Consider the following 55,010-nt stretch of genomic DNA (forward strand, 5'->3'; position numbering starts at 1 on the left):
GTTCGTCGACGCGATTTTTCGGCTGCCTGTAGGAGCGGATTCATCCGCGATGCGCCGCGCGGCGGCGCCCGATTGCAAGCGCGCCACTACAAAATCTGCCTATATCACTATCACCCGCTTTTGCCCCAACGCCACAGAACCTTCGTATACCCTTCCTAGCATGGCCCCATCGCTTCGATGAGGACCTGCCATGAACAACGCCACCCCGGGCGCGCAGATGAAAGTGCGCGGCATCCACAAGCGCTTCGGTGCCTTCGCCGCGCTCAACGACGTGTCCCTGGACATCGCCGCTGGTGAGCTGGTGTGCCTGCTCGGCCCGTCGGGCTGTGGCAAGACCACCCTGCTGCGCTGCATCGCCGGCCTCGAGCGCCAGGACCGCGGCGCCCTGTACATCGGCGAGCGCGACATCTCCGAACTGCCGCCCCAGGCCCGTGACTACGGCATCCTGTTCCAGTCCTACGCGCTGTTTCCCAACCTCACTGTCGAAGCCAACATCGCCTACGGCCTGACCGGTAGCAGCCGCGGGGCGTCGCGCCAGCGGGTCGCCGAGATGCTCGAACTGGTGGGCCTGGCGGGCAGCGAGAAGAAATACCCCGGCCAACTCTCTGGCGGCCAGCAACAGCGCGTGGCCCTGGCCCGCGCCCTGGCGCCGTCGCCCTCGCTGCTGCTGCTGGACGAGCCGATGTCGGCGCTCGATGCCCGGGTCCGCGAGCACCTGTGCACCGAGCTGCGTCAGCTGCAACGCCAGCTGGGCATCACCACGCTGATGGTCACCCACAACCAGGACGAGGCCATGCTGATGGCCGACCGCATCGCCGTGATGAACAATGGCCAGGTCGAGCAGTACGCCACGCCCCAGGAAATCTACGACCGGCCGGCCACGCCGTTCGTCGCTGAGTTCGTCGGCCAGGGCAACTGGCTGCCGTTCCAGCGCCGTGGCGACAGCCTCGCCCAGGTCGGCGGCATGAACATGCGCCTTGCACCGAATGCCGGCAACGCCAGCAGTGGCCGACTGTTCTGCCGCCCCGAGGCGATCACCGTCAACCCGGTGGTGCATGAAGAGAACCTGTTCCCGGCCAAGGTCCGCGAGATCACCTTCCTCGGCAACCGCTGCCGCATGAGCTTCGAGTTCAAGGCGCTGCCGGGCCATGCACTGCTTGCGGAACTGGCGCCGGAAGCCATGCCGCGCCTGGGCTCGCAGGATATCTGGGTGGCCCTGCCGCCGCAGAGCCTGCAGGTGTTCGCCTGAGATGGCCGCGCCAATGACCCTGCCGCTCGCCCACGCCAAGGCCGCGCCGCAAGAGGGTGTCGCCCTGGGTGACCGGTTGTTCGTCGTCGGTGGCAAGAGCCTGCTGCTGATCCTGCTGATGCTGGCGGTGCTGATGCCGTTGCTGGCGATCTTCTGGCGTGGCCTTAGTGGCGATGCCGGGCAGGGCGGTGGCCTGGAGGCCGCTCGCGAGCTGTTCGCCAGCGCCAACTTCCACTGGCTGCTGGGCAACAGCCTGGCGGTGGCTTTCACCGTCGCCGCCATCGTGGTGCCGCTGGCCTACCTGTTCGCCTACGCCCTGCAGCGCACGCTGATTCCGGCCAAGGGCCTGTGGCGGGGGATCTCACTGCTGCCATTGCTGGCGCCATCGATGCTGCCGGCCATCGCGCTGGTGTACCTGTTCGGTAACCAGGGGCTGCTGCGCGGGCTGCTCAGCGACAATATCTACGGCTTCTGGGGCATCGTCCTCGGCGAGGCCATCTACACCTTCCCCCATGCGCTGATGATTCTGCTCTCGGCGTTGTCACTGGCCGACGCACGGCTGTTCGACGCGGCGTCGAGCATGGGCGCCGGCCCCGCCCGGGCGTTCTTCAGCATCACCTGGCCGGCCACGCGCCAGGCGGTATTCGCCGCGTTGTGCCTGGTATTCACCCTGACCATCACCGATTTCGGCGTGCCCGTGGTGGTCGGCGGTGATTACCAGGTACTGGCGCTGGAAGCCTACAAGGCGGTGGTGGGCCAGCAGCAGTTCGGCCGTGGCGCGTTGATCGGCATGGTGCTGCTGGTGCCGGCGCTACTGAGCTTCGCCGTCGACGCCTGGCTGCGCCGCCGCCAGGGCGAGGCCATGAGCGGCCGCGCCCAGGTGTTCGAGCCCAAGCCGTCGAAGCTGCGCGACGGCTGCTACCTGGCCCTCGTATTGCTGGTGTGCGCGGCGTTGCTGGGGGTGATCGGCATGGCGGTGTACTCGTCGCTGGTCAAATTCTGGCCCTACAACCTGTCGCTGTCGTTCAAGCACTACCTGTTCGACGACACCGCCGGTGGCGGCTGGCTGGCCTACCGCAACAGCGTGACCATGGCCATCGGCACCGCGCTGATCGGCAGCGTGGTGATCTTCAGCGGCGCCTACCTGATGGAGAAGACCCAGGGCCAGCGCCTGCTCAACCAGTTGCTGCGCCTGCTCAGCTTCATCCCCATGGCGGTCCCTGGCCTGGTACTGGGCCTGGGCTACGTGTTCTTCTTCAACCTCAACGGCAACCCGCTGCACGTGTTCTACGGCAGCATGACGCTGCTGGTGGTGTGCACCATCGCCCACTACCTGACCACCGCGCAGATGACCGCCACCACCGCCCTGCGCCAGCTCGACGGCGAGTTCGAGGCCGCCGCGCTGTCGCTCAAGGCGCCGCTGTACAAGCATTTCATGCGGGTCACCGTGCCGATCTGCCTGCCGGCGCTGCTGGACATCATCCGCTACCTGTTCGTCTCGGCGATGACCACCGTGTCGGCGGCGATCTTCCTCTACAGCCCCGACACCATCCTCGCCGCCGTCGCCGTGCTGAACATGGACGACGCCGGCAACGTCGGCGGCGCCGCTGCCATGTCCACCCTGATCCTGCTGACCAGTGCCGCCGCCTCGCTGCTGCTGGCCGGCGCTTCACGCGGCCTGCTGCGCCGCTCCCAGGCCTGGCGCCAACGCGCTCCCGGCCATTGACCGACTGCCCACACTGATAGGAACCGCATCATGTTCAAGCCCCTCGCACTTGCCGCTGCCGTATCCGCCGTCTTCAGCCTGCAGGCTTCGGCCGCTACCCAGCTGACCGTCTACACCGCCCTGGAGGCCGAGCAGCTCAAGAGCTACAAGCAGGCCTTCGAAAAGGCCAACCCCGACATCGAGATCAAGTGGGTGCGCGACTCCACCGGCATCATCACCGCCAAGCTGCTGGCCGAGAAAGAGCGCCCGCAGGCCGACGCGGTGTGGGGCCTGGCGGCCTCCAGCCTGGCCATCCTCGACCAGAACGGCATGCTTGAAGCCTATGCGCCGAAGGACCTGGGCAAGATTTCCAGCAACTACCGCGACACCGCCAACCCGCCGGCCTGGGTGGGCATGGACGTGTGGGCCGCGACCATCTGCTTCAACACCGTCGAAGCCGAAAAGCAGGGCCTGAGCAAACCGCTGAGTTGGCAGGACCTGACCAAGCCCGAGTACAAGGGCAAGATCGTCATGCCCAACCCGGCATCCTCCGGCACCGGCTTCCTCGACGTGAGCGCCTGGTTGCAGACCTTTGGTGAGCCCCAGGGCTGGGCCTACATGGACGCCCTGCACCAGAACATCGGGCAGTATGTCCATTCCGGTTCCAAACCCTGCAAGCTGGCGGCGGCCGGTGAGTTCCCGATCGGCATCTCGTTCGAATACCCGGCTGTGCAGCTCAAGCGCCAGGGCGCGCCGCTGGACATCGTGCTGCCGAAGGAAGGCCTGGGCTGGGAGATCGAGGCCACCGCCGTGATCAAGGGGTCGCCGAAAGCCGATGCGGCCAAGCGCCTGGCCGATTTCTCCGCCAGCCCCGTGGCCATGGAGCTGTACAAGGAGAACTTCGCCGTGCTCGCCGCGCCGGGGATCGCCAAGCCGCAGACCGAACTGCCGGCCGATTACGAGCAGCGCCTGATCAAGAACGACTTTGCCTGGGCCTCGAAAAACCGTGACGAGATCCTCAGCGAGTGGCGCAAACGCTATGACGGCAAGTCGGAGAAGGTTGCGCAGCAGTAAGACCTGCGGCCTCGATTCGCTGTAGGAGCGGCTTCAGCCGCGATGCGGTTGGCACCCATTTCGCGGGTGATCGCGGTTGAAGCCGCTCCTACAGGCGAACATTCCATGCACATCAGGAGCATGCCAGTGCCTACCCCCGAGCAGATCATCCGGGCCACCTTCGCCCTCTATGAACGCCACGGCAGCGCCGACTACATCGGCGAGGCCATCACCCAGCTCGAGCACATGTCCCAGGCCGCGCAGTTGGCCATGGCCGAGGGCTACGACGATGAAGTGGTCCTCGCCGCCTTCTTCCACGACATCGGCCACCTCTGCGAAGGCGAGGACATGGGCGGTTACGGCGTGGTCAGCCATGAGCGCATCGGTGCCGAATACCTGCGTCGCTGCGGTTTTGGCGAGCGCATGGCGCGGCTGGTGCAATACCACGTCGAGGCCAAGCGCTACCTCACCCTGCGCCAGCCGGGGTACTACGAGCGGTTGAGCGAGGCGAGCCGGCGTACGCTGGCGTACCAAGGCGGGGTGATGAGCGACGCCGAGGCCGATGCGTTCGAGAAGGATCCGTTGTTTGCCGTCAGCTTGCGCATGCGTGAATGGGACGAGATGGCCAAGGAGGTTGAGGTGCCGGTGATGGATCTCGCAGTGTTGAAAGACAAAGCTTTGGCCTTGCTTCAGACGTTCGATTGAAGGCATCGGTGAGGCTGAGGGTACTCCCAGCTTATGAGTACGCCGGAAGTACCAGCAGTGGTGGAATCAGAGTGATTTTTTCAACGCCTTTACCCGTGCGACAGATGAGTTGTTGGCGAACACCACATAGGTCAACTGGTGCTCGACCGCCGAGCGGATCTGTCCGATGGTTTCCTCGTCCAGCGAAGCGTTACGCATCAGTTTGGCGAGGAATTGCAAGTCCTCCACGAGGATGTCACAAGTCATTTGCAAGCGCCTGAGCGGCCAGTCCAACTCAGGCTTTTGCTCTTTTTTGAGTACTTCGTTCACATGGGTTTTCAGGCTGTCGATCAACACTTCAATCTCAGTATCGGCGGACTTACGAATCTGAATGCTTTCGACGGGGGTGATAACCCCATCTCCCTGGAATTGTTCGATGTAGGCATTGAAGAAGTGCTCACTCGACGTCAGTTTCAAGCTCATTGCTATATACCTCATGTGGCTAGCCGAAGAGAGCTTGATTCTAGGTCTGCCACTTTATTGAACCAGCTGGCAAAAATGTCAGGTGCAAGTTCATGCGCCAGGATGCAGAATTTCAAAGTTGTGCGCTGAGTACTTCCAACTGGTGTTGCCGCTGCGCCTGATTCATCTTGGCCTGAGGGTTGAGCGTCGACCATTGTGGATGTGCCCGTGCCTTGCTCAACGCCTCCGGCAGCTTGCCTTCCCGCCAGGCTTTCTCATCTGGTCCGGGCAGGCGAATGCTGTCCTGCGCCGCGTGCCCTCGGCTTTCCAGCGCCACCATCAACTGCTGCTGACGCAGCGCCAGCAGGCGCAGCACTGTGTCGTCCACCGTCAACTCGCGCTGCCCCTTGAGCTTGCCCATCAAGCGTGAGCCGTAGTTGCGCGCGGTCTGCAGCGCCCCCCCGGCGATGGCGCCCGCCAGGGCTGCGGCACCCAGGGTCAGGCCGCCGACCAGCAGGTCCACCCCGGCGCCGGCCGCTGCTCCGGCCGCCACCCCGCTGCCCAGGCGCACCCCCAGCAGTTTCAAGGTTTCGGGATTGAACAGATCATCGCCCCAGCGCCCATCCAGCAACGGCAGATCACCGGCCTGGGCGTCCTCGCGGCGGAAAGCGTAGAGCTTGAGCAGCGCCTCGACACAGCGCTGCTCGCGCTGGCGTACGTCTTGGCGCAGGGCTTCGATGGCCCGCGCCTCGGCGGCAGGCTCGGTCTCGACGCTGCGCCGGCAGGCGGCGCAGTCCAACAACAACTCGGCGATCAGGCGCTTGGCGCTGTGCTGGCGGGCCAGGCGCTGGGCCTGCTGGTCGTCGATCAGCCGTTGCAGGGCGGGGCGGGCGTCTTCCAGCAGCAGGGCGAGACTTTCGTACAGGCGACGCTCGCCGTCTTCGGGTGGGGCCACGCTGTCGAACCGCACCAACGCGTGAAGCCCAAGCCGGGCAAGGGCTTCGCGCCATTCCGGCTCGCGGTGCTGGCTGCTGGCGACGAAGTTGAGCACCGGCAGCAGTGGCTTGCCGCAGCCGGCCAGCACTTCCAGCTCGTCGCGGTACTTGGCCAGCACCGGTTCGCGCGCGTCGATCACATACAGGCCGGCATTGCTCGCCAGCAACTGGCGCAGCACCTTGGCTTCCTGCTCGAAGCGCTGGCGCGCCTCGCTGCCCAGGAGGAAGCGCTCCAGGCGGGCCGGGCCGTCCAGGCGTTCGCCCGGGCGTTCCAGACGCTCCAGATAGTCGAGCAGGGCAATGGCGTCTTCCAGGCCAGGGGTGTCGTACAGCTCCAGCAACGGCTCGCCATCGACCGAAAGCCGAGCACCCTCGACATGGCGTGTGGTGCTGGGGCGGTGGGAGACCTCGCCAAAGCCCACGTCGCGGGTCAGGGTGCGCAGCAGCGAAGTCTTGCCGACGTTGGTGTGGCCGACCACGGCCAGTTTCAGTGGCTCAGTCATGGCCATGCTCCAGCCAGGTCAGCGGCGAGGTGTCGGCGTGGGGCAGGCCCAGGCGGTCGAGTGCTTCGTGCCAGTCGCCCAGCCGTGCGGCGTCCAGCGCCTGGCCGGGTTGCGCCTGAAGCAGCCAGATGCGCGTGGCGCCGGCATTGCGCGCCAGCTCGGCGAGCAGCGCCAGGCTGCCACGGTCCGGCGAGCGGCGAGGGTCGCAGGCGATGGCCAGGCGGGCGGGCGGGAAGCGGCTGAGCTGTTCGAGCAGCTTGTTGCGTGATTCGCGGCTGTCGAGCACGCCGGCATCGGTCACGGCCTTGGGCAGGGCCGGCGGCCAGGGGCGCTGATCATCCAGCTCCAGGCCGACCAGCAAGGCGCCGCTGCTGCCGCTTTCCAGTTGGCCGGCCTCGAAGCGCGGCAACGCATCGGGGGCGGCATCCTGCACGCCGATGCGCTCGCTGCGGGGCATCAGGGCGTCGCGCAACTGGGCGTAGCCGGGCAGGTTGAGGTCGAGTGACAGGCGCTCGCGGCCCTGGCGCCAGCGCCACAGGCACAGCGCAGCCAATGCCAGGCGCGGCAGCAGGCCGTAGACCAGCACCACGCCAAGCAGCCAGCCGGCCCACGCTTGGCGAGCCAGGTCCAGGCTCGGCAGGGTGGCGCCGCTGGCGCGAATCATCGCCTCGTCCGGCACGCTGAAGCCCAGCAGCGAGGGCAGGGCGCCCAGGGCCTGGGTGAGGGCGATGAAGGGCTCGGCGGCGAGCAGCGTGGTTTCCCAGACGAAGCCGTAGCGCCGGGTCGCCAGCAGGGCCAGCAACATCCCCAGTGCCGCACCCATCGCCAGCAGCCACAGGCCATGCACCAGCACGCCAAGCAGCCAGCGGTTCAGGCGTTGGCGTTGCAGCAGCACCAGCAGTGCCGGGGCCAGTTGCGCGGCCTGGGCGTCGCGGGCCAAGCGTTCGCTGAGCCACAGCCAAAACCGCCCCAAGGCGGCACCTTGTTCGCCGCCGAAGAAGAAACCCAGGGCCCAGCCAAGCAGCAGCAAAAGGTTGAGCCCGAGCAGGCTGCCCAAGGCCCAGAACACGTTCACCGGACGTTGCCCATCGCCCAGGGCCGCCAGGCCCAGCCCGGCGCCGCTGAACATGGCCAGCAGCATCAACGCCAGCAGGGCCAGGCGCGCGCCCTGCTTCCAGTGGCGCAGCGCGGTGGCCATGCCGTCGCGTTCGGCCAGCCACAGGGCGCGGGTTTCGATGCGTACCGCCAGGTCGCCGCCCTGCTGGCGGGCGCGGCGGTTGGCTTCCTGGTCCTCCAGGGGGCCGGCGTGCTCTTCGCGCAGGCGCACCGCTTCGGTGAGCCAGCGTTTGTCGAGTGGAGTCGGTGCGGTCACGAGGTCTTCCATTGCACAGGTCAGGGCAGAAGCATAACCCACGTGCCCGGTGCTATCCTCGCCGGCATGAATACATCACTCCCCCTCAGCCTGATCGCGGCGCTCGCCGAGAACCGTGTGATCGGCATCGACAACTCCATGCCCTGGCACCTGCCGGGGGATTTCAAGTACTTCAAGGCCACCACCCTGGGCAAGCCGATCATCATGGGGCGCAAGACCTGGGACTCGCTGGGGCGGCCACTGCCGGGGCGGTTGAATATCGTCGTCAGCCGCCAGCCTGGCCTGGAGCTGGCCGGTGCCGAGGTGTTCGCTTCGCTGGAAGCGGCGCTGGTGCGCGCCGAACAGTGGGCGCGGGAACAGGGTGTCGATGAGCTGATGCTGATCGGTGGTGCGCAGTTGTATGGGCAGGCGCTGGAGAAGGGGCTGGTGAGCCGGATGTACCTGACCCGGGTCGAGTTGTCGCCAGAGGGGGATGCCTGGTTCCCCGAGTTCGACAAAGAACAGTGGCAATTGTCGTCCAGCGCGCCACAGGCTGAAGAGGGCAAGCCGGTCTATCACTTCGAGGTCTGGGACAGGGGCTGAGGTGTTGGGGCTGCTTTGCAGCCCTTTCACCGGCAAGGCCTCAGGAATGGTTCAACTCGGCATGCTCGTCCCCGCCCAGCACCTGCTGGTCGGTCTGCTTGAGCAACTGGCTGGTGACCACGCCCGCGGTCATCGAGCCGTTCACGTTCAACGCCGTGCGGCCCATGTCGATCAGCGGCTCCACCGAGATCAGCAAGGCCACCAGCTCGACCGGCAGGCCCATGGCCGGCAGCACGATCAACGCGGCGAAGGTCGCGCCGCCGCCCACCCCGGCCACACCGGCCGAGCTCAGGGTGACGATGGCTACCAGGGTGGCGATCCACAGCGGGTCGAAGGTATCGATGCCCACCGCCGGGGCGACCATCACCGCGAGCATCGCCGGGTACAGGCCGGCGCAGCCGTTCTGGCCGATGGTCGCGCCGAACGAGGCGCTGAAGCTGGCGATCGACTGCGGCACGCCCAGGCGCAGGGTCTGCGCCTCGATGTTCAGCGGGATGCTGGCGGCGCTGGAGCGGCTGGTGAAGGCGAAGGTCAGCACCGGCCACACCTTGCGGAAGAAGCGCAGCGGGCTGACGCCGGTCAGCGCCAGGATCACCCCGTGGACCACGAACATCAGGCCCAGGCCGATGTACGACACCACCACGAAGCTGCCCAGCTTGAGGATGTCCTCGAGGTTGGAGCTGGCGACCACCTTGGTCATCAATGCCAGCACGCCATAGGGGGTGAGCTTCATCACCAGGCGCACCAGGCGCATCACCCAGGCCTGCAGCACGTCGATGGCCGACAGTGCGCGCTGGCCCTTGTCCTTGTCGTCCTTGATCAGTTGCAAGGCCGCCAGGCCCAGGAACACGGCGAAGATCACCACGCTGATGATCGAGGTCGGCTTGGCCCGGGCCAGGTCGCCCACCGGGTTGGTCGGCACGAACGACAGCAGCAGCTGCGGGATGTTGAGGTCGGCGACCTTGCCCGCGTAGTCGCTGTTGATGGCTTGCAGGCGGGCGCTTTCCTGGGCGCCGGCCACCAGCCCCTCGGCGCTCAGGCCGAACAGGTTGGTCAGGGCGATACCGATCAGCGCGGCGATGGCGGTGGTCAGCAGCAAGGTGCCGATGCTCAGCACGCTGATGCGGCCCAGCGAGGAGGCGTTGTGCAGGCGGGCCACGGCGCTGAGGATCGAGGCGAAGATCAGCGGCATGACGATCATCTGCAGCAAGCCGACATAGCCGTTGCCGACCAGGTCGAGCCAGGCCAGGGTGGCTTTCAGTACTGGGTTGCCGGCACCGTAGACCGTGTGCAGGGCCAGGCCGAACACCACGCCCAGCACCAGGCCCAGCAGCACTTTCTTGGCCAGGCTCCAGTCGGTGCGGCGGGTTTGCGCCAGGCCCAGCAACAGGGCCAGGAACGCCAGCAGGTTGAGTGACAGCGGCAGGTTCATTGAAGCTCCAGGAAAAGGCGGAAGAGGCATCGCCTCTGTGAGCGATTACGAACGGAAATGCTAACAGCCTGAAAACAAACGAATTTATACCTAAAAGTAATTTGCATAGTCGTTTATGGAATAACGCTTTGTCGCAATTGGCAACGAACATGGCGTTTGCGGTTGCCTCGACGTCGGTCGCGAGCGCCTGCCTGTCACAAATCAGGCATAGGGTTGAGCGGCCACGTCTTTGGGAGAACCGCACATGATGTCTGCTCCGAGAATCCTTGCCGGCGGCCTGGCCCTGTTGCTGAGTGCCAGCAGCTGGGCGGCCACCGAGCTCAAGCACTGGCCGGCCGAGGCCGCCCAGAAGCTCGACGCGATGATTGCCGCCAACGCCAACAAGGGTAACTACGCGGTATTCGACATGGACAACACCAGCTACCGCTTCGACCTCGAGGAGGCGCTGCTGCCGTTCATGGAGAACAAGGGCCTGCTGACCCGCGACAAGCTCGACCCCTCGCTCAAGCTGATCCCGTTCAAGGATACCGCCGAGCACAAGGAGAGCCTGTTCAGCTACTACTACCGCCTGTGCGAAATCGACGACATGGTCTGCTACCCCTGGGTGGCCCAGGTGTTCTCGGGGTTCACGCTCAAGGAGCTGAAGCAGCAGGTCGACGAGTTGATGGCCTCGGGCAAGCCGATCCCCAGCACCTATTTCGAGGGTGACCAGGTCAAGACCATCGAGGTGCAGCCACCCAAGGTGTTCACCGGCCAGGCCGAGCTGTACAACAAGCTGATGGAGAACGGCATCGAGGTGTACGTGATTTCCGCGGCTTCGGAAGAGCTGGTGCGCATGGTCGCCGCCGATCCGAAGTACGGCTACAACGTCAAACCCGAGAACGTGATCGGTGTGAGCCTGTTGCTCAAGGACCGCGCCAATGGTCAACTGACCACCGCGCGCAAGCAGATTACCGCCGGGCACTACGATCCCAAGGCCAACGAAGGCCTGGAACTGACCCCTTACCTGTGGACACCTGCAACCTGGATGGCCGGCAAGCAAGCGGCGATCCTGACCTATATCGATGAGTGGAAGAAACCGGTACTGGTGGGTGGCGACACCCCGACCAGCGATGGCTACATGCAGTTCCACAGCGTCGATGTGGGCAAGGGCGGTATCCACCTGTGGATAAACCGCAAGGCCAAGTACATGGACCAGCTGAACGGGATGATCGCCAAGCATGCGGCGGCCCAGGCCAAGGAGGGGTTGCCGGTGACGGCGGACAAGAACTGGGTGATCGTGACGCCGGAGCAGATTCAATAAGGATCTTGAGTACGAATTCGGCTTGTGCCAACTGTTGCTTTGGATCCAATGTCAGTGGTGTCTTAATGGCATTATTAGGGTCGCATTAGTATGGCAATTCGTACTCAACGATTTCTCTATCACCTTACAAGTGTTGCAAACGTCTCCTCGATTTTTCAGCGCGGGCTGCTTCCACGGACTGTGTTGGATGAGGAGGAATTTGCCGATATTGCTGACGCAGAGATCATTCTGGGCCGCCGTCAACAAGGCCTTGAGCAGTATGTGCCCTTCCATTGGTTTGCCAAGAATCCTTTTGATGGAAGGGTCTATCAGGATCGGCCTGATGAAGAATTTGTACTGATCGCTGTGGAAAGAAGTCATGCCCAGACACATAACTGGAGCGTCATCGCTCGACATCCGCTGTCGGGCAGTCGATTCGAGCTGCTAGGGTATGACGAAGGTTTCGACGCTATCGATTGGGACCTTATGGACCGACGGGATTACCATGATCAGGAATGCAAGCACGTCTGTATGGCAGAATGTCTTGCTCCTGGGCCCGTCCCGGTTTCCCAGTTCGCAAAAATCTACACACCCTCTGATGAAGTTTTTGGGGACGTAAGGGCGCAAGCTGTGGCTGCCGGGTTCAGGAACCTCTGGATTGATGCCAATAGGAATATGTTCCCTGCCAGATGACGTATACCAGACTTAACCCAAGCAAAGCCCTGATCTGGCGAGTCGTCCACCGCGATAACCTCCCGTGGCTACTGGACAACGGCTTGTGTGCGGTTTCCAGAGTGAACCTCTCCAGTGGCTACGTCGGAATTGGTAATCCTGACCTGATCAGCAAGCGTTCCAGGCGAGCGGTGCCCATCCATCCCGGTGGGACGCTGGCAGACTACGTGCCGTTCTACTTCACACCGTTCTCCGTGATGATGAAAAACATCCATTCAGGACGGGGAGTACAGCAACGTCGGAATGAGGAGATCGTGATTCTTGTCTCCAGCCTGTACCATGTGCGGTCCCTGGGGCTGCCCTTTGTCTTTACCGATGCTCATGCGTATCCGGACTGGGCAGGCTACTACAGCGACCTGGAGCATCTGGACAAGATCGACTGGCAGATCTTGCAGTCCAGAGATTTCAAGCGTGACCCAGACGATCCACGAAAAATGGAACGCTATCAGGCTGAAGCCCTGATCCACGGGCACGTTCCAGTCGCTGGCCTTCTAGGGATTGTCTGCTACAACGAAGCTTTGCAACGTCGTGTTGATCAGGAGGTCCGGCAACGTCAGCTGGATCTTCCCGTGCATGCTCGACCTGGGTGGTATTTCTGATGATTCGCTTTACGCAAGGTAACCTGCTGGAGGCCAAGGCCGAAGCGCTGGTTAACACAGTCAACACCGTTGGGGTGATGGGTAAAGGCATTGCGCTGATGTTCAAAGAGCGCTTTGTTGAGAACTATCGCCTGTATGCGGCTGCCTGCAAAGCGGACGAAGTTGTCACTGGAAAGATGTTCATCACCGAGGTTCGTGAGCTGGACGGCCCGCGCTGGGTCGTGAATTTTCCGACCAAGCGTCATTGGCGTTCTCCATCACAGCTTGCCTGGATCACAGATGGCCTTCATGACTTGCGGAGCTTCATTCTTGCCAATGACGTGAGGTCCATAGCAATCCCTCCACTGGGGGCGGGTAATGGCGGGTTGCCTTGGGCTGCTGTGCGCGAACAGATTGAAGTGGTGCTGGGGGATCTGGATGCTGACGTGCTCGTATTCGAGCCCACGAGCAAGTATCAAAATGTCTCGAAGCGCACAGGGGTCGAGAAGCTTACCCCTGCCCGAGCGCTCATAGCCGAGCTGGTGCGTCGTTATTGGGTACTTGGCATGGAGTGCAGCTTGCTGGAGATCCAGAAGCTGGCGTGGTTCCTGGAACGCTCAATCGAGTGCTTCACCCCTGATGACAACCCGCTCAACCTGCAGTTCAGTGCTCACAAATACGGTCCTTATACTAACCGACTGGAGCATCTACTGAATAATCTCGATGGTAGTTATCTCCATTGTGACAAGCGTATCGGTGATGCTGGCCCTTTGGATGTGATCTGGTTCGATGAGGGTCGGAAGGCTTTCGTTGATACTTACTTGCAAAGTGAGGCTAAGGTCCATTTACCTGCGTTGGAGTTTACGGCTGAGCTGATTGATGGCTTTGAGTCTCCATTTGGTATGGAGCTTCTGGCCACGGTCGACTGGATGCTTCATCGGGATGGGGTGGCACCAACGGTCGATGCTATTCGGGAAGGGTTGCAGAATTGGTCAGGTGGGAAGGAAGCAGCTGCCCGCAAGAATGCCCTCTTCGATGACGACTCTTTGGCAACTGCGCTAAAAAAACTCTCGGTTTTCCAGGCTCAAGGCGTAGTGCAAGTACATTGATACACCAGAAAGAAAAACCGGCGCACCAGGCGCCGGTTTTTTTATGCCTTCAAAGCCTCACAGCCCGTCGAGCATTGCCTTGTTGCGCACCGCGCCCTTGTCGGCACTGGTGGCCAGCAGCGCGTAGGCCTTCAGCGCGGTGGTCACTTTGCGTGGCCGCACTTCAGCTGGTTTCCAGCCCTTCTTGTCCTGTTCGACGCGACGTGCGGCCAGCTCGTCATCGCTGACCAGCAGGTTGATCGAACGGTTGGGGATATCGATCAGCACCTTGTCGCCATCGCGCACCAGGCCGATCGCGCCGCCCGCCGCCGCTTCCGGCGAAGCGTGGCCGATGGACAGGCCCGAGGTGCCGCCGGAGAAGCGGCCGTCGGTGAGCAGGGCGCAAGCCTTGCCCAGGCCTTTCGACTTCAGGTACGAGGTCGGGTAGAGCATTTCCTGCATGCCCGGGCCGCCTTTCGGGCCTTCGTAGCGGATGATGACGATGTCGCCGGCTTTCACCTCGTCGGCGAGGATGCCGCGCACGGCGCTGTCCTGGCTCTCGAAGATCTTCGCGTTGCCTTCGAACACCAGGATCGAGTCATCCACGCCGGCGGTCTTCACCACGCAACCATCTTGCGCGATGTTGCCGTACAGCACGGCCAGGCCGCCTTCCTGCGAATAAGCGTGCTCGACGCTGCGGATGCAGCCTTCGGCGCGGTCGTCGTCCAGCGTGTCCCAGCGGGTCGACTGGCTGAACGCGGTCTGCGTCGGGATGCCGGCCGGGCCTGCCTTGAAGAAGGTGTGCACGGCTTCGTCATTGGTCTGGGTGATATCCCATTTGGCGATGGCTTCTTCCATGCTGCGGCTGTGCACGGTAGGGAGGTCGGTGTGCAGCAGGCCGCCGCGGGCCAGCGAGCCGAGGATGCTGAAGATGCCGCCGGCGCGGTGCACGTCTTCCATGTGGTACTTCTGGATGTTCGGCGCCACCTTGCACAGCTGCGGCACTTTGCGCGACAGGCGATCGATGTCGCGCAGGTCGAAGTCCACTTCCGCTTCCTGGGCCGCAGCCAGCAGGTGCAGGATGGTGTTGGTCGAGCCGCCCATGGCGATGTCGAGCATCATGGCGTTCTCGAACGCCTTGAAGTTGGCGATGCTGCGCGGCAGTACCGACGTGTCGTTTTCGCCGTAGTAGCGCTTGCACAGCTCGACGATGGTGCGGCCGGCGGTGAGGAACAGTTGCTCGCGATCCGAGTGGGTGGCAAGCGTCGAACCGTTGCCCGGCAGGGCGAGACCTAAGGCTTCGGTCAGGCAGTTCATCGAGTTGGCGGTGAACATGCCGGAGCACGAGCCGCAGGTCGGGCAGGCGCTGCGCTCGTACTCGGCGACTTTCTCGTCGGAGGCGCTGGAGTCGGCGGCGATGACCATGGCGTCGACCAGGTCCAGGCCGTGGCTGGCCAGTTTGGTTTTGCCGGCCTCCATCGGGCCGCCGGAAACGAAGATCACCGGGATGTTCAGGCGCAGGGCGGCCATCAGCATGCCGGGGGTGATCTTGTCGCAGTTGGAGATGCAGACGATGGCATCGGCGCAATGGGCGTTGACCATGTACTCGACGGCGTCGGCGATGATCTCGCGGCTGGGCAGCGAGTACAGCATGCCGTCGTGGCCCATGGCGATGCCGTCGTCCACGGCGATGGTGTTGAACTCTTTCGCCACGCCACCGGCGCGTTCGATCTCGCGGGCGACCAACTGGCCCAGGTCCTTCAGGTGCACGTGGCCCGGGACGAACTGGGTGAACGAGTTGGCGATGGCGATGATCGGTTTCTTGAAGTCTTCGTCCTTCATCCCGGTGGCGCGCCACAGGGCACGGGCGCCGGCCATGTTGCGGCCTTGGGTGGAAGTCTTGGAACGATAATCAGGCATAAAGCACTCCTGGCGGCTTAATCAGGTCTCTAACTAGGGGAGTGAGCTTCTCTTGTCCTGAACGCCTGGGCCGGTTGCCGCTGGCACGGATGGGGGTCGAAGGACCGCGCGGGATCGCCGCAGGCTCGACCAGAGCTCATAAACCCGCCGGGGATGTCTGGCGATGAATGGCTCGATTCTACACCGCCGCGCCCGCGAGGGAATGGCGTTGTGATAATTGGCTGTCGCCAGCCCGCAAGGTAAAGGCCTTGGCGTGATTCGGGCAGGTTTCGGTAGACTTGCGCGCCTTCTACCCCACTGGCCAAAAGGATTTGCAATGCCAGCGCCAAGTCGCTCTTTACTGTTCTACATCGTCATCGGTCTGATCCAGGGCTTGGTGGTACTTATCACCGTGAAAGGAGAGGGTGAACCGCTGGGGTTCAGCCTGTCGGTGGCTCTGTGCGTCGCGGTGGCGGTGGCGGGGCTGAACCTGCAATTGCTGGGCAGCGCGGTGCTGCAACGTGGCACAGGCTGGCTGGTACTGGGCCTGACCGTGCTGATCAGCGGTATCAGTGGCTGGCTCTCCCGTTTCGAGCACCTGGGGTGGTTGCAGCAGACCTGGTGCCTGGCCGCCATCGTGCTGGGTTACATTGGCACTGCATTCATCCTCGCCTGGCCAACCCGCGAAGGGCTGCGGCCACGCTATGAGGACCTGTTCAAGCATGCCTGGAACAACGTGTTCATCCTGTTCCTGGCGCAGTTGCTGATGGGCCTGTTCTGGCAGCTGCTTTGGCTGTGCGCGCTGTTGTTCGCCATGCTGGGCATCCCGCAGGTCAAGCATGTGGTGGAGGCCCCCGAGTTCCTCTGCCTGCTGTTGCCGGTAGTGTTCTCCCTGGGGATGCGCATGGGCCGGGAAAACGAAAAGGTCATCGGGCTGCTGCGCGGTATCCTGCTGACACTGTGCCGCTTCCTGTTGCCATTGAGTGCGGTGATCGCCGTGGTGTTCACCCTGACGCTGCCTTTCAGCGGCCTGCAACCCGTGTGGGACACTGGCTATTCCACCGCTCTGCTGTTGGTGCTGGCAGGCATCAACCTGTTCCTGACCAATGGTGTGTTCCAGGATGGCCATCAAGGCAATGTCTATCCTGCGCCGCTCAAGCGCCTGGTCGAGGCCAGCCTGTTGTGCCTGCCGGTGCTGGTGGGCCTGGCGGCCTATGCCAGCTGGTTGCGCATTGACCAGTACGGGCTGACCCCGTCGCGCATCATGGCCATGCTGTTGGTGGGCGTGATGGTGGCGCACAGCCTGGCGGCGGTGTGGGCGGTGGTGAGCTCACGGCAGGCCTGGCTGAACAGCCTGCGGCTGAGCAACCCGTGGATTGCCTTGCTCAGCGCGCTGCTGGTGGTGCTGTTCTATACACCGGTGCTGGACCCGATGACGCTGAGCGCGAAGAATCAGGTCGAACGTCTGGTCAGCGGACGCACGCCAATCGACGAGTTCGATGCCAGCCACTTGTACTACCGCCTGGGCGACCCGGGGCGTGCGGCATTCAATGAATTGCAGGCGCAGCTGCAAGGGCCGGAGTTGTTCGACCAGGCCGGCCGCGAACGGCTTTTGCTCAACATGGCCAAGGTGCATGAGCCGCCTGTCGAAGAACCCCGTGGCCCGCAGCTCGAATGGCTGGGCGCCGCGGTGCGCAACAGCCAGGCATTCGACACACAGGTCTTGACCGAGAGCCAGTGCGGCGGAAAAGGTTGTTTCCTGTGGGCGGTGGACATGGACGGCGATGGGCGCGACGAAGTGTTGATGATCCCGCGCCATGTCTACGCGTCCAACGTGTTCGTCTTCGCCAGTGAAGGCGGGTGGCACCAGATTGGCACCCTGTACGGTGATTTCGAGAACACCGAGGAACTGGTCAGGCAGATACGCCAAGGGGCGATGAAACCGGTCACGCCGAAATACAAGACCCTGAGCCTCAATGGCGAGGAGTTGTCCCTGCGGTTGGAGAAGTAGCCATTCACAGGCATGAAAAATCCCGGCGCCTGGCCGGGATTTTCTTGTTGCGGACGCCTTAGCTGTTGGGCAGCAACCGGCAGGTGATGCTCTTGATGTAGCGGGTCTCGGCGATCGCCGGGTGCACTGGGTGGTCCGGGCCCTGGCCGCCGCGCTCGAGCAGCTGCAGGTTGCGGTCCAGGTGGCGGGCGCTGGTCAACAGGATGTTGTTCAGGTCATCCTCTGGCAGGTGCATCGAGCACGAGGCGCTGACCAGGATGCCGTCCTTGTTCAGCATACGCATGGCTTGTTCGTTGAGGCGGCGATAGGCGGCCTCGCCGTTCTTCAGGTCCTTCTTGCGTTTGATGAAGGCGGGCGGGTCGGCGATGATCACGTCGAAGCGCTCTTCGGCGGCCTTGAGTTCACGCAGGGCCTCGAACACGTCGCCTTCGATGCAGGTCAGCTTCTCGCTGATGCCGTTCAGTGCGGCGTTGCGCTCCACACCATCGAGGGCGAAGCCGGACGCGTCCACGCAGAACACTTCGCTGGCGCCGAACGCGCCGGCCTGCACGCCCCAGCCACCGATGTAGCTGAACAGGTCGAGCACACGCTTGCCCTTGACGTAGGGGGCCAGGCGCGCGCGGTTCATGCGGTGGTCGTAGAACCAGCCGGTCTTCTGCCCTTCACGCACCGGGGCTTCGAACTTCACGCCGTTCTCTTCCAGCGCCACCCAGTCCGGCACTTCGCCGTAGACGGTGTCGACATAGCGCTCGAGGCCTTCGGCGTCGCGGGCGGCGGAGTCGTTCTTGAACAGGATGCCGCTGGGTTTGAGCACCTGGACCAGGGCGGCGATCACGTCGTCCTTGTGGGCTTCCATGGTAGCCGAGGCCAGTTGCACCACCAGGATGTCGAAGAAGCGGTCGACCACCAGCCCCGGGAGCAGGTCGGAGTCACCGTAGACCAGGCGGTAGCACGGCTTGTCGAACAGGCGCTCGCGCAGCGACAGGGCCACGTTCAGGCGGTGCACCAGCAGCGACTTGTCCAGCGGCAGCTTGGCGTCGCGTGACAGCAGGCGGGCGCAGATCAGGTTGTTCGGGCTCATGGCCACCACGCCCAGGGGCTTGCCGTTGGCGGCTTCGAGGATGGCCTGCTGGCCGGCCTTCAGGCCCTGCAGCGGGGTCGCGGCGACGTCGACTTCGTTGCTGTAGACCCACAGGTGGCCGGCGCGCAGGCGGCGGTCGGCATTGGCTTTGAGGCGAAGGCTGGGCAGGGACATGACGTCGCTCCGGGAAAAAAGAGCGGGAGTATACCGTGTTGGCCCCGGATTCGCTGTGGCCTGCGACCAAGCGTGGGCTTATTGCTTCATCTTGTAGGGGTCAGCAAGGCTGGCGCCTGCAGCGCTAAAGAAATTCTTGGATCCAACGATCCACTGATAGGTTGCCCTGCCGGCGTACAGGGTTAGAATCCCCCGTCCCCCGCGAGTGTGTACTTATGTCCCAGGAACTTTCCGCCGAACAGATCCAGCAAGCCTTGCAAGGCATCACCATCCCGCCACAGCCGCAGATCATGGTCGACCTGCAGTTCGAGCAGTACATGCCCGACCCTGATCTTGAGACCATCGCCAAGCTGATCAGCCAGGACCCGGGCCTGTCCGGCGCCCTGCTCAAGCTGGTCAACTCGGCGCAGTTCGGCCTGGCGAACAAGATCGGCTCGATCCAGCGCGCGGTGAACCTGCTGGGCAGCCGCTCGATCATCAACCTGATCAACGCCCAGTCGATCAAGGGCGAAATGAGCGACGAGACCATCGTCACCCTCAACCCGTTCTGGGACACCGCCCAGGACGTGGCCATGACCTGCCTGACCCTGGCCAAGCGCACCGGCATCCAGGCGGTCGACGAGGCCTACACGCTAGGGCTGTTCCACGATTGCGGCGTGCCATTGATGCACAAGCGCTTCCCCAACTATATGGAAGTGCTGGAAGAGTCGTACGCCAAGGCCAATGACGAAATCCGCGTGGTGGACACCGAGAACCGCGTGTTCAACACCAACCACTCGGTGGTCGGCTACTTCACCGCCAAGTCGTGGCGCCTGCCGGAGCACATCAGCGCCGCCATCGCCAACCACCACAACGCCCTGGCGGTGTTCCGCGACGAATCCTCGCGCAACACCCAGACCCAGCTGAAGAACCTGCTGGCGGTGCTGAAGATGTCCGAGCACATCTGCGCGTCCTACCGCGTGCTGGGCAACCAGACCGTGGACCACGAGTGGGAGATGGTCGGGCCGCTGGTGCTGGACTACATCGGCCTGACCGAATACGACTTCGAGCAGCTCAAGCAGAACATCCGCGAACTGGGCGGGCACTGAGCCATGCCGGAATTGCCAGAGGTCGAGACGACGCGGCGCGGTATCGCCCCGCATCTGGTGGGCCAGCGGGTCAGCCGCGTGGTGGTGCGTGATCGGCGCCTGCGCTGGCCGATCCCGGAAGACCTCGATGTGCGCCTGTCGGGGCAGCGCATCGTCAGCGTCGAGCGCCGCGCCAAGTACCTGCTGATCAACGCCGAGGTCGGCACCTTGATCAGCCACCTGGGCATGTCCGGCAACCTGCGCCTGATCGAGCTGGGGGTGCCGGCGGCCAAGCACGAGCATGTGGACATCGAGCTGGAGTCGGGGTTGATGCTGCGCTACACCGACCCGCGGCGCTTCGGGGCCATGCTGTGGAGCCTTGATCCGCTGAACCACGAATTGCTGATACGCCTCGGGCCGGAGCCGTTGACCGACCTGTTCGACGGCGAGCGGCTGTTCCAGCTGTCCCGTGGCCGGTCGATGGCGGTCAAACCGTTCATCATGGACAACGCCGTGGTGGTGGGCGTGGGCAACATTTACGCCACCGAGGCATTGTTCGCGGCCGGCATCGATCCGCGACGTGAGGCGGGCGGGATCTCCCGGGCGCGCTACCTGAAGCTGGCGATCGAGATCAAGCGCGTGCTCGCGGCGGCCATCGAGCAGGGCGGGACAACGCTGCGTGACTTCATCGGTGGCGATGGTCAGCCGGGGTATTTCCAGCAGGAACTGTTCGTCTATGGGCGTGGTGGGCAGCCGTGCAAGGTGTGTGGCACCGAGTTGCGAGAGGTGAAATTAGGACAGCGGGCAAGCGTGTTCTGCCCGAAATGCCAGCGTTAAGCATTACGCGAACCCTGTGGGAGCGGGTTTACCCGCGAAGAAGGCGGCGCGGTGGATGGCACCGGCCTCGCCGGTGTTCGCGGGTAAACCCGCTCCCACAGGAGTTTGGGCCTTATGGAGCAAATCCGTAGGGGCCGGCTTGCCGGCGAAAGGGCCGAGGGCTCAGTAGCCTATCGCTGACTGCCCCACGCCTCGCGGATCACTGGCAGCCTCCACGGTCCCGCCCGCCTTGTCCCAATACAGCACCTGCTGGTTCCCGTAGCTGCGCCCCATGTCCTTCAGCTGATACCCACGCGCTTGCAGCTCGGCTTCCTGCTCCGGGCTGAACGCCCCTGGCTCATGCTCGACCACGTCCGGCAGGTATTGATGGTGATAGCGCGCCGTCGCCGGCCATTCGGCCACTGGCCGACCCTCCAGGAAGCCCATCACCGACAGCAGCACCATGCTGGGTATGCGGCTGCCGCCCGGCGTGCCGAAGCTGGCGAACTGGCTGGGGCTTTCGATGAACGTCGGGCTCATGCTCGACAGCGGCCGCTTGCCCGCCGCCACCGCGTTGGCCTGGCTGCCCGCCAGGCCGTAGCTGTTGCTGCCGCTGGGGTCGGCGGCAAAATCGTCCATCTCGTTGTTCAACAGCACGCCGGTGCCCGGCACGCTGAACGCCGCGCCGAACGGCAGGTTGACCGACAGTGTGGCGGACACCGCGTTGCCGTCGGCGTCGATCACCGTGAAGTGGGTGGTGTGGTCGCCCTCGCGCCAGGCCGGCGAGGGCAGCAGGGCGCTGCTGGGCGTGGCTTGATGCACATCGATGCCGTCGGCCAGCCCGGTGAGGTATTGGCGTGCCAGCAGGCGGTTGATCGGGTTGGCGACGTAGTCCGGGTCGCCGAGCAGGCCGCGGTCGCGGTAGGCCCGGCGCAACACTTCGATCACATAGTGGCTGCGTTGCACTGGCTCGGCGCTTTGCCAGGGCAGGCGCTGGAGCATGGCCAGGCTCTGGGCCAGGGCCACGCCACCGGCCGACGGCGGCGGGCTGCTGATCAGCTCGCGCTGGTTGGCCAACGAGTAGCGCAGGGGCTCGCGCCAGGCGGTGTGGTAGCCGGCGAGGTCGTCGAGGGTCCAGACACCACCAGCCTGGCGCACGCCGTCGACCAGGCGCTGGGCCATCGGGCCCCGGTAGAAGCCGTCACGGCCGTGTTCAGCCATGCGTTGCAAGGTGGCGGCCAGTTCCGGCTGGCGGACCAGCGTCCCCAACGCCGGCACGTCGTGGGAGCGCAGGAACAGCCTGGCGCTTTCGGCGTCGTCGCGCAGGGCACTCAGGCGCATGGTGGCCCGGTCGCGGTAGATGCGGTCGACGGCAAAACCCTGGTTGGCCAGGCGGATGGCCGGGGCCAGGGTGTCCTTCAAGGGCAGCTTGCCGTGGGTCGCGGCCAGGTCGGCCAGCGCCTGGGGCAGGCCGGGGATGGCGGCGGCCAACGGGCCATTGATCGACAACCCCGGCTGGACCTTGCCGTCTTTCAGGTACATGTCCGCCCGGGCGGCGGCCGGCGCACGCTCACGGGCATCGAGGAAGGCGTAGCGCGGTGCGTCGCCACTTTCGCGCAGCAGGAAGAAACCGCCGCCGCCCAGGCCCGAGCCATAGGGCTCGACCACCGCCAGCGCGGCGCTGATGGCCACGGCGGCGTCGAAGGCGTTGCCGCCCTGGGCGAGAATCTGCTGGGCGGCCGCAGTGGCCTCGCCGTGAGGGCTGGCGATGGCCGCGCGGCCCGGGCCATCCGCCTGGGCGGTGGTGGCCAGCAGCGCCAGGGCGGCGCCGAGGAGTGAGCGTCGGACTGCGGCGACGAACGGCATCAGGCCTTGCCGGTGATCCGGCGGTACTTGGCCATCAGCTCGTCTTCGGTTTCCGGGTGGGCTTCATCCAGCGGGATGCAGTCGACCGGGCAGACTTGCTGGCACTGTGGCTCGTCGTAGTGGCCCACGCACTGGGTGCACAGGTTCGGGTCGATCACGTAGATCTCCTCGCCTTGCGAGATGGCGGCGTTCGGGCACTCGGGTTCGCAGACGTCGCAGTTGATGCAATCGTCGGTGATGATCAGGGACATGGAGACTCCGGCCGGGGCGTCGGGCCCGGGCATGTTTCAAAGCGACAAGCGCAATTGTGCCGGATTCGCGCCCGCAGTGCACGCAGGCGCGACATCCTGACCGCGAGGGTTACTTGCGGAAGCGCTCGGTCAACGCGTCGGCCACGGTGGGGTGGACGAACTTGCTGATATCGCCGCCCAGCGCGGCGATTTCCCGGACCAGTGTCGAGGAAATGAACGAATAGCGCTCGGACGGGGTGAGGAACAGGCTCTCGACGTCGGGTGCCAACTGGCGGTTCATGTTGGCCAGCTGGAACTCGTATTCGAAGTCGGAAACCGCGCGCAGGCCGCGCAGGAACACGTTGGCGTTCTGTTCCTTGGCGAAATGCGCCAGCAGCGAGGAGAAGCCGATGACTTCGACATTGGGCAGGTGCTTGGTGACCTCGCGGGCCAGCTCGACCCGTTGTTCCAGGGGGAACAGGGGGTTTTTCTTGGGGCTGGCCGCCACGGCGATGATCACATGGTCGAACAACCGCGAGGCGCGCTCGACCAGGTCGCCATGGCCTTTGGTAATGGGGTCGAAAGTACCCGGGTACAACACTCGGTTCATCGCGTCATCCTGGCTGGAGTGCGTTGGGGAGTCGGATGGTAGCGCAGCGATTGCGCCCGGCCAAGTCGCGTGGCTGGCTGATGGCACTATAGACAGTGCGTGTATTGGCTGTCATGCGCCGTTTGCCAGGCGGCCGATCAGCGCGTCACTGAGCCGCGCGGCCAGGGCATAGACCGACAACTGCGGGTTGGCGCCGATGCTGGTGGGGAACAGCGAGCCGTCGTGGATCGACAGGTTCTCCAGCTGGTGATGCCGGCCCAGGCTGTCGCACACCGCCTGGCGCGGGTCTTCGCCCAGGGCGCAGCCGCCCATGACATGGGCGCTGCCCAGGCGCATGCGCAACAGCGCCAGGGGCAGGCCGTCGATCAGTGCCTTGGCCTGGCCCGGCGTCTCGACGTAGCGGGCGTCGCCATGCACCGGCAGCACCTTGCGGGCACCGGCGGCGAACTGGATCTGCGCCATGCTGTGCCAGGCCCGGCGCAGGCCGTCGCGCAGGTAGTCGGTGACGGGGTAGTCGAGCACCGGCGAGCCGTCGCCGCGCAGCTCCACCTGGCCGCCCGGGCTTTCGGGGTGGAAACCATCGCGCAGCAGCGCCAGCATCACGTGGGTGTGGGGCAGTTCGGCCATGCGCAGGGCATTGTCCTGGCCGTGCCCGCCCAGCAGGGTGCTGGCCAGGGCCGGGTGCAGCGGGGGGACCTCGAGTTTGTAGCCGATCCGGCCGGCAACGCCGTCCTGCCATTGGAACTGGTCACTGTAGATCGACTGCGGCGCGCCGTAGTACGGGTCGATCTTGTCGGCGAATTGCGCGGCGCTGAAGTTGACCAGGTGCAGGAAAGTACGCTTGCCCAGGCGCTGGTGCGGGTCGGGTGCCTGCGAGCGCAGCAGCAGGGCCGGGCTGTTGATGCCGCCACCGGCCAGCACGTAGTGACGGGCGCGCACGCGGACCTTTCGCCCCGTGGGCTGAACGCCTTTGGCATCCAGGGCTTGGCACTGCAGGTGGTCAATGCGTTGGTTATCGTGGCTGAAACGCACGGCCCGGGCCAGATAGAGCAGTTCGCCGCCCTTTTCCAAGGTGGCGGGGATGCTGGTGACCAGCATCGATTGCTTGGCGTTGACCGGGCAGCCCATGCCGCAGTAGCCCAGGTTCCAGCAACCGCGCACATTGCGCGGGATGACCGCCCAGCGATGGCCCAGCGCCTCGCAGCCCCGGCGCAGCACGTCGTTGTTGGCGTTCGGTGGCATTGCCCACGGGGCGATCCCCAGGCGTTGCTCCATGCGTTCGAACCAGGGGTGCAGGGCTTCGCTGTCCAGGCCCTTCACCGCGTGCTCGCGGGCCCAGTGCTCCAGTGTTTGCGGCGGGGTGCGGAAGCTCGATGTCCAGTTGACCAGTGTGGTGCCACCGACTGCACGGCCCTGGAGGATGGTAATGGCGCCCTCCTTGCTCAAGCGCCCCAGCCCCTCCTGGTAGAGGTCGGCGTAGGCCTCGTGTTCCAGCAGATGGAAATCGCTGCTGGTCTTGAGTGGGCCTTCCTCGATCAGCAGCACCTTCAGGCCGGCGGCGCTCAGCAGCTCGGCCGTGGTGGCGCCACCGGCGCCGCTGCCGATCACGGCGACATCGGTTTCGAGCGCCAGGTCCTGGTCCAGGCGCGAGCCATCGTGGGTGGTCCAGCCTCGTTCAAGGCCTTGGCGAAACGGGTCAGGGACGGGCATGAGGCGATTCCTTTGGAGCAAGGCAATGTTGATTGATCAGCGAAGAGTCCTGTGGGAGCGGGTTTACCCGCGAATCAATCGCCGCGTTTTATGGCACCGGCTTCGCCGGTGTTCGCGGGTGAACCCGCTCCCACGGGGTCTGTTGGCCTGCCCAGCGCGATACACAAGGTCAGATTTTCGGCGGCCCTGGATAACCGCAGGCCGTCCAGGCCTCGGGGCGCTCATACCAGGCCATCAGCAACAACTGCAGCAGCGAGGCGTGGCCCTGGCGCAGCAGGTTCAACGAGCTATCGCGCCAGCGCTCCAGAAACCGCTCCACATCCGTGCTCGTGGCGTTGGTCCAGCCTCCCCAGACACCGGTCAATGGCCCACGGGTCAGGGGCAAGCTGAGCACATCGAACAACTGCCGGGTCAGCTTGAGCATGGCCGGGGAAAGCGCTGCCAGCTTGTGGTCGAGGCTCGCGAGCACGGTGCTGCTGGAGGCCTGGGTTCCCGCCAGCACGATCGGGATCAAGGCCTGCAACAGCGGCAGATCATCCTCGCGCAGCACCTGGTAGCCAGAGGAGGGTGTCTCTTTCGAGCAGCCGACCAGGCTCGCGGTCCCGAGGAACAGGCTGGCGCCCAGGCTGAACCTGAGCAGGTCGCGACGCTGCATGGCCTGCCCCGCTCAGCGGATGAACAGTTTGTAGACCAGGCGCTGCAGGGCCTTGCCATAAGGTGGGTAGATCACCTTGGCAGCGTTTATCCGCTGCTTGGCCAGCACCGCCTTGGCCTTGCTGAAGGTGAGGAAACCTTCGTGGCCGTGGTAGTGCCCCATGCCGGACGGGCCGATGCCACCGAACGGCAGGTTTTCCTGGGCCACGTGCAGCAGGGTGTCGTTCAGGCACACACCACCAGAGTGAGTGTCACGCAGCACCCGCGCCTGCTCGGCGCGGTCGTAGCCGAAGTAGTAGAGCGCCAGGGGGCGTGGCCGCTGGTTGATATAGGCCAGGGCGTCGTCGAGCTGGTCGTAGGGCACCAGTGGCAGCAGCGGGCCGAAGATCTCGTCCTGCATCACCTGCATGCCGTCGTTCACCTCGAGCAGCAGATGGGGTGGCAGGCGTCGGCCCTGGCGAGGTTCATCCGAATAGAGGTCGAGCACCTTGGCGCCCTTGGCGCGGGCGTCGTCCAGCAAGTGGTTCAGGCGGCCGAGCTGGCGCTCGTTGATGATCGCGCTGTAATCGGGGTTGTCATTGAGGCGTGGGTAGGCATGGCGCACGGCGCGCTGGTAGGCCTCGGCGAAGGCGCCCAGGCGCTCGCGGGGCACCAGCACGTAGTCGGGGGCGACGCAGGTTTGCCCGGCATTGAGGGTCTTGCCGAAGGCGATGCGCTCGGCAGCGGTGTCCAGCGGCACATCCGCCGAGACGATGGCCGGCGATTTACCGCCCAGCTCGAGGGTCACCGGGGTGAGGTTCTGCGCGGCCGCCAGCATCACGTGGCGGCCGACGCTGGTGGCGCCGGTGAACAACAGATGGTCGAACGGCAGGCGGGCAAAGGCCTGGCCGACTTCCACTTCACCCAGCACGACGCTGACCAGGTCACGGGGGAACACCCGCTCCAGCAGGGTCTTGAGCGCCTGGCCGCTGCTGGGGGTGGACTCGCTGAGCTTGAGCATGACCCGGTTGCCGGCGGCCAGGGCGCCGGTCAGCGGGCCGATGGCAAGGAACAGCGGGTAGTTCCACGGCACGATGATCCCCACCACCCCCAGTGGCTGGTACTGCACCCGTGCGCTGGCGGGCTGGAAGGCCAGGCCGACCTTGCGCCGCGACGCGCGCATCCAGCGCTGAAGATGGCGCTCGGCATCGCGCAGGCCCAGCACCGAGGGCATCAGTTCGGCGATCAGGGTTTCATCGCGGCTGCGCCCACTGAAGTCGGCATCGATGCTGGTGATCAGGGTTTCCTTGTCCGCCAACAGCGCCTCGCGCAGGCTCTTGAGCCACTGCCGGCGCTGGGCGGCCGGGGGCATGGGGTTGCTGGCAAATGCCCGGCGCTGGGCGTCGAACGTCGCTTGCAGGTCGAGGTCTGATTGCACGGGAGGGAGAACGGCAGGCGAGGTCATGGCGGCTCCGAGGGTGGCGAATGACTAGAGCATATACTCTAATTGGTACGATGGTGCATATTTTTTCATGGCCTTGGCGGTGCACCCGACCGGCAGGAGGCCGTAAGATGGCCCTGATCATTCACCCTGGAGTCCGGAGCTGAGCATGGCCCCGCGCATGAAGACCCGAGAGCGCATCGTGCAGAACAGCCTGGAGCTGTTCAACCAGCAGGGCGAGCGTAGCGTCAGCACCAACCACATTGCCGCGCACATGGAAATCTCGCCCGGCAACCTGTACTACCACTTCCCCAACAAGCAGGCGATCATCGCCGTGCTGTTCAACCAGTACGAAGAACTGGTCGACAGTTTCCTGCGCGCCCCTCAGGGGCGGGCCGCCACGGTCGAGGACAAACGCTTCTACCTCAAGGCCTTGCTGGCGGCGATGTGGAACTACCGCTTCCTCCACCGCGACCTGGAGCACCTGCTCGACAGCGACCCGGAGCTGGCCGCGCGCTACCGGCGGTTTTCCCGGCGCTGCCTGCAGCATGGCCAGGCGATCTACCGTGGTTTCGTCGATGCCGGGATCCTGGCCATGGATGCGACGCAGATCGAGTCGCTGACCATCAATGCCTGGATCGTCCTGACGTCCTGGGTGCGTTTCCTCAGCACCACCCGCGAGCACACCGCCCACCTGGGTGAAGAAGCCTTCAAGCGCGGCGTCTATCAGGTGGTGGTGCTGGAACTGGGCTATGTCACCCCGGCCTCGCGGGCTGCCGTGCAGGCCTTGTGCGATGAGTATCACGTTCCGTTCAACCAGGCCCTGGAGCACTGAGCCGGGGTTTTCGAGCCATTCAACAGGAGATTGTCATGCCCCTTGCGCAACTGATCACCCCGCAGCAACTGGCCGAGCGCCTGGACTCGCCCGGGCTGGTGATCCTCGACTGTCGTTTCGCCCTGGAAGATGTCGACTACGGCCAGCGCAGCTATGCCCAGGGGCATATCGCCGGGGCGCATTTCGCCGACCTGGAGCGTGACCTGAGCGGGCCGGTGGTCAAGGGACGCACCGGGCGCCATCCGCTGCCCGATGCGCAGCACCTGGTCGAGCGCCTGCGTGAATGGGGCCTGGACGACGACAGCGAGGTGGTGCTCTACGACGACGGCCCCGGCGCCTTTGCCGCCCGTGCCTGGTGGCTGCTGGCCTGGCTGGGCAAGCGCGACGGGGTGTCGATCCTCGACGGTGGCCTGAAGGCCTGGCACGCGGCACATCTGCCCCTGAGCCTGGACGCGCCTGCGCGGCGCGAGGGCAATTTCAGCGGCGAGCCGGACATGAAGCTGCTGATCGATGCCGGGCACTTGGCCAAGCGCCTGGGCGAAGCGGACCTGACCCTGATCGATGCCCGTGCGTTGCCGCGCTTCCGAGGCGAGGTCGAGCCGATCGACCCGGTGGCCGGGCACATCCCGGGCGCACAATGTGCGGCGTTTACCGACAACCTCGGTGCCGACGGGCGGTTCCTGCCGGTGGCGCAGCTCAAGCAGCGTTTTGCCGAGAAATTGGGCGGCCGCCCGCCTGAGCACCTGGTGGCCTACTGCGGTTCGGGCGTGACGGCCTGCCACAATCTGTTCGCCCTGGCGCTGGCGGGATACCCGTTGGGGCGGTTGTACGCAGGTTCCTGGAGCGAGTGGATCAATGATCCGCAGCACGCAGTGGCGACCGGCGACTGACCTTTACTTGTAGGCGCTATCGACCTTCCAGCAGCCACTGCGGAATCCGCCGTTCCAGGTAGTACCCCGGATTACGCAGGCTGCCGTCGACAAACCCCACGTGCCCACCCCGGCTGTGCAGTTCGAAATGTGTTTGCGCTGCCAGCTCGCTGGCGCTGGGAAGGCTGTGGTCGAACACGAACGGATCGTCGCTGGAGTGGATGATCAGCGTTGGGGTGCGGTTCTCACCCAGGTAATAGCGGCTAGAGGCACGCCGATAGTAATCGTGGGCGTCGCTGAAACCGTTGAGCGGCGCGGTCACCCGGCCATCGAAATCCCAGAACGTGCGCAGGTTGCGCAGAGGCCCCAGGCGCTCGATCTCGTCCAACCCTTGCTGGTGGCCCTTGTCGCGAAAATGCCGCTGCTTGTTCTGTACATAGGCCAACATCTCGCGCATGAAATGCGCCTGGTATAGCTTCGAGAAACCCAGCCCGATGCGATCGGCGCATTGGTCCAGACGAAACGGCACCGATACTGCCACCGCTGCTTCCAGCTGGCTGGCCGAACCACTCTCACCCAGATACTTGAGCAACACGTTGCCACCGAGCGAATAGCCCACGGCGTACAGCGGTGCCAGCGGCCGTTGGGCGCGCAGGTGGCGGATGGTCTCGGCCAGGTCTTCGCTTGCCCCGGAGTGATAGCTGCGCGCCAGCAGGTTGGGCTCGCCCGAGCAACCGCGCCAGTTCACTGCGACACTGGCCCAGCCACGTGCCTGCAGCGCTTGCTGCAAACCTTTGACGTACGGGGAGTTGGAAGAGCCGGTCAGCCCGTGCAACACCAGCACCAAGGGTGCATCGGGCTGGTGCGGGCCATGCCAGTCGAGGTCGAGGAAGTCGCCGTCGGCCAGCCACAGGCGTTCGCGGTTGCGTGACAGATCGGGCAGCTTGCGCCAGAGAGGGCCCCACAGCGTCTGCAGGTGCGGGTTGGACAGGCCGGTGGCCGGGCGGAACGTGGCGGTGAGGCTAGGCATGCTGGGCGACTCGTGATGTGCCCGTCTAGAGTGCCATGAAACACCGCCACTGTATCTGCGCTATTGGTCGGCTGCCACGCGCTGCCACAGCGCATAGTGCACCTGGCCGGTCTTCTTCTCGCGGTGCAGGCGCCAGTTGCCTGGCATCGGTAGCGTGGACGGGGCTGCTTCGCTCTCGGTGTAGATCCACGCTTGTTCGCGCAGCCACTGGCCCTGCTCCAGCAGGTTGCAGGTGTTGGCCAGCAGGTCCTGGTGGAACGGCGGGTCGAGGAACACCAGGTCGAACTGCTGCTTCGTTGGACCTTGCAGGTAGCGCAGGGCGTCGGTCTGCAGGATCTGTCCGCGGGGGCAGCGCAGCAGCTCGAGGTTGTGCTTGAGGTTTGTGATGGCGGCCGGGTTGCTGTCCAGCGCCACGGCATTCTCGGCACCGCGGGACAGCGCCTCGAGCACTAAAGCGCCGCTGCCGGTAAAGGCGTCCAGCACATGGGCACCCTCGATGTAGGGCGCGAGCCAGTTGAACAGGGTTTCGCGCACGCGGTCAGGCGTGGGGCGCAAGCCTTCGCCTTCCGGCACTGCCAGGCGGCGGCTGCGCCACTCGCCGGCGATGATGCGCAGCTGGCCGGGGCCCTTGCTGGCGCCCGGTGCCGGGCGCGCTGGGGAGGTGGGTCTTGCCATTAATGCTCCGGTACGCCGAGCGGCTGCTCGGCGGGTTTGTCAGTGGGGGCCGGCAGGGGCTTCTGTGGCACGGTAGGGCCAGCGGTGACGATCACCAGTTGGTCGGCGGCCAGGTGCTTGGCCATGGCGGCCTTGACCTGCTCGACGGTCAACGCCTGGGACTGCTGCATGAAGTCTTCCAGCCAGCTCAGCGGAAGGTTGTAGAAACCGATCGCGCCCAGTTGGCCGACGATGCTCGCGTTGCTGGCGTTGGACAGCGGGAAGCTGCCGGCCAGTTCACGCTTGGCGTCGTCCAGCTCCTGCTGGGTCGGGCCATTTTTCAGGTAGTCGGCGAGGATGTCCTGAACCAGCTTGAGCGTACCTTCGCTAAGCTCGGCGCGGGTTTGCAGGTTGATCATGAACGGGCCGCGCACCTGCATCGGGCTGAACACCGAGTACACGCCATAGGTGAGGCCGCGCTTCTCGCGGACTTCGCTCATCAGGCGGGTGCCAAACGCGCCACCGCCGAGGATCTGGTTGCCCAGCGACAGGGCGGGCCAGTCCGGGTCGTTACGGTCGATGCCGAGTTCGGCCAGCATCAGGTGGGTCTGCTTGGACGGGAAGTCGATGTGGGTCACGCCCGGCTTGGGTGCGTTCGGTTGCTCAGGCTTGGCCAGGGCCGGCCCCTTGGGCAGGCCTGCGGACACCTGGGCGGCGATGGCTTCGGCTTCGCCGCGGTCGAGATCGCCGACCAGGGCGATCACCGCGTTGCCGGCGCTGTAGGCCTTCTTGTGGAATTCGCGCAGCTGCTCCAGGGTGATGCCGGTGATGGTCTCGGCAGTGCCGTCGCTGGGGTGGGCGTAGGGGTGGTTGCCGTAGAGGTTGGCGAACAGCGCCTTGCCCGCGAGCTTGCCGGGGTTCTGTTTCTCGTACTCGAAACCGGCAAGTATCTGGTTCTTGATGCGCTTGAGGGCGTCCTCGGGGAAGGTCGGCTTGCCGGCCACCTCGGTGAACAGCTTCAGTGCCGGCTCACGTTTGTCCACGGCGCTCAAGCTGCGCAGCGAGGCCACGGCCATGTCACGGTAGGAGCCGTTACCGAAGTCCGCGCCCAGGCCTTCGAAGCCTTGGGCGATCGCGGTCACGTCCTTGCCGGCCACACCCTCGTTGAGCATGGCATTGGTCAGTGCGGCCAGGCCGGGGGTGCCACCGTCCTGGCTGCTGCCGGCGGCGAAGGTGACGCGCAGGTCGAACATTGGCAGTTCGCGGGCCTCGACGAACAGTACCCGGGCGCCTTCAGCAGTGGTCCAGTTCTGGATGTTCAACTGGCGGCGGCTCGGGGCCTTGCCGTCCAGCTCGGCCAGCGACTGCAACGCATTGGTCGGGCGGGCGGCGGTGGGCTTGGCAGTGTTGTCTGATTGGGCCGGGCGCGCCAGCAGCAGGGCGATGACCACCACCAGCACGATGATTGCCAGGCCGAACAGGGTGTAGCGCGGTGCGCTGCGATCACTCATGAGCGGACTCCTCGGGCAGTACATGGGCAACGCTCAGGCGTTCGCGGGTGAAGTAGGTGCGGGCGGCGGCCTGGATGTCCTGCGGCGTCACGCGCTTGAGGTCGTCGAGTTCGCTGTCGATCAGTTTCCAGGACAGGCCGACGGTTTCCAGCTGGCCGATGGTGGTGGCTTGGCTGCTGATGGAGTCGCGGTCGTAGACCAGGCCGGCGATCACCTGGGCGCGCACGCGCTCCAGTTCTTCGGCGCTGGGTGGGGTGCTCTTGAGTTCGTCGAGCAGTTGCCAGACGCCGTTCTCGACGTCGGCGAGGGTCTTGTGCTTTTGCACATTGGGGGTGGCCGAGATCAGGAACAGGCTGTCGCCCCGGGTGAAGGCGTTGTAACTGGACGAGGCGCCGGCCACCAGCTCCTGGCCACGCTCCAGGCGCGCCGGCATGCGCGCGCTGTAGCCGCCATCGAGCAGGGCCGAGATCAGACGCAGGGCGTTGACGCTGCGCGGGTCCTTGGCCGTGGCCAGGGCGGGTACATTGAACCCGTAGATCAGGCTGGGCAGTTGCGTGCGCACATGCAGGGTCAGCTGGCGCTGGCCCGGCTCGGCCAGCTCCAGCGGCAGCTTGCTCGGCGGCACGGCGCGCTTGGGGATCGGGCCGAAGTACTTCTGCGCGAGGCTCTTCACTTCGTCAGGGGTGACGTCGCCGACCACCACCAGGGTGGCGTTGTTCGGCGCATACCAGGATTCGTACCAGTGGCGCAGCTCCTCGACCTTCATGCGTTCGAGGTCGGCCATCCAGCCGATGGTCGGGGTGTGGTAGCCGCTGGCAGGGTAGGCCATGGCGCGGAACAGCTCGAAGGCTTTCGCGTTGGGCTGGTCGTCGGTGCGCAGGCGGCGCTCCTCCTTGATCACCTCGATCTCGCGGCTGAACTCGTCGGCCGGCAGGCGCAGGCTGGCCAGGCGGTCGGCCTCCAGCTCGAAGGCCACTGGCAGGCGGTCGCGGGCCAGCTCTTGGTAGTAGGCGGTGTAATCGTCGCTGGTGAAGGCGTTTTCCTCGGCGCCGATGTCGCGCAGGATGCGCGAGGCTTCGCCGGGGCCAACCTTGGCGCTGCCCTTGAACATCATGTGCTCCAGGGCATGCGAAAGGCCGGTCTGGCCCGGCGTCTCGTAGCTGGAGCCAACCTTGTACCAGATCTGCGAAACCACCACCGGCGCGCGGTGGTCCTCGCGCACGACGACCTTCAGGCCGTTGTCGAGGATGAATTCGTGAGTGGGTTGCACATCGGCGGCGAAGGCCACCAGCGGCAGGCACAGCGTGCCGAGCAACAGGCCAGCGGCGCGGCGGGCTAGAGCATTCATACGGTGTTCAACCTGTTCGGCGGCCCGCTTGGGTTTAGCGTCGGCGGGCCAGGAGGTGCTAGGATACTGATCCGGTTGCCTGGCGACCATGCCTGTCGCCGTTCTGGCCCACAGGCCCTTACGACAAAACGTTGCGCATGAACCCGCAGGCTTCACAGTAGTCTGTTCTGCGTGAGTAAGAATTCCCGATGCGCCATTGCTGGCCCATCGCTACCCTGAGATAGCCGTCTTCCATGTTTGGTTCCAACGACGACAAAAAAGCGCCGGCCGCGGCTGGCGAGAAAAAAGGCCTGTTCAGCTGGTTCCGCAAGAAGCCGGAGCAACCTGTCGCCGAACAGCCGCAAGCCCCACAACCGCCGGTCGAGGCACCGCTCGAGCAGCCACCCGTTGAGCAGCCTGCTCCGGTGGCCGAGGCGCCCCAGCCGGCACCGGTAATCGCGCCGGTCGAGCCTGAGCCTGCCGTCGCCCCTGAGGTGGCGCAACCCGTTCCGGTGGCCGAGGTGCCCCAACCGGCACCGGTAATCGCGCCGGTCACGCCTGAGCCTGCTGTTCCTCAGGCACCGCAGCCTGTTGAGCAGGTCGAAGCATCCCGGCCCGAGCCGGTGCACGTTGCATTCGATCCGGCTCCGGTGCCACAGCCCCCTGCGCCAGTGAGCAACCTGGTGTTGCCGGTCGCCGAGGAGCCGGTTGCGTTGGTGCCTGATCTCGAACCCAAGGCTCCGCCTGCCATCCCTGAGCGCCCGGCCCCCGAGGTGCCTGAGGTGGTGGTTCGCGAACCTGCCCCCGCATTTGTCGTTCCTGTGGTCGAGCCCGAGCCGGTCGCGCCTGTCGCTTCCACTGCGGTTGCCGCAGAGCCCGCCAAACCAGGCTTCTTCGCCCGCCTCAAGCAGGGCCTGTCGAAGACCAGCGCCAGCATCGGCGAAGGCATGGCCAGCCTGTTCCTGGGCAAGAAGGTCATCGACGACGACCTGCTCGATGAAATCGAAACCCGCCTGCTGACCGCCGATGTCGGCGTCGAGGCCACCTCGACCATCGTCCAGAACCTGACGCAGAAGGTCGCCCGCAAGCAGCTGGCCGACGCCGATGCCCTGTACAAGTCGCTGCAGGAAGAACTGGCCGCCCTGCTGCGCCCGGTCGAGCAGCCGCTGAAGATCGAAGCGCAGACCAAGCCCTACGTGATCCTGGTCGTGGGCGTGAACGGCGCCGGCAAGACCACCACCATCGGCAAGCTGGCGAAAAAGCTCCAGCTCGAAGGCAAGAAGGTCATGCTCGCCGCCGGCGACACCTTCCGCGCCGCAGCGGTCGAGCAGTTGCAGGTGTGGGGCGAGCGCAACCAGATCCCGGTGATCGCCCAGCACACCGGCGCCGACTCGGCCTCGGTCATCTTCGACGCCGTGCAGGCCGCCAAGGCCCGTGGCGTCGATGTGCTGATCGCCGATACCGCGGGTCGCCTGCACACCAAGGACAACCTGATGGAAGAGCTGAAGAAGGTCCGTCGGGTGATCGGCAAGCTCGACGCCGACGCGCCCCACGAGGTGCTGCTGGTGCTCGACGCCGGCACCGGCCAGAACGCCATCAGCCAGGCCAAGTACTTCAACCAGAGCGTCGAACTGACTGGCCTGGCCCTGACCAAGCTCGACGGCACCGCCAAGGGCGGCGTCATCTTCGCCCTGGCCAAGCAGTTCAACATTCCGATCCGCTTCATCGGTGTGGGCGAGGGTATCGATGACCTGCGCACCTTCGAGGCCGAACCTTTCGTCAAGGCGCTGTTCGCCGAGCGGGAACCGACATGATCCGATTCGAACAGGTTGCCAAGCGCTACCCCAACGGCCACGTCGGCCTGCACGAGCTGAGCTTCCGGGCGCGCCGTGGCGAGTTCCTGTTCGTCACCGGCCACTCCGGCGCCGGCAAGAGCACCCTGCTGCGCCTGCTGCTGGCGATGGAGCGCCCGACCAGCGGCAAGTTGCTGCTGGCCGGGCAGGACCTGGGTCAGATCAGCAACGCGCAGATCCCGTTCCTGCGCCGGCAGATCGGCGTGGTGTTCCAGAACCACCAGTTGCTGTTCGACCGCACCGTGTTCAACAACATCGCCCTGCCGCTGCAGATCCTCGGGCTGTCCAAGGCCGAGATCGCCAAGCGCGTGGACTCGGCGCTGGAGCGCGTGTCGCTGAGTGACAAGGGCGAGCTGTTCCCGGCCGACCTGTCCACCGGCCAGCAACAGCGGGTCGGCATCGCCCGCGCCATCGTTCACCAGCCGGCCTTGCTGCTGGCGGACGAGCCCACCGGTAACCTCGACCCGCGCCTGGCCGCCGAGATCATGGGCGTGTTCGAGGATATCAACCGCCTCGGCACCACGGTATTGATCGCCAGCCACGACCTGGCGCTGATCGCGCGCATGCGCCACCGCATGCTGACGCTGCAACGCGGCCGCTTGATCGGCGATGGGGAGGCCGGGCAATGAGCAGCACACGTACACCAAAGGTTTCCGAGCGCGTCGCGCCCAAGGCCGCCGACCCGCAACCGGCGAAGAAAAAGCGCGGCGATCACGACGACGATGGCCCGGACTTCCGCACCCTGCTGCACGCCTGGCTGGAAAGCCACCGCGCCAGCCTGGCCGACAGCCTGCGGCGCCTGGGCAAGCAGCCGATCGGCAGCTTCTTCACCTGCCTGGTGATGGCGGTGGCGCTGAGCATGCCCATGGGCCTCTCGCTGCTGCTCAAGAACGTCGAGAAGCTTGGCGGTTCATGGCAGCGTGCGGCGCAGATTTCGCTCTACCTCAAGCTTGACGCCAGCAGCCGCGACGGTGAGGCGCTGCGCGACGAGATCAAAGGCATGCCAGGTGTCGCCGAGGCCCAGTACGTCAGCCGCGAACAGGCACTGGAAGAGTTCCAGCAGCAGTCGGGGCTGGGCGAAGCGCTGCGCGAGCTGCCGGACAACCCGCTGCCCGGGGTGGTGGTGGTGACCCCGACCGAAGTCGACAAGCCCGCCCTGGAAGCCCTTCGCCAGCGCTTGTCCGAGCTGCCTCGCGTGGAAGCGGCACAGCTGGATCTGGTGTGGGTGGAGCGCCTGGCGGCCATCCTCAAGCTGGGCGACCGCTTTGTATTCGGCTTGGCGGTGATGCTGATTTCTGCCTTGCTGTTAGTAATCGGTAACACAATTCGTCTACATATTGAAAACCGTCGGGTGGAGATCGAAGTGATCAAGCTCGTCGGTGGCACCGACAGCTACGTGCGCCGGCCTTTCCTCTACATGGGCGCCCTGTATGGCCTGGGCGCGGGCGTGCTGGCCTGGGGCATCCTGGCGTTCGGCCTGAACTGGCTCAACGACGCGGTGGTCGGGCTTTCCGGCCTGTACGGCAGTGATTTCGCCTTGGGTGGCGTGCCGGCCTCGGATGGTCTTTCACTCTTGATCGGGGCGGTGCTGTTGGGGTATATCGGTGCATGGATCGCCGTCGCTCGTCACTTGAACGAGCTGGCACCGCGATAAATGTTTCATGGCCAGTATTGACAAATTTTTCATTCTGGAACTTGTACAACGGTTCCTTGTCTATGCTGGCAGTGCCCACAAGGCACGAGTCTGTAAGCCGGAGGTACTTGAATGACCACATCGTTGCAACCTGCCTATGCCCTGGTTCCCGGTGCAAACCTGGAAGCCTACGTGCACACGGTGAACAGCATTCCCTTGCTGACACCGGAGCAGGAGCGTGATCTGGGCGAGCGTCTCTACTATGAGCAGGATCTCGAGGCCGCTCGTCAAATGGTGATGGCCCACCTGCGTTTCGTTGTACACATCGCACGTAGCTATGCTGGCTACGGGTTGGCCCAGGCCGACCTGATCCAGGAAGGCAACGTCGGCCTGATGAAGGCGGTAAAGCGCTTCAACCCGGAAATGGGCGTGCGCCTGGTATCCTTTGCGGTGCACTGGATCAAGGCCGAGATCCACGAGTTCATCCTGCGCAACTGGCGCATCGTCAAGGTGGCGACCACCAAGGCCCAGCGCAAGCTGTTCTTCAACCTGCGCAGCCAGAAGAAACGCCTGGCCTGGTTGAACAACGACGAAGTGCATCGCGTGGCCGAAAGCCTCGGCGTCGAGCCCCGTGAAGTGCGTGAGATGGAAAGCCGCCTGAGCGGCCAGGACATGGCCTTCGACCCGGCGGCAGAAGCCGATGACGACAGCGCCTTCCAGTCGCCTGCGCATTACCTGGAAGACCACCGTTACGACCCGGCCCTGCAGCTCGAGGACGCCGACTGGAGCGACAACTCCAGCAGCAACCTGCACGAAGCCCTGCAAGGCCTGGACGACCGCAGCCGCGACATCCTCTACCAGCGCTGGTTGGCCGAGGAAAAAGCCACGCTGCATGAGTTGGCGGAGAAATACAGCGTTTCGGCCGAGCGGATTCGTCAGCTCGAGAAGAACGCGATGAACAAGGTCAAGGCGCTGATTACCATCTGATCGGCGCTTGGCTGGATCGAAAAGGCCGCTTCCCTTCGGGGTAAGCGGCCTTTTTCATTTGTGTTGCCTGTACCGGCCAAAAACTCAAAGCTTGCGCGAAGCATCCAGCTGCATCAGGTAGCTCGGCCCACCCAACTGGCTCATCTGCCGACGAATCCACCCCGCCCGGCTGGCCACGTAGGCGCTCGGCTTGCTGGCACTCCACTTGATCGGGCTCGGCAACACCGCGGCGAGCTGCGCGGCTTGTTGTCGCGTCAGGCGGCTGGCATCGACCCCAAAGTGATAGCGCGCCGCGGCTTGGGCGCCAAACACGCCCTTGCCCCACTCGGCGCTGTTCAGATACACCTCGAGAATTCGCTCTTTCGACCAGAACAGCTCGATCAGCGCGGTGAACCAGGCTTCCAGCCCTTTACGCAGCCAGCTGCGCCCGGACCACAGAAACATATTCTTGGCCACTTGCTGGGTCAGTGTGCTGGCACCACGGACCTTGCCGCCACGCTCGTTGTAGGCCAGGGCTGCCTGGATCGCCGGAATGTCGAAGCCCCAGTGGTTGGCGAACTTCTGGTCCTCACCGGCGATCACCGCCACCTTCAACTCATCGGAGATGTCCTCCCATGGTGTCCAGTCACGCTGCAGGTCGATCGGCTCGCCGTTGATCCATGATTGCACCTTGCGCTCGACCATCAGCGCCGTGCCGGGCGGCGGCACCCAGCGCAGTACCAGGACCACGGCAATGCTGCCAGCAGCGAACCAGAGCAGGGCGCGGGAAAGTCGGCGGAGGAAGGATGACAGCATGGTGATGGCTTGGCCGGACCGTTGGAACGGGCCATTATACAGGCCCCTTTCGAGGAGTCGTCCCATGCTTCGCAGCTTCCTGATGCTTGCTGCTTTCTTCGGTTTTACCGGTGTCGCCCTCGGCGCCTTCGCCGCCCATGGCCTGAAGAACCGCCTCAGCGCCGACTACCTGGCGATCTTCCATACTGGCGTCACCTACCAGCTGGTGCATGCCCTGGCGATCCTCGGCGTGGCGGTGTTGTCGGTGCACTTGCCGGGGCGCCTGGTCGGCTGGGCCGGTGGTCTGTTCGCGCTGGGTATCCTGCTGTTCTCCGGTAGCCTCTATGTGCTGACCCTGAGCGGCCTGGGCAAGCTCGGCATGATCACCCCGCTGGGTGGCCTGTGCTTCCTCGCCGGCTGGCTGTGCCTGGGGCTGGCCGCCTGGCGCCTGGGCTGACCGAACGGTCCACAATCGCGACTAATGGCGTGTGCCGCCCTTGGGTTGCAAGGCGGATCGGGGCTAGAATGCGGGCCCCAAAGAACAATGGTGGCCGTGCGCATGCGCATTCAACTGAACGGTGAACCTTACGACCTGCCCGAGGGCGAGAGCGTCGCGGCGCTGCTGGGCCGGCTGGAACTGGCCGGCCGCCGGGTGGCGGTGGAACTGAACCTGGACATCGTGCCGCGCAGCCAGCACGAGAGCACGCTGCTCGCTGATGGCGACCAGGTCGAAGTGGTCCATGCCATTGGCGGTGGTTGAGCTACGCCCGGCGATTCACCCGAAAGCCCCGTAACCTTCCCAGAGGAACATCGATGAGCAACGTTCGTAGCGACAAGCCTTTCGTCCTGGCCGGGCGCACTTTTCAGTCGCGCCTGCTGGTCGGCACCGGTAAATACCGTGATATGGAAGAGACCCGCCTGGCCACCGAGGCCTCGGGTGCCGAGATCGTCACCGTAGCCGTGCGCCGCACCAACCTCGGCCAGAATGCGGGCGAGCCGAACCTGCTCGACGTGTTGTCGCCCGACAAGTACACCATCCTGCCGAACACAGCAGGCTGTTTCGACGCAGTCGAAGCGGTACGTACTTGCCGCCTGGCCCGTGAACTGCTCGATGGCCACAAGTCCCACGAGAACCGTACGCTGGTGAAGCTGGAAGTGCTGGCCGACCAGAAAACCCTGTTCCCCAATGTGATCGAAACCCTCAAGGCCGCCGAAGTGCTGGTAAAGGACGGTTTCGACGTGATGGTCTACACCAGCGATGACCCGATCATCGCCCGCCAGCTGGCCGAAGCCGGCTGCATCGCCGTCATGCCGCTGGCCGGCCTGATCGGCACCGGCCTGGGAATCTGCAACCCCTACAACCTGCAGATCATCCTGGAAGAGTCCAAGGTGCCAGTGCTGGTCGATGCCGGCGTGGGTACCGCCTCCGATGCCACCATCGCCATGGAGATGGGCTGCGAGGCCGTGCTGATGAACTCGGCCATCGCCCACGCGCAACAACCGGTGCTGATGGCTGAAGCCATGAAGCACGCGATCCTTGCCGGCCGCATGGCGTACCTCGCCGGGCGCATGCCGAAGAAACTCTATGCCAGCGCGTCCTCGCCGCTGGAAGGTCTGATCAAGTAAGAGCCCCCGATGACTGAATCGCAAGAAACGCCGATCACCGAAGACGGCGAAGCCCGCCCGCACCGCCGCATCAAGAGTTTCGTGATGCGCGCCGGGCGCATGACCGAAGGCCAGCAACGTGGTCTGGAGCAGGGCGGCCCACTGTTCATCCTGCCGCTGGCCGACAGCCCGGTGGACTACGACCAGGTGTTCGGCCGTTCGGCGCCGCGTACCCTGGAGATCGGCTTCGGCATGGGCCACTCGTTGCTGGAGATGGCTGCCGCCTCGCCGGAGCTGGACTTCATCGGTGTAGAAGTGCACCGTCCGGGTGTGGGCGCGCTGCTCAACGGCGTGCTCACTCAGGGCCTGAAGAACCTGCGGGTCTACGACTGCGACGCCATCGAAGTGCTCAACCGCTGCGTGGCCGACAACAGCCTCGACCGGCTGATGCTGTTCTTCCCGGATCCGTGGCACAAGGCGCGTCATCACAAGCGCCGTATCGTCCAGCCGGAGTTCGCCGAGCTGGTGCGCCGCAAGCTGAAGGTGGGCGGCGTGTTCCATATGGCCACCGACTGGGAGCCCTATGCCGAGCACATGCTGGATGTGATGAAGGTGGCACCGGGTTATCGCAACCAGGCGGCCGATGGCGCTTATGTGCCGCGCCCGGAAGAGCGTCCGATCACCAAGTTCGAGCGCCGTGGCGAGCGCCTTGGGCATGGGGTGTGGGACTTGAAGTTCGAGAAGGTGGACTGAGCGGGATTCGTTCGGCATCTCCTGTTAAGGCCTGCAATTTTGCAGGCGCAAAAAAACCGCCTTGATAAAGGCGGTTTTTTTATGCGGGCTTTGGGTTACGAGTCCTGAGCCAGCCTACTTCAGTGTCACTGGAGAGACTTCACAAAGGTGATACTAGGGCTGCCTTGAAACTACGTCAATGATGGAAATATCCAGCATTAACTGTGAACGTGTCAGTAACAGCATTGAATTTTTGACTGGCGTAAAGTGGCACCGCTCTCATGTGGAATAATCCAGTGGCGGGCCGGGAAACCAATTCATTCACGCTCTCGGCCCCTTCGACGCGGCCCACGAACCGCGCCGGTAGTTTCTCGAAGGGCCATTCACCTGGCCACTTCACTGGAGAGACTTCACGTGATCTCCGAAGGCATCGAAGTGCCGGTCAGATGCTGGAAGATTGGCTCAGCCAACACGGAGGCCAAGGCATATGAAGCGTTTGCTGAATACGCTGAGCCGTGTCTGGAAGCTCATCCGTATCCTGGTCGTCTTCAGGGCCGCAAGAGACTTCCTGCGCGATCACTTTGACGATGCTCGTTAAGGGCTAGTGGGGTGAGAAGCTGCCCTGGCTCGCCAGGGCTGCTTTTAGCCAGCGCTCATCCCCGCCGATCAGCCACCACGCCAATCAACACCAGCACCACCAGCAGCACCGGCGCCAGCGCATAGTTGTTGAACTGCCCCAGCCCCTTCACGATCCACGGCGTTGCATAGATCAGCGCCGCGCCGCTGCCGATCATCACCAGCAGGGCCATGAACGGCACGCGCAGGGCGCCGGCCAAGCCGCCCAGGCGCCCTTCCACCCAGCCCTTGATATCGGTGCCGAACAGCACCAGCAGGCAGCCCACCAGGGCCAGCGAGATCTCCGACAGGTTGCTGCGGCTCCAGCGGGAAACGGTCGAGAGCAGGTCAAGTACCAGGTCCATGGGTCATCCTTAATTCAAGAAGTACTGCAGCAGGTCGTTGAGGAACAGTTGGCCGCGCGGCGTGGCTGCCAGCCGATCCGGTTCGACCTGCAAAAGGCCCTTTTGTTCGGCTTCGCGGCGGGCTTCGGCGAGTTGCGCCAGGGGCAGGCCGGTGCGCAGGCTGAACAGCTCGGCCTCCACACCGTCGGTGAGGCGCAGCGCATTCATCAGGAACTCGAAGGGTAGCTCATCGGCCGGCAGCAGTTTCTCGCCTGCCTTGAACGGTTTGGCCGGATTGAGGTAATCCTTGGGCAGGCGGGTCTTCCAGGTGCGCAGGATGCGCCCGTCGGGGAACGACAGCTTGCCATGGGCTCCCGCACCGATGCCGATGAAGTCACCGAAACGCCAGTAGTTCAGGTTGTGCCGTGCAGCACGGCCGGCCTGGGCGTACGCCGAAACTTCGTACTGCCGATAGCCATGCTCGGCCATCAGCGCCTGGCCGGCCTCCTGGATATCCCAGAGGATATCGTCCTCGGGCAATTCCGGAGGCTGGCTCCAGAACACCGTGTTCGGCTCCAGCGTCAGCTGGTACCAGGACAGGTGCGTCGGCGCCAGCTCGATGGCCTGGCGCAGGTCGCCGAGCGCATCGTCCAACGACTGGTCCGGCAGGCCATGCATCAGGTCGAGGTTGAAGTTGTCGAAGCCTGCCGCGCGGGCCATGTCGGCGGCACGCACCGCTTCATCGCCGTTATGGATGCGCCCCAGCTTTTCCAGCTTGGCCGGCTGGAAGCTCTGCACGCCGATGGACAGGCGGTTGATGCCAGTCTGCCGGTAGGCCTTGAACTTCTCTTGCTCGAAGGTGCCCGGGTTGGCTTCGAGGGTGATCTCGATATCCGTGGTGAACGGGATGCGTTGCTCCACGCCATGCAGCAGGCGACCCAGTGCATTGGCACTGAAAAGGCTTGGGGTGCCGCCACCGAAGAAGATCGTGCTGATGGGGCGACCCTGAACGGCATGCAGTTCCTGGTCGAGGTCAGCGAGCAAGGCATCGATGTACGCGTCTTCCGGCAACGACGGGCCGGCCTGGTGCGAGTTGAAGTCGCAGTATGGGCACTTGCGCACGCACCAGGGGATATGGATATACAGCGACAGCGGCGGGAGCTCGGGAAGGATCAGGCCCGCCTGCTGCAAGGACAGCTTTTCGGTCATGCCAGGCCCAGACGTTGACGCAGCAGGGCCATGGCGCGGGCGCGGTGGCTGAGCTGGTTCTTGTCGACGGGAGCGAGGTCGGCGCTGGAGCACTTGCGCTCCGGGACCCAGAACAGCGGGTCGTAGCCGAAACCGTGCTCGCCACTGGCCTCGAACAGGATGTTGCCGTGCCACAGGCCTTCGCAGAGGATGGGTAGCGGGTCGTCGGCGTGGCGCACCAGGGCCAGGACGCAGACGAACTGCGCGCCACGTTGCTCATGGGGCACATCTTTCAGCGCCTCGAGCAGCTTGGCGTTGTTCGCCGCATCGCCTTTGCCGTCGGCGTAGCGCGCCGAGTAGATGCCTGGCGCGCCGCCGAGGAAGTCCACCGCCAGGCCCGAGTCGTCGGCCAGGGCCGGCAGGCCGGAGATACGCGCGGCGTTGCGGGCTTTCAGGATGGCGTTCTCGACGAACGACAAGCCGGTCTCTTCCGGTTCCACCTGGCTGAATTCGCCGATCGAACGCAGGTGCACGGCCTCGCCGAGCATCGCTTGCAGTTCCTTGAGCTTGCCGGCGTTGTGGCTGGCCAATACGAGTTGCTGGAAATTCATCATTCGCCTGGAAACACTTCCTGGTTGAAGCTGAGTTTATGGCTGACGCCACCGGTTTCGACGTTGAGGTCGAAGGTGACTGTGTCAGGTTGGTCGATCTTGAACTGGGCGATGTAGTACACCGCGCCCTGGTCGTTGATCTGCTTGAACGACAACGGGGCGCTGCGCCCGGTGAGATCTTTCACTGTGCCGCTGACCACCGCCGTCGCGGGCTTGCCGGCCTTGATCACGGCAATGTTGAGCACGCCCTGGTTCTTGCTGCGGGTCAGGCCCGTGGCGGCGGCGATGTCGGGTTGCAGCATGCTCGAGGTGAAGGCGCTGTAGTGGACCGTCACGTCGCCGAACACTTCCTTGCGTTCAGGTTTGGCGGCATCGGCAGCCAGCACCGGCAAGGCCAGGCACAGGCTGATCAGAAACAGTGCTAGACGACGCATGATCCCATTCCTCCGTTCGCGAGGGTCAGACCGCGAGCTGGTGCTCCTGCAGGCCCGGGCTGCTGACCCGATAGATACCGATCTCACCTAGAAGATTAGGCCAAAGCCGGCCGCCCAACCCGTTACGGTGCAGACGGTCGACGGCCAGGCGGTCGAGCACCTTGGCGTGGCGCTCGCGGCACAGGTTCTCGAAGTCTTCGAAGGTGCAGAAGTGAATGTTCGGGGTGTTGTACCAGGTATACGGCATGAAGTCCGAGACCGGCATGCGACCCTTGGTCGCCAGGTACCAGCGGCAACGCCAGTGGCCGAAATTGGGGAAGGTGATGATGCACTGGCGGCCCACCCGCAGCATCTCGTCGAGAATCCGGTCGGGGTACTCCACGGCTTGCAGGGCCTGGGTCATGACCACCACGTCGAAACTGTTGCTGGCGAAGTTGCCCAGGCCCTTGTCCAGGTCCTGCTCGATGACGTTGACGCCCTTGGCCACGCAGGCGGCGATGTTGTCGGCGTCGATCTCCAGGCCATAGCCGGTGACGTTCTTGCGCTCGCGCAAGGAGGCCAGCAGTTCGCCGTTGCCGCAGCCCAGGTCGAGGACCCGGCTGCCGGCGGGGATCCAGTCTTGGATGATTTCCAGGTCGGCTCTCATGCTGTCCTCAGATGACGATGCGGTTCATGTAGTTCGCGAAACCCTGCATGTAGCGAGGCGTGGGGATCAGGAAGGCGTCGTGGCCGTAGGGCGAGTCGATGTCCAGGTAGCAGACGTTCTTGCGTGCGGCCATCAGGGCGTCGACGATCTCCCGCGAGCGGGCCGGCGAGAAGCGCCAGTCGGTGGTGAACGACATGATGCAGTAGTCCGCCGTGACGTTGGCCAGAGTGGCCGCCAGGTCGCCGTCATGGGCTGCGGCCGGGTCGAAGTAGTCCAGCGCCTTGGTCATCAGCAGGTAGGTGTTGGCATCGAAGCGGCCGGAGAACTCCTCGCCTTGATAGCGCAGGTAGCTCTCGACCTGGAACTCGACGCTGTGGAAGTCGTAGTTGAGCTTGTCGCTCTTGAGCTCGCGGCCGAACTTCTCGCCCATCGAGTCGTCGGACAGGTAGGTGATATGGCCGACCATGCGCGCCAGCATCAGGCCGCGCTTGGGGATCACCCCCTGGTCCTGGAACGAACCGCCGTGGAACTCGGGGTCGGTGAGGATGGCCTGGCGCGCCACTTCGTTGAAGGCGATGTTCTGCGCCGACAGCTTGGGCGCCGAGGCGATGTCCACGCAGTGGCGCACGCGGTCCGGGTAGGTGATGGTCCATTGCAGCGCCTGCATGCCGCCCAGGCTGCCGCCGACGATGGCGGCCCAGGTCTGTATCCCTAAGCGATCGGCCAGGCGCGCTTGGCTATGCACCCAGTCTTCGACCGTCAGTACCGGGAAATCGGCGCCGTAGGGCTTGCCGGTGGCCGGGTTGACGCTGCTGGGGCCAGTGCTGCCATTGCAGCCGCCCAGGTTGTTCAGGCTGACCACGAAGAAGCGATTGGTGTCGATGGGTTTGCCGGGGCCGATGCAGCTGTCCCACCAGCCCGGCTTGCGGTCGGTGGCGGCGTGGTAGCCGGCGGCGTGGTGATGGCCGGACAACGCATGGCAGATCAGCACGGCATTGCTGGCGGTGCTGTTGAGGGTGCCATAGGTTTCGTAGATCAGCTCATACGAGGCCAGCGAGCGGCCACAGGCCAGGGCCAGCGGTTCATCGAACCGGGCGATTTGCGGTGTTACCAGACCGACGGAATCTTCGGGAAGGACAGTGGACATCGACCCTGCTCACGCTTGACGGAGGCGTAAGTCTAAAGAGCGCTACCCCCAGCGGCAAGCAAAGGCTTGCCGCTGGATGCAGGCGGGGTCAGATCATCCGCCACAGCTCTTGCGGCATGCCGGCGTAGGCCGCCAGCTGAGGCATGAGGAACGACTGGATCACCTGGATGGCGATGAAGGCGAAGATCGGCGAGATGTCCATGCCGCCGAGGTTCGGCACCAGGCGGCGGAACGGCGCCAGCACCGGTTCGCTGATCTGGTAGGCCAGTTCGGCGGCGGGGTTGTGGCTGTTGGGCGCGACCCACGAGACGATCACCATGACGATCATCGCCACCCAGAAGATCTTCAGGAACAGCGAGGTGACGCCCAGGATCGCCCACATCAGCAGGTGCAGCACGTCACCGAAGGTGCCGTAGGTGAGCATCAGCACGAAGGCCATCAGTAGCGCCTGGATGAGGATCGACAGCAGCAGCGAGGAAGTGTCCAGGCCGGCGATGCTGGGGATCACCCGGCGCAGCGGCTTGAGCAGCGGCTGGGTGGCGCGCACGGCGAACTGGCTGAGCGGGTTGTAGAAGTCGGCCTTGACCAGTTGCAGCACGAAGCGCAGCAGGACGATCGCCAGGTACAGGCTGACCAGGGTTTGCACCACGAAGATCGCGGCGCCAGACAGTGCATTCATCAATGGCTCCTTATTTGCCCAGTTGTTCGGCCAGCTCGGCGGAGCGCTTCGCCGCGGCTTGCAGGGCCTGCTCGACGATGGCTTCGAAGCCGCTGGCCTGAAACGATTTGATCGCTGCCTCGGTGGTGCCGGCTGGTGAGGTGACGCGGCGGCGCAGTTCGGCGGCGTCGACGTCGCTGGCGACGGCCATGCGCGCGGCACCCAAGGCGGTCTGCAACGTGAGTTGCGAGGCGGTTTCACGCGGCAGGCCGAGTTTCTCCCCTGCGGCGGTCATGGCCTCGATCAGCAGGAAGAAGTAGGCCGGGCCGCTGCCGGAGACGGCGGTGACGGCGTCCAGTTGCTGTTCCTCGTTCAGCCACAGGGCGGTGCCCACGGCGGACAGCAGTTGTTCGGCCTGCTGGCGTTGCTCGGCGGACACTTCCAAGGTGGCATACAGGCCGCTGACGCCTTGGCGCAGCAATGCCGGGGTGTTGGGCATGCACCGCACCACCGGGATGGTGCCCAGCCACGCCTGCAGGCTGGCGCAGGTGATACCCGCGGCGATGGAGACGACCAGTTGGCCGGCTTTCAGGTTCGGCTTCAGTGCCTCGCAGACGGCTTTCATGACCTGCGGCTTGACTGCGAGCACGATCACGTCGGCGCCATCGATGGCTTGGGCGTTGCTTTCGAACGCTTCGATACCGTGTTCGGCCTGGATCCGCGCGCGGGTCTCGGCACCCGGGTCGCTGGCGCGGATCTGCGTGGCATCCAGGCCCTGGGCGCGCAGGCCGCCGATCAGGCTGGCGGCCATGTTGCCGGCGCCGATAAAGGCAATACGAGTCTTGCTCATGTCAGGTCCTTGAAGGAAAGAGTGAGTTAAGCACGGGGTCAGGGCTGGCCATAGTCGCGGGCACCGAACAAGGCGGTACCGATACGGACCCAGGTCGCGCCCTGGGAGATAGCGGCTTCCAGATCGTGGCTCATGCCCATCGACAAGGTGTCCAGGCCGAGGTCCAGTTGTTCCTGAAGCTGGCGCAGGGTGGCAAAGGCCGCCTCTTGTTCGGTGCGGTCATCGGTCGGCTCCGGGATCGCCATCAGGCCACGCAGGCACAGGCCGGGCAGGGCATTCACGGCCTGGGCCAGGGCAGCTAGCTCGGCAGGTGCGCAGCCGGACTTGCTGTCTTCGCCACTGACGTTCACCTGCAGGCAGATGTTCAGCGGCGGCAGGTTGGCCGGGCGCTGTTCCGAGAGGCGTTGGGCGATTTTCAGGCGGTCCACGGAGTGTACCCAGTCGAAGTGCTCGGCGATGGCCTTGGTCTTGTTCGACTGGATGGGGCCGATGAAGTGCCAGATCAAGGGCAGGTCGGAGAGTTCCTGCTGTTTTGTCAGGGCTTCCTGAAGGTAGTTTTCGCCGAAGTCGCGCAGCCCATAGTCATGAGCCGCGCGGATGGCGCTGGCCGGCTTGGTCTTGCTCACCGCCAGCAGCTGGATGCTGGCCGGGGCGCGGCCGGCAGCCTTCGCCGCGTTGTCGATACGGGCGGAAATGGCCGAAATGTTCTCTGCTAGGGTGGACATGGTTCGTCGCCGGCGGCTTTGGGGTCTGCGGCATTCTACCTGCTTGATCGCTGTTGGGGAGTCTCATGGATGTGACCGATCTGCTGGCCCAGGCTGTGGCTGCGGGCGCAAGCGACCTGCACCTGGCCGTGGGCGAGGTGCCGCTGCTGCGCCTGGATGGCGAACTGCAGCGCATGGCGTTGCCGGTGCTGGTACCTGCGGCGCTGGAGCAGGGCCTGGCTGGATGGCTCGATGATGGGCAGCGCCGGCAATGGATGTCGGGTGATGAACTGGATCTTGCCTTGGTTGTGCCTGCTCTGGGCCGCTTTCGGGTGAACCTGTTTCGCCAGCGCAATGGGCTGGGGGCGAGCATACGGCTGATCCCGGCGCGAGTGCCGAGCCTCGATGAGCTCGACCTGCGTGATGTGTTTCAAGCTATTGCATCGAGCCGGGATGGCCTGGTGCTGATCGGCGGGCCGACGGGGAGCGGCAAGTCCAGCACCCTGGCGGCGCTGGTCGATGAGCTCAATCGGGAGCACGCGCTACACGTCGTCACCTTGGAAGACCCTGTCGAATTCATTCATCAAGGCCAGCGCTGCCTGGTCAACCAGCGGGAAATTGGCCGCGACAGCCGCGACTTTGCCCAGGGATTGCGCAGTGCGTTGCGCCAGGACCCCGACGTAATCATGGTCGGTGAGCTGCGTGACCTGGAGAGTATCCGCCTGGCGCTGCGTGCTGCCGAAACCGGGCACCTGGTGTTGGCCACGGTGCATACACGCTCGGCGGTCAACAGCATTGACCGCCTGGTGGAGGTGTTCGCCGCCGAGGAGAAACCCTTGGTGCGCGCGATGCTGGCGGATTCCTTGCGACTGGTGGTGGCACAGAACCTGATCAGGCGCGTCGGTGGCGGCAGGGTCGCCGCAAGGGAGGTGCTGGTGGTGACGCTGGCGGTGCGCAACCTGATTCGCGAGGGGCGGATGGCGCAGATCTGCTCGTTGATGCAGGCAGGTGCGGCGCAGGGGATGGTGACGATGGAGGAGGCGACACGGCGCTTGAGGCAGCAAGGCTTGATCGACTAGATCAGGCGCCACATGTCTCCTGTAGGAGCGGCTTTAGCCGCGAACACCGGCAATGCCGGTGCCAGGCACCGCGTCGTTCGCATCGCGGCTAAAGCCGCTCCTACAAGGAGCGTGGCGAATTTTTACTCAGCGCTTGGCCAGGCTCAGCGTCTGCTGTTGAGTCTTGGGCAGCACGCGCTTGGCCACCACGTAACGCTTCTGCCAGTAGGGTTTTTCCAGGCTGTCGATGCTCACCCGCTTGCCGGTGCGCGGCGCGTGGATGAAGCGGTCGTTGCCCAGGTAGATGGCGACGTGGTTGACCTGGCGGCTCTGGATGTTGAAGAAAATCAGGTCGCCCGGCTTGAGGTCGTCCCGCGCCACTTTCACGCCCTGGCCCTGGGCCATGGCGTTGGAGGTGCGCGGCAGGTCGACGTCGGCCACATCGTTGAAGGCGTACTTGACCAGGCCGCTGCAGTCGAAACCCTTCTTCGGTGTGCTGCCGCCCCAGCGATAGGGAGTACCGAGCACGTTCACGGCGCGGCTGAGCACTTCGCTGCTCTGCTTGGGCGACATGGCCACGGCCTGCAGCGCCTGGTGCTTGGCGGCATTGCTCGGGCGGGCCTGCACGTTAAGGGTGCTTTTGCGGTACTGGACCGGGGCGCGTTTCACCGTGGCATCGGCGTTGGTCGTATAACCGGTGAAACCGCTGGGAAGACGTTGCTCACGATTGGTGGCGTGGGCGGCCAGGGGCAATAATAGGCAGAGGGTCAGCCATGTCTTGAGGAAAGGCGGCATAGATGAAGCTCTTTATAAGTGTTGGCGCGCAACTTTATAACAGCTTTTTGATCCCATTCTGATCCACTGGTCGTCTGGTTCCGTACCATACGTCGGGTCAAAACGAAAAAGTCACATTTTCCGTTAGAAAATTTTCAGCTATCCCGCGAGGGCTTCAAATGAATGGTTATCAACAGGGGGCACCCCTGCACGACACTCACAGCAAGGTGCTCGGCTACCTGCTGTGGATCTTCGGCTTCACCGGCGCACACCGCTTCTACTACGGCAAGCCGATCACCGGGACGATCTGGTTCTTCACCCTTGGTCTGTTGGGTATCGGCTGGCTGATCGACCTGTTCCTGATCCCGTCGATGGACCGTGAGGCAGACATGCGCTTCGAGTCAGGCGGCGTGGACTACAACCTGGCATGGATCTTCCTGACCTTCCTCGGGGTGTTCGGCGTGCACCGCCTGTACCAGGGCAAGTGGATCAGTGCATTGATCTATCTGTTCACCGGCGGCGTGTTCCTGCTGGGAGTGCTGTATGACTTCTGGACGCTCAACAGCCAGATTTCGCAGGTAAACGCCGAACGTCGGCGGGTATGAAAAAGGCCTTGTCGCCATTGGCGACAAGGCCTTTTCAGTTACTGGCGCCGCTGTTGCAGCAGCAGGTTGCTGAAACCTGCCCCTGCCAACTGCTTCTGCGCCACGGTCAGCTGTTCGCGGTTGCTGAACGGGCCGACCATCACCCGATACCAGGTCTCGTCCTTGACCGTGCCCGACTCCACCTTCACGGCCTGGCCAAGCAGGATGATCTGCGCGCGGACCTTGTCGGCGTCGGCCTGCTTGCGGAACGAGCCAGCCTGCAGGAAGAACTGAGTGGTGGCGGCCGGCTTGATCACCGGCGGCGCGGGCGGTGGTGTCTGCCCCGCCAATGCCGCCTGGGCGCGGGCCGTGTCGATCTTCGCCGCTTCCGCCGGGGTCACTGGTGTGCTCGGTACCGGGGGTTGCGCCGGTACGGGCGGCGTCTTCTCCGGCACGGCCTCGGGCGGCACGATCACTTCCGACTCCGGCAGCAGGGTGTAGAAGTCGTACTTCGGCTTCACCGGTTGCTGCAGTGCGGGCGTGGTGGCCTTGCTCGCTTCGGCGACCTTCTCCGGCTTCTGCTGCTCGGGCTTGGTGCGCTTGATGTCGTCACCGCCGGGTTCGAGCTTCATCAGGAAGACGATGAAGGCGCCGACCGTGAGGCCGACTGCCAGCCACACCCAGCCCGGGATCGGCTGCTTGCTGGCAGGCGGCTGGGAGCGGCTGGCGCCGCGCTTGGGTGCGGGTTTCTTCTTTGCAGCCAACTTACATGCGCTCCAGGGTTTCCAGGCCGAGCAGTTCCAGGCCCTGCTTGAGGGTGCGGCCGGTCAGGGCGGCCAGGCGCAGGCGGCTTTGCTGTTGCTCGGCGGTTTCGGCGGCGAGGATCGGGCAGTTCTCGTAGAAGCTGGAGAACAGGCCGGCGAGGTCGTAGAGGTAGCTGCACAGCACGTGCGGCGTGCCCTTGTCGGCGACGTTGTTGAGGATCTCGCCGAACTGCGCCAGGCGCGCGGCCAGGTCCTGCTCGTGGGCGGCCTGCAGCACGATGTTGCCGTCGACTTCGTCGAAGCCCTTGCCGAGCTTGCGGAACACGCCGACCACGCGGGTGTAGGCGTACAGCAGGTACGGCGCGGTGTTGCCTTCGAAGTTGAGCATCAGTTCGAAGTTGAAGCTGTAGTCGCTGGTGCGGTGTTTCGACAGGTCGGCGTACTTGACCGCGCCGATACCCACCACTTCACCGATCTTGCGCAGTTCGTCCTCGGCCAGGCTCGGGTTCTTCTCCTTGACCAGGGCGTAGGCACGTTCCTTGGCTTCGGTGAGCAGGTCGATCAGCTTGACGGTGCCGCCATCGCGGGTCTTGAACGGGCGGCCATCGGCGCCGTTCATGGTGCCGAAGCCCATGTGCTCCATCTTCATCGGATGGCCGACGAAGCCGGCGCGGCGGGCCACTTCAAACACCTGGTTGAAGTGCAGGGCCTGGCGCTGGTCGACGAAATACAGGGCACGGTCGGCCTGGAGCTTGTTGCTGCGGTAGCGCACGGCGGCCAGGTCGGTGGTGGCGTACAGGTAGCCGCCGTCGGCCTTCTGCACGATTACCGGCAGCGGCTCGCCTTCGGTGTTCTTGAACTCTTCGAGGAACACGCACTGGGCGCCCTGGCTTTCGACCAGCAGGCCCTTGCTCTTCAGGTCGGCGACCACGTTGGCCAGGTCGTCGTTGTAGGCGCTCTCGCCCATCACGTCGGCCATGGTCAGCTTGACGTTGAGCAGCTCGTAGGTCTTCTGGCAGTGGGACAGGGAGATATCCTTGAAGCGTGTCCACAGCGCCAGGCAGTCCGGGTCGCCGGCCTGCAGCTTGACCACCAGGCCGCGGGCGCGGGTGGCGAATTCCTCGGACTCGTCGAAGCGCTTCTTCGCCGCACGGTAGAAGTTTTCCAGGTCCGACAGCTCATCGCTGGTGATCGGGTTTTCTTCAAGATACGCCAGCAGCATGCCGAACTGGGTGCCCCAGTCGCCCACGTGGTTCTGGCGGATGACGTTGTCGCCCAGGAACTCCAGCACGCGCGCGACGCTGTCGCCGATGATGGTCGAGCGCAGGTGGCCGACGTGCATCTCCTTGGCCAGGTTAGGTGCCGACATGTCGATCACGACTTTTTCGCTCGGGCCGGCCTTGCGCACGCCCAGGTGGCCGTCGGCCAGGGCGGCGTCGAGGCGGGAGGCCAGGGCGTCGGTGTTCTGGAAGAAGTTCAGGAAGCCAGGGCCGGCGATCTCGACCTTGGCGATGTCGTCGCTCTTCGGCAATGCAGCGATCAGCTTCTCGGCCAGGTCGCGCGGCTTCATGCCGGCCGGCTTGGCCAGCATCATGGCGATGTTGCTGGCGAAGTCGCCGTGGGTCTTGTCCCGGGCGTTTTCCACCTGGATCGCCGGCGTCAGCCCTTCAGGCAACACACCTTCGGTGACGAGTTGGGTGAGGGCTTGCTGGATCAGCTGGCGAATGGTGTCTTTCATGGGATTCTCTTTTCGACCGCAAGCGCGGTGAGCGCTTCGATGCGCAGGTGGAAAAACTGGGCATTATCCGTTGCCGAGGGCGGGTTGCCAACCTTTGGGGTTGGAATGCATGCCCCGGCAGGCAGCTGCTTACCCTGTAGGAGCGGGTTTACCCGCGAACACCGACACAGTCGGTGTCATTCACCGGCTTGCCTTGTTCGCCGACAAGCCGGCGCCTACAGAGGCTTCTAATAAAGGTCGACTGGGTCGACATCCAGCGACCAGCGCACCTGTCGCCCCGAAGGCATCTGCTCCAACACTAGCAACCAGGCACTGATCAGTCGATGCAACGGTGCCCGGGCATTGGCCTGGAGCAATAGTTGCGCACGGAACCTTCCCGCCCGTCGCTCCATGGGCGCCGGGACCGGGCCGAGCAGCTCGATGCCGTGCAGGCCTTGCTCGACGAGCACGCGCTCGGCTGCGGCGCAGGCTTCGTCGAGGAAGGCTTCCGCCTGGCCTGGTTTGTGGGCGTCGGCGCGCAGCAGAGCCAGGTGGGCGAACGGCGGCAGGCCAGCGGCGCGGCGTTCGCTCAGAGCTTGCTCGGCGAAGGCGAAGTAGCCCTGTTCGGTAAGCTGCACCAACAACGGATGGTCAGCCAGGTGCGTCTGCACGATCACTTTGCCCGGTTCTTCGGCACGCCCGGCGCGCCCGGCGACCTGGACGATCAGCTGGGCCATGCGCTCGCTGGCGCGGAAGTCGCCGGAAAACAGACCGCCGTCGGCGTCGAGGATGGCCACCAGGGTGACGCGGGGGAAGTGGTGTCCCTTGGCCAGCATCTGGGTGCCCACCAAGATGCTCGGCTGCCCGCGCTGGATGGTGGTGAACAGGTTGTGCATGGCGTCCTTGCGCGAGGTGCTGTCGCGGTCGACGCGCAGGATCGGATAGTCCGGGAACAGCACTTTCAGGCGTTCCTCGGCGCGCTCTGTCCCGGCGCCTACCGGGCGCAGGTCGACATGGGCGCACTGCGGGCACTGCAGCGGCAGGCGTTCGTCATAGCCGCAATGGTGGCAGCGCAGCACGGCTGAGCGCTGGTGCACGGTCATGCGCGCGTCGCAGCGCGGGCACTCCGAGAGCCAGCCGCAGTCGTGGCACAGCAGGGTGGGGGCGAAGCCGCGGCGGTTGAGGAACACCAGCACCTGCTGGCCAGCTTCAAGGGTCTGGCGGATGGCCTGTTGCAACGGCCCGCTGATGCCGCTGTCCAGCGGCAGGCTGCGCACGTCCAGGCGCAGGAAACGTGGGGCGCGGGCGCCGCCGGCGCGCTGGTTCATGCGCAGCAGGCCATAGCGGCCGCTGTGGGCGTTGTGCAGGCTCTCCAGCGATGGGGTCGCCGAGCCCAGCAGGATCGGGATGTTTTCCTGGTGTGCGCGCACCACGGCCAGGTCGCGGGCGTGGTAGCGCAGGCCTTCCTGCTGTTTATAGGAGCCGTCGTGCTCCTCGTCGATGATGATCAGGCCCGGGTTCTTCATTGGCGTGAACAGCGCCGAGCGGGTGCCGATGATGATGTCCGCCTCGCCATCGCGGGCTGCCAGCCAGGCGTCCAGGCGCTCGCGGTCGCCCACCGCCGAGTGCAGCAAGGCGATGCGCGCGTTGAAACGCTGCTCGAAGCGTTGCAGGGTCTGTGGGCCGAGGTTGATTTCGGGGATCAGGATCAGCGCTTGCTTGCCGGCCTCCAGTGTCTCGCGGATCAGTTGCAGGTAGACCTCGGTCTTGCCGCTGCCGGTGACGCCGGCCAGAAGAAAGGCGTGGAATGCGCCAAAGCCCGAGCGTACCGCTTCGAAAGCGGCGCACTGC

General features: G+C 64.6%; 54 protein-coding genes (1 of these 54 cut by a window edge). 24 read left to right on the plus strand and 30 right to left on the minus strand.

Annotation, left to right across the window (positions count from 1 at the left end; all coding sequences use genetic code 11):
* Positions 1-190: 190 nt before the first annotated feature.
* The 4 genes from JYG34_RS01220 to JYG34_RS01235 all read left to right on the plus strand — a co-directional run bounded on the left by JYG34_RS01220 (position 191) and on the right by JYG34_RS01235 (position 4,712).
* On the plus strand, positions 191-1,249 hold the full coding sequence (locus JYG34_RS01220) for a putative 2-aminoethylphosphonate ABC transporter ATP-binding protein (RefSeq protein ID WP_213659172.1): 1,059 nt from the start codon (positions 191-193) through the stop codon (positions 1,247-1,249).
* Between the two features lies 1 nt (position 1,250).
* Positions 1,251-2,975: a putative 2-aminoethylphosphonate ABC transporter permease subunit gene (locus JYG34_RS01225; RefSeq protein ID WP_213659173.1), complete on the plus strand. Its 1,725-nt coding sequence runs from the start codon at positions 1,251-1,253 to the stop codon at positions 2,973-2,975.
* Between the two features lie 30 nt (positions 2,976-3,005).
* Positions 3,006-4,028, plus strand: a complete 1,023-nt coding sequence (locus JYG34_RS01230) for a putative 2-aminoethylphosphonate ABC transporter substrate-binding protein (RefSeq protein WP_213659174.1) — start codon at positions 3,006-3,008, stop codon at positions 4,026-4,028.
* Positions 4,029-4,133: 105 nt separating this feature from the next.
* A complete protein-coding gene (locus tag JYG34_RS01235) occupies positions 4,134-4,712 on the plus strand; it encodes a phosphonate degradation HD-domain oxygenase (protein WP_434011175.1) in 579 nt (192 codons plus the stop codon).
* A 66-nt stretch (positions 4,713-4,778) separates the two neighbouring features.
* Here the strand turns inward: JYG34_RS01235 and JYG34_RS01240 are convergent, their stop codons facing one another.
* The 3 genes from JYG34_RS01240 to JYG34_RS01250 form a co-directional block, all read right to left on the minus strand.
* Positions 4,779-5,174: a hypothetical protein gene (locus JYG34_RS01240; RefSeq protein ID WP_213659175.1), complete on the minus strand. Its 396-nt coding sequence runs from the start codon at positions 5,172-5,174 to the stop codon at positions 4,779-4,781.
* Between the two features lie 112 nt (positions 5,175-5,286).
* The gene (locus tag JYG34_RS01245) at positions 5,287-6,651 is read right to left on the minus strand and encodes a GTPase/DUF3482 domain-containing protein (RefSeq protein ID WP_213659176.1); all 1,365 of its coding nucleotides are present in this window, start codon (positions 6,649-6,651) and stop codon (positions 5,287-5,289) included.
* Positions 6,644-8,035 carry a DUF2868 domain-containing protein gene (locus tag JYG34_RS01250; protein WP_213659177.1) on the minus strand — a complete coding sequence of 464 codons (1,392 nt, stop codon included), beginning with the start codon at positions 8,033-8,035 and terminating at the stop codon, positions 6,644-6,646. Before JYG34_RS01250 ends, JYG34_RS01245 begins: the two co-directional genes overlap by 8 nt.
* A gap of 54 nt (positions 8,036-8,089) precedes the next feature.
* On the opposite strand from JYG34_RS01250, the gene JYG34_RS01255 reads away from it, so the two are divergent.
* A complete protein-coding gene (locus JYG34_RS01255) occupies positions 8,090-8,605 on the plus strand; it encodes a dihydrofolate reductase (RefSeq protein ID WP_213659178.1) in 516 nt (171 codons plus the stop codon).
* Between the two features lie 40 nt (positions 8,606-8,645).
* Here the strand turns inward: JYG34_RS01255 and JYG34_RS01260 are convergent, their stop codons facing one another.
* Entirely contained in the window at positions 8,646-10,037 is a 1,392-nt protein-coding gene (locus JYG34_RS01260) for an L-cystine transporter (protein ID WP_213659179.1), read from the minus strand.
* A gap of 247 nt (positions 10,038-10,284) precedes the next feature.
* On the opposite strand from JYG34_RS01260, the gene JYG34_RS01265 reads away from it, so the two are divergent.
* The 4 genes from JYG34_RS01265 to darG all read left to right on the plus strand — a co-directional run bounded on the left by JYG34_RS01265 (position 10,285) and on the right by darG (position 13,738).
* A complete protein-coding gene (locus JYG34_RS01265) occupies positions 10,285-11,340 on the plus strand; it encodes a haloacid dehalogenase-like hydrolase (RefSeq protein WP_162042905.1) in 1,056 nt (351 codons plus the stop codon).
* A 90-nt stretch (positions 11,341-11,430) separates the two neighbouring features.
* The gene (locus JYG34_RS01270) at positions 11,431-12,012 is read left to right on the plus strand and encodes a DarT ssDNA thymidine ADP-ribosyltransferase family protein (RefSeq protein WP_213659180.1); all 582 of its coding nucleotides are present in this window, start codon (positions 11,431-11,433) and stop codon (positions 12,010-12,012) included.
* Positions 12,009-12,650 carry a type II toxin-antitoxin system toxin DNA ADP-ribosyl transferase DarT gene (darT, locus tag JYG34_RS01275; protein WP_213659181.1) on the plus strand — a complete coding sequence of 214 codons (642 nt, stop codon included), beginning with the start codon at positions 12,009-12,011 and terminating at the stop codon, positions 12,648-12,650. The genes JYG34_RS01270 and darT overlap by 4 nt, the downstream gene beginning before the upstream one ends.
* A complete protein-coding gene (gene darG, locus JYG34_RS01280) occupies positions 12,650-13,738 on the plus strand; it encodes a type II toxin-antitoxin system antitoxin DNA ADP-ribosyl glycohydrolase DarG (RefSeq protein WP_213659182.1) in 1,089 nt (362 codons plus the stop codon). Before darT ends, darG begins: the two co-directional genes overlap by 1 nt.
* Before the next feature lie 57 nt (positions 13,739-13,795).
* On the opposite strand, the gene ilvD is transcribed toward darG, so the two are convergent.
* A complete protein-coding gene (gene ilvD / locus JYG34_RS01285) occupies positions 13,796-15,637 on the minus strand; it encodes a dihydroxy-acid dehydratase (protein ID WP_213659183.1) in 1,842 nt (613 codons plus the stop codon).
* Positions 15,638-15,953: 316 nt separating this feature from the next.
* On the opposite strand from ilvD, the gene JYG34_RS01290 reads away from it, so the two are divergent.
* Entirely contained in the window at positions 15,954-17,627 is a 1,674-nt protein-coding gene (locus JYG34_RS01290) for a DUF4153 domain-containing protein (RefSeq protein ID WP_213659184.1), read from the plus strand.
* Between the two features lie 58 nt (positions 17,628-17,685).
* Here JYG34_RS01290 and JYG34_RS01295 read toward each other — a convergent pair whose 3' ends face one another.
* A complete protein-coding gene (locus JYG34_RS01295) occupies positions 17,686-18,882 on the minus strand; it encodes a class I SAM-dependent rRNA methyltransferase (protein WP_011531707.1) in 1,197 nt (398 codons plus the stop codon).
* Positions 18,883-19,151: 269 nt separating this feature from the next.
* Here JYG34_RS01295 and JYG34_RS01300 point away from each other — a divergent pair, with 269 nt between their 5' ends.
* Together JYG34_RS01300 and mutM are read left to right on the plus strand one after the other, a co-directional pair.
* Positions 19,152-19,970 carry an HDOD domain-containing protein gene (locus JYG34_RS01300; RefSeq protein WP_193383918.1) on the plus strand — a complete coding sequence of 273 codons (819 nt, stop codon included), beginning with the start codon at positions 19,152-19,154 and terminating at the stop codon, positions 19,968-19,970.
* Positions 19,971-19,973: 3 nt separating this feature from the next.
* Positions 19,974-20,786, plus strand: coding sequence for a bifunctional DNA-formamidopyrimidine glycosylase/DNA-(apurinic or apyrimidinic site) lyase (gene mutM / locus JYG34_RS01305; protein ID WP_213659185.1), 813 nt, complete (start codon positions 19,974-19,976; stop codon positions 20,784-20,786).
* Positions 20,787-20,948: 162 nt separating this feature from the next.
* Here mutM and ggt read toward each other — a convergent pair whose 3' ends face one another.
* From ggt to JYG34_RS01335, 6 genes are all read right to left on the minus strand, one after another.
* Positions 20,949-22,631 carry a gamma-glutamyltransferase gene (gene ggt, locus JYG34_RS01310; protein WP_213659186.1) on the minus strand — a complete coding sequence of 561 codons (1,683 nt, stop codon included), beginning with the start codon at positions 22,629-22,631 and terminating at the stop codon, positions 20,949-20,951.
* Positions 22,631-22,882, minus strand: a complete 252-nt coding sequence (locus JYG34_RS01315) for a YfhL family 4Fe-4S dicluster ferredoxin (protein WP_011531711.1) — start codon at positions 22,880-22,882, stop codon at positions 22,631-22,633. The genes ggt and JYG34_RS01315 overlap by 1 nt, the downstream gene beginning before the upstream one ends.
* Positions 22,883-22,991: 109 nt before the next feature.
* The gene (gene coaD, locus JYG34_RS01320) at positions 22,992-23,471 is read right to left on the minus strand and encodes a pantetheine-phosphate adenylyltransferase (RefSeq protein ID WP_213659187.1); all 480 of its coding nucleotides are present in this window, start codon (positions 23,469-23,471) and stop codon (positions 22,992-22,994) included.
* A gap of 111 nt (positions 23,472-23,582) precedes the next feature.
* A complete protein-coding gene (locus tag JYG34_RS01325) occupies positions 23,583-25,181 on the minus strand; it encodes a GMC family oxidoreductase (protein WP_213659188.1) in 1,599 nt (532 codons plus the stop codon).
* 169 nt (positions 25,182-25,350) lie between these two features.
* The gene (locus JYG34_RS01330; RefSeq protein ID WP_213659189.1) at positions 25,351-25,836 is read right to left on the minus strand and encodes a twin-arginine translocation pathway signal protein; all 486 of its coding nucleotides are present in this window, start codon (positions 25,834-25,836) and stop codon (positions 25,351-25,353) included.
* 12 nt (positions 25,837-25,848) lie between these two features.
* Entirely contained in the window at positions 25,849-27,279 is a 1,431-nt protein-coding gene (locus tag JYG34_RS01335; RefSeq protein ID WP_213659190.1) for a coniferyl aldehyde dehydrogenase, read from the minus strand.
* A 145-nt stretch (positions 27,280-27,424) separates the two neighbouring features.
* On the opposite strand from JYG34_RS01335, the gene JYG34_RS01340 reads away from it, so the two are divergent.
* Complete coding sequence (locus tag JYG34_RS01340; protein ID WP_213659191.1) at positions 27,425-28,090, plus strand: TetR/AcrR family transcriptional regulator; 666 nt, start codon at positions 27,425-27,427, stop codon at positions 28,088-28,090.
* Between the two features lie 35 nt (positions 28,091-28,125).
* Positions 28,126-28,980: a sulfurtransferase gene (locus JYG34_RS01345; protein ID WP_213659192.1), complete on the plus strand. Its 855-nt coding sequence runs from the start codon at positions 28,126-28,128 to the stop codon at positions 28,978-28,980.
* Positions 28,981-28,996: 16 nt separating this feature from the next.
* Here the strand turns inward: JYG34_RS01345 and JYG34_RS01350 are convergent, their stop codons facing one another.
* The 4 genes from JYG34_RS01350 to JYG34_RS01365 are packed head-to-tail and all read right to left on the minus strand — an operon-like array spanning position 28,997 to position 33,502.
* Complete coding sequence (locus tag JYG34_RS01350) at positions 28,997-29,989, minus strand: hydrolase (RefSeq protein ID WP_213659193.1); 993 nt, start codon at positions 29,987-29,989, stop codon at positions 28,997-28,999.
* A gap of 60 nt (positions 29,990-30,049) precedes the next feature.
* A complete protein-coding gene (gene rsmD / locus JYG34_RS01355) occupies positions 30,050-30,664 on the minus strand; it encodes a 16S rRNA (guanine(966)-N(2))-methyltransferase RsmD (RefSeq protein ID WP_213659194.1) in 615 nt (204 codons plus the stop codon).
* Positions 30,664-32,154, minus strand: coding sequence for a M16 family metallopeptidase (locus JYG34_RS01360; RefSeq protein ID WP_213659195.1), 1,491 nt, complete (start codon positions 32,152-32,154; stop codon positions 30,664-30,666). Before JYG34_RS01360 ends, rsmD begins: the two co-directional genes overlap by 1 nt.
* The gene (locus JYG34_RS01365) at positions 32,147-33,502 is read right to left on the minus strand and encodes a M16 family metallopeptidase (RefSeq protein ID WP_213659196.1); all 1,356 of its coding nucleotides are present in this window, start codon (positions 33,500-33,502) and stop codon (positions 32,147-32,149) included. Before JYG34_RS01365 ends, JYG34_RS01360 begins: the two co-directional genes overlap by 8 nt.
* 233 nt (positions 33,503-33,735) lie before the next feature.
* Between JYG34_RS01365 and ftsY the strand changes: the two genes are divergently transcribed.
* The 4 genes from ftsY (at position 33,736) to rpoH (ending at position 37,954) form a co-directional block, all read left to right on the plus strand.
* On the plus strand, positions 33,736-35,295 hold the full coding sequence (gene ftsY / locus JYG34_RS01370; protein WP_213659197.1) for a signal recognition particle-docking protein FtsY: 1,560 nt from the start codon (positions 33,736-33,738) through the stop codon (positions 35,293-35,295).
* Positions 35,292-35,963, plus strand: coding sequence for a cell division ATP-binding protein FtsE (ftsE, locus tag JYG34_RS01375; protein WP_011531723.1), 672 nt, complete (start codon positions 35,292-35,294; stop codon positions 35,961-35,963). The genes ftsY and ftsE overlap by 4 nt, the downstream gene beginning before the upstream one ends.
* Complete coding sequence (ftsX, locus tag JYG34_RS01380) at positions 35,960-36,988, plus strand: permease-like cell division protein FtsX (RefSeq protein WP_213659198.1); 1,029 nt, start codon at positions 35,960-35,962, stop codon at positions 36,986-36,988. The genes ftsE and ftsX overlap by 4 nt, the downstream gene beginning before the upstream one ends.
* A 111-nt stretch (positions 36,989-37,099) precedes the next feature.
* Complete coding sequence (rpoH, locus tag JYG34_RS01385) at positions 37,100-37,954, plus strand: RNA polymerase sigma factor RpoH (RefSeq protein WP_213659199.1); 855 nt, start codon at positions 37,100-37,102, stop codon at positions 37,952-37,954.
* An 84-nt stretch (positions 37,955-38,038) separates the two neighbouring features.
* Here rpoH and mtgA read toward each other — a convergent pair whose 3' ends face one another.
* Positions 38,039-38,749, minus strand: coding sequence for a monofunctional biosynthetic peptidoglycan transglycosylase (gene mtgA, locus JYG34_RS01390; RefSeq protein ID WP_213659200.1), 711 nt, complete (start codon positions 38,747-38,749; stop codon positions 38,039-38,041).
* Positions 38,750-38,813: 64 nt separating this feature from the next.
* On the opposite strand from mtgA, the gene JYG34_RS01395 reads away from it, so the two are divergent.
* The 4 genes from JYG34_RS01395 (at position 38,814) to trmB (ending at position 41,086) form a co-directional block, all read left to right on the plus strand.
* Positions 38,814-39,185: a DUF423 domain-containing protein gene (locus tag JYG34_RS01395; RefSeq protein WP_213659201.1), complete on the plus strand. Its 372-nt coding sequence runs from the start codon at positions 38,814-38,816 to the stop codon at positions 39,183-39,185.
* Between the two features lie 102 nt (positions 39,186-39,287).
* Positions 39,288-39,488, plus strand: a complete 201-nt coding sequence (thiS, locus tag JYG34_RS01400) for a sulfur carrier protein ThiS (RefSeq protein WP_044488631.1) — start codon at positions 39,288-39,290, stop codon at positions 39,486-39,488.
* 53 nt (positions 39,489-39,541) lie between these two features.
* Complete coding sequence (locus JYG34_RS01405; RefSeq protein ID WP_213659202.1) at positions 39,542-40,354, plus strand: thiazole synthase; 813 nt, start codon at positions 39,542-39,544, stop codon at positions 40,352-40,354.
* 9 nt (positions 40,355-40,363) lie between these two features.
* Entirely contained in the window at positions 40,364-41,086 is a 723-nt protein-coding gene (gene trmB / locus JYG34_RS01410) for a tRNA (guanosine(46)-N7)-methyltransferase TrmB (RefSeq protein ID WP_213659203.1), read from the plus strand.
* Positions 41,087-41,718: 632 nt separating this feature from the next.
* Here trmB and JYG34_RS01415 read toward each other — a convergent pair.
* The 9 genes from JYG34_RS01415 to JYG34_RS01455 form a co-directional block, all read right to left on the minus strand.
* Positions 41,719-42,045 (minus strand): DUF3392 family protein, encoded by a 327-nt coding sequence (locus JYG34_RS01415; RefSeq protein WP_011531731.1) that lies wholly within the window; start codon positions 42,043-42,045, stop codon positions 41,719-41,721.
* A gap of 9 nt (positions 42,046-42,054) precedes the next feature.
* A complete protein-coding gene (hemW, locus tag JYG34_RS01420; RefSeq protein ID WP_213659204.1) occupies positions 42,055-43,233 on the minus strand; it encodes a radical SAM family heme chaperone HemW in 1,179 nt (392 codons plus the stop codon).
* Positions 43,230-43,826: an RdgB/HAM1 family non-canonical purine NTP pyrophosphatase gene (gene rdgB, locus JYG34_RS01425; RefSeq protein ID WP_213659205.1), complete on the minus strand. Its 597-nt coding sequence runs from the start codon at positions 43,824-43,826 to the stop codon at positions 43,230-43,232. Before rdgB ends, hemW begins: the two co-directional genes overlap by 4 nt.
* Positions 43,823-44,257, minus strand: coding sequence for a DUF4426 domain-containing protein (locus JYG34_RS01430; RefSeq protein ID WP_213659206.1), 435 nt, complete (start codon positions 44,255-44,257; stop codon positions 43,823-43,825). The genes rdgB and JYG34_RS01430 overlap by 4 nt, the downstream gene beginning before the upstream one ends.
* 25 nt (positions 44,258-44,282) lie before the next feature.
* Entirely contained in the window at positions 44,283-44,903 is a 621-nt protein-coding gene (gene metW, locus JYG34_RS01435; RefSeq protein ID WP_213659207.1) for a methionine biosynthesis protein MetW, read from the minus strand.
* Between the two features lie 7 nt (positions 44,904-44,910).
* Positions 44,911-46,050 carry a homoserine O-succinyltransferase MetX gene (metX, locus tag JYG34_RS01440; RefSeq protein ID WP_213659208.1) on the minus strand — a complete coding sequence of 380 codons (1,140 nt, stop codon included), beginning with the start codon at positions 46,048-46,050 and terminating at the stop codon, positions 44,911-44,913.
* Between the two features lie 88 nt (positions 46,051-46,138).
* Complete coding sequence (locus JYG34_RS01445) at positions 46,139-46,729, minus strand: YggT family protein (RefSeq protein WP_011531737.1); 591 nt, start codon at positions 46,727-46,729, stop codon at positions 46,139-46,141.
* A 10-nt stretch (positions 46,730-46,739) separates the two neighbouring features.
* Positions 46,740-47,558: a pyrroline-5-carboxylate reductase gene (gene proC, locus JYG34_RS01450; protein WP_213659209.1), complete on the minus strand. Its 819-nt coding sequence runs from the start codon at positions 47,556-47,558 to the stop codon at positions 46,740-46,742.
* A 38-nt stretch (positions 47,559-47,596) separates the two neighbouring features.
* Positions 47,597-48,283: a YggS family pyridoxal phosphate-dependent enzyme gene (locus JYG34_RS01455; protein ID WP_213659210.1), complete on the minus strand. Its 687-nt coding sequence runs from the start codon at positions 48,281-48,283 to the stop codon at positions 47,597-47,599.
* Positions 48,284-48,348: 65 nt separating this feature from the next.
* Here JYG34_RS01455 and JYG34_RS01460 point away from each other — a divergent pair, with 65 nt between their 5' ends.
* Complete coding sequence (locus JYG34_RS01460; RefSeq protein WP_213659211.1) at positions 48,349-49,341, plus strand: type IV pilus twitching motility protein PilT; 993 nt, start codon at positions 48,349-48,351, stop codon at positions 49,339-49,341.
* Positions 49,342-49,467: 126 nt separating this feature from the next.
* Here JYG34_RS01460 and JYG34_RS01465 read toward each other — a convergent pair whose 3' ends face one another.
* Positions 49,468-50,115 carry a C40 family peptidase gene (locus JYG34_RS01465; protein ID WP_213659212.1) on the minus strand — a complete coding sequence of 216 codons (648 nt, stop codon included), beginning with the start codon at positions 50,113-50,115 and terminating at the stop codon, positions 49,468-49,470.
* Between the two features lie 158 nt (positions 50,116-50,273).
* On the opposite strand from JYG34_RS01465, the gene JYG34_RS01470 reads away from it, so the two are divergent.
* The gene (locus JYG34_RS01470) at positions 50,274-50,699 is read left to right on the plus strand and encodes an NINE protein (protein WP_011531742.1); all 426 of its coding nucleotides are present in this window, start codon (positions 50,274-50,276) and stop codon (positions 50,697-50,699) included.
* A 38-nt stretch (positions 50,700-50,737) separates the two neighbouring features.
* On the opposite strand, the gene JYG34_RS01475 is transcribed toward JYG34_RS01470, so the two are convergent.
* The 3 genes from JYG34_RS01475 to JYG34_RS01485 form a co-directional block, all read right to left on the minus strand.
* Positions 50,738-51,442 (minus strand): SPOR domain-containing protein, encoded by a 705-nt coding sequence (locus tag JYG34_RS01475; RefSeq protein ID WP_213659213.1) that lies wholly within the window; start codon positions 51,440-51,442, stop codon positions 50,738-50,740.
* Position 51,443: 1 nt separating this feature from the next.
* Complete coding sequence (argS, locus tag JYG34_RS01480; protein ID WP_213659214.1) at positions 51,444-53,180, minus strand: arginine--tRNA ligase; 1,737 nt, start codon at positions 53,178-53,180, stop codon at positions 51,444-51,446.
* A 227-nt stretch (positions 53,181-53,407) separates the two neighbouring features.
* Positions 53,408-55,010 carry the 3' portion of a primosomal protein N' gene (locus JYG34_RS01485; protein WP_213659215.1) on the minus strand. Its footprint extends 617 nt past the window's final position, so 1,603 of the gene's 2,220 nt are visible here — the last part of the coding sequence; its start codon lies beyond the right edge, outside the window; it ends in the stop codon at positions 53,408-53,410.

The sequence above is a fragment of the Pseudomonas entomophila genome (assembly GCF_018417595.1).
Lineage (GTDB): Bacteria > Pseudomonadota > Gammaproteobacteria > Pseudomonadales > Pseudomonadaceae > Aquipseudomonas > Aquipseudomonas entomophila_C.

Excerpts from the sequence above, each read along its gene's own strand:
- JYG34_RS01220 (WP_213659172.1), top strand. The coding sequence starts at position 191 with ATGAACAACGCCACCCCGGGCGCGCAGATGAAAGTGCGCGGCATCCAC.
- JYG34_RS01225 (WP_213659173.1), top strand. The coding sequence starts at position 1,251 with ATGGCCGCGCCAATGACCCTGCCGCTCGCCCACGCCAAGGCCGCGCCG.
- JYG34_RS01230 (WP_213659174.1), top strand. The coding sequence starts at position 3,006 with ATGTTCAAGCCCCTCGCACTTGCCGCTGCCGTATCCGCCGTCTTCAGC.
- JYG34_RS01235 (WP_434011175.1), top strand. The coding sequence starts at position 4,134 with ATGCACATCAGGAGCATGCCAGTGCCTACCCCCGAGCAGATCATCCGG.
- JYG34_RS01240 (WP_213659175.1), bottom strand. The coding sequence starts at position 5,174 with ATGAGCTTGAAACTGACGTCGAGTGAGCACTTCTTCAATGCCTACATC.
- JYG34_RS01245 (WP_213659176.1), bottom strand. The coding sequence starts at position 6,651 with ATGACTGAGCCACTGAAACTGGCCGTGGTCGGCCACACCAACGTCGGC.
- JYG34_RS01250 (WP_213659177.1), bottom strand. The coding sequence starts at position 8,035 with ATGGAAGACCTCGTGACCGCACCGACTCCACTCGACAAACGCTGGCTC.
- JYG34_RS01255 (WP_213659178.1), top strand. The coding sequence starts at position 8,090 with ATGAATACATCACTCCCCCTCAGCCTGATCGCGGCGCTCGCCGAGAAC.
- JYG34_RS01260 (WP_213659179.1), bottom strand. The coding sequence starts at position 10,037 with ATGAACCTGCCGCTGTCACTCAACCTGCTGGCGTTCCTGGCCCTGTTG.
- JYG34_RS01265 (WP_162042905.1), top strand. The coding sequence starts at position 10,285 with ATGTCTGCTCCGAGAATCCTTGCCGGCGGCCTGGCCCTGTTGCTGAGT.
- JYG34_RS01270 (WP_213659180.1), top strand. The coding sequence starts at position 11,431 with ATGGCAATTCGTACTCAACGATTTCTCTATCACCTTACAAGTGTTGCA.
- darT (WP_213659181.1), top strand. The coding sequence starts at position 12,009 with ATGACGTATACCAGACTTAACCCAAGCAAAGCCCTGATCTGGCGAGTC.
- darG (WP_213659182.1), top strand. The coding sequence starts at position 12,650 with ATGATTCGCTTTACGCAAGGTAACCTGCTGGAGGCCAAGGCCGAAGCG.
- ilvD (WP_213659183.1), bottom strand. The coding sequence starts at position 15,637 with ATGCCTGATTATCGTTCCAAGACTTCCACCCAAGGCCGCAACATGGCC.
- JYG34_RS01290 (WP_213659184.1), top strand. The coding sequence starts at position 15,954 with ATGCCAGCGCCAAGTCGCTCTTTACTGTTCTACATCGTCATCGGTCTG.
- JYG34_RS01295 (WP_011531707.1), bottom strand. The coding sequence starts at position 18,882 with ATGTCCCTGCCCAGCCTTCGCCTCAAAGCCAATGCCGACCGCCGCCTG.
- mutM (WP_213659185.1), top strand. The coding sequence starts at position 19,974 with ATGCCGGAATTGCCAGAGGTCGAGACGACGCGGCGCGGTATCGCCCCG.
- ggt (WP_213659186.1), bottom strand. The coding sequence starts at position 22,631 with ATGCCGTTCGTCGCCGCAGTCCGACGCTCACTCCTCGGCGCCGCCCTG.
- JYG34_RS01315 (WP_011531711.1), bottom strand. The coding sequence starts at position 22,882 with ATGTCCCTGATCATCACCGACGATTGCATCAACTGCGACGTCTGCGAA.
- coaD (WP_213659187.1), bottom strand. The coding sequence starts at position 23,471 with ATGAACCGAGTGTTGTACCCGGGTACTTTCGACCCCATTACCAAAGGC.
- JYG34_RS01325 (WP_213659188.1), bottom strand. The coding sequence starts at position 25,181 with ATGCCCGTCCCTGACCCGTTTCGCCAAGGCCTTGAACGAGGCTGGACC.
- JYG34_RS01330 (WP_213659189.1), bottom strand. The coding sequence starts at position 25,836 with ATGCAGCGTCGCGACCTGCTCAGGTTCAGCCTGGGCGCCAGCCTGTTC.
- JYG34_RS01335 (WP_213659190.1), bottom strand. The coding sequence starts at position 27,279 with ATGACCTCGCCTGCCGTTCTCCCTCCCGTGCAATCAGACCTCGACCTG.
- JYG34_RS01340 (WP_213659191.1), top strand. The coding sequence starts at position 27,425 with ATGGCCCCGCGCATGAAGACCCGAGAGCGCATCGTGCAGAACAGCCTG.
- JYG34_RS01345 (WP_213659192.1), top strand. The coding sequence starts at position 28,126 with ATGCCCCTTGCGCAACTGATCACCCCGCAGCAACTGGCCGAGCGCCTG.
- JYG34_RS01350 (WP_213659193.1), bottom strand. The coding sequence starts at position 29,989 with ATGCCTAGCCTCACCGCCACGTTCCGCCCGGCCACCGGCCTGTCCAAC.
- rsmD (WP_213659194.1), bottom strand. The coding sequence starts at position 30,664 with ATGGCAAGACCCACCTCCCCAGCGCGCCCGGCACCGGGCGCCAGCAAG.
- JYG34_RS01360 (WP_213659195.1), bottom strand. The coding sequence starts at position 32,154 with ATGAGTGATCGCAGCGCACCGCGCTACACCCTGTTCGGCCTGGCAATC.
- JYG34_RS01365 (WP_213659196.1), bottom strand. The coding sequence starts at position 33,502 with ATGAATGCTCTAGCCCGCCGCGCCGCTGGCCTGTTGCTCGGCACGCTG.
- ftsY (WP_213659197.1), top strand. The coding sequence starts at position 33,736 with ATGTTTGGTTCCAACGACGACAAAAAAGCGCCGGCCGCGGCTGGCGAG.
- ftsE (WP_011531723.1), top strand. The coding sequence starts at position 35,292 with ATGATCCGATTCGAACAGGTTGCCAAGCGCTACCCCAACGGCCACGTC.
- ftsX (WP_213659198.1), top strand. The coding sequence starts at position 35,960 with ATGAGCAGCACACGTACACCAAAGGTTTCCGAGCGCGTCGCGCCCAAG.
- rpoH (WP_213659199.1), top strand. The coding sequence starts at position 37,100 with ATGACCACATCGTTGCAACCTGCCTATGCCCTGGTTCCCGGTGCAAAC.
- mtgA (WP_213659200.1), bottom strand. The coding sequence starts at position 38,749 with ATGCTGTCATCCTTCCTCCGCCGACTTTCCCGCGCCCTGCTCTGGTTC.
- JYG34_RS01395 (WP_213659201.1), top strand. The coding sequence starts at position 38,814 with ATGCTTCGCAGCTTCCTGATGCTTGCTGCTTTCTTCGGTTTTACCGGT.
- thiS (WP_044488631.1), top strand. The coding sequence starts at position 39,288 with ATGCGCATTCAACTGAACGGTGAACCTTACGACCTGCCCGAGGGCGAG.
- JYG34_RS01405 (WP_213659202.1), top strand. The coding sequence starts at position 39,542 with ATGAGCAACGTTCGTAGCGACAAGCCTTTCGTCCTGGCCGGGCGCACT.
- trmB (WP_213659203.1), top strand. The coding sequence starts at position 40,364 with ATGACTGAATCGCAAGAAACGCCGATCACCGAAGACGGCGAAGCCCGC.
- JYG34_RS01415 (WP_011531731.1), bottom strand. The coding sequence starts at position 42,045 with ATGGACCTGGTACTTGACCTGCTCTCGACCGTTTCCCGCTGGAGCCGC.
- hemW (WP_213659204.1), bottom strand. The coding sequence starts at position 43,233 with ATGACCGAAAAGCTGTCCTTGCAGCAGGCGGGCCTGATCCTTCCCGAG.
- rdgB (WP_213659205.1), bottom strand. The coding sequence starts at position 43,826 with ATGATGAATTTCCAGCAACTCGTATTGGCCAGCCACAACGCCGGCAAG.
- JYG34_RS01430 (WP_213659206.1), bottom strand. The coding sequence starts at position 44,257 with ATGCGTCGTCTAGCACTGTTTCTGATCAGCCTGTGCCTGGCCTTGCCG.
- metW (WP_213659207.1), bottom strand. The coding sequence starts at position 44,903 with ATGAGAGCCGACCTGGAAATCATCCAAGACTGGATCCCCGCCGGCAGC.
- metX (WP_213659208.1), bottom strand. The coding sequence starts at position 46,050 with ATGTCCACTGTCCTTCCCGAAGATTCCGTCGGTCTGGTAACACCGCAA.
- JYG34_RS01445 (WP_011531737.1), bottom strand. The coding sequence starts at position 46,729 with ATGAATGCACTGTCTGGCGCCGCGATCTTCGTGGTGCAAACCCTGGTC.
- proC (WP_213659209.1), bottom strand. The coding sequence starts at position 47,558 with ATGAGCAAGACTCGTATTGCCTTTATCGGCGCCGGCAACATGGCCGCC.
- JYG34_RS01455 (WP_213659210.1), bottom strand. The coding sequence starts at position 48,283 with ATGTCCACCCTAGCAGAGAACATTTCGGCCATTTCCGCCCGTATCGAC.
- JYG34_RS01460 (WP_213659211.1), top strand. The coding sequence starts at position 48,349 with ATGGATGTGACCGATCTGCTGGCCCAGGCTGTGGCTGCGGGCGCAAGC.
- JYG34_RS01465 (WP_213659212.1), bottom strand. The coding sequence starts at position 50,115 with ATGCCGCCTTTCCTCAAGACATGGCTGACCCTCTGCCTATTATTGCCC.
- JYG34_RS01470 (WP_011531742.1), top strand. The coding sequence starts at position 50,274 with ATGAATGGTTATCAACAGGGGGCACCCCTGCACGACACTCACAGCAAG.
- argS (WP_213659214.1), bottom strand. The coding sequence starts at position 53,180 with ATGAAAGACACCATTCGCCAGCTGATCCAGCAAGCCCTCACCCAACTC.